Source organism: Rhodococcus pseudokoreensis (assembly GCF_017068395.1).
In the GTDB taxonomy this organism is placed as follows: Bacteria; Actinomycetota; Actinomycetes; order Mycobacteriales; family Mycobacteriaceae; genus Rhodococcus_F; species Rhodococcus_F pseudokoreensis.
The window spans coordinates 2,407,176-2,464,846 of the sequence record NZ_CP070619.1 but is presented as its reverse complement, the minus strand read 5'-3'; the positions used below and the strand labels follow the sequence as shown (position 1 = coordinate 2,464,846).

Genomic DNA, 57,671 nt, shown 5'->3' with positions numbered 1-57,671 from the left:
ACGGCATCACCGAAACCACGGTGCACGTCAGCCACCTGCCGCTGGACGAGGAACTCGCCGCGTCCGCGTCGGCGTCCGTGATCGGCCGGGCCCTGCCCGGTCTGCGCGTGCACGTGCTCGACGCCCGCCTGCACCCGGTGCCGCCGGGAGTGGTCGGGGAACTCTACGTGTCCGGCGCGCAGGTGTCCCGCGGCTATCTGGGCCGGTTCACGCTCACGTCGACCCGGTTCGTGGCCGACCCGTACACCCCCGGATCCCGGATGTACCGGTCCGGCGACCTCGGCCGGTGGAACCGAGACGGGCAGCTGGACTATCTGGGCCGCAACGACTTCCAGGTTCAGGTCAAGGGGTTCCGTATCGAACTGGGCGAGGTGGAGTCGGCGCTCCTCGCCTGCGACGGTGTGGCGCAGTCGGTGGTGCTGGCGCGGAACGAGCGCCTGGTGGGCTACGTGGTGCCCGAGGCGGGCCGGGTGGTGGACCCCGCCGGGATCGTCGACACGGTCGGGGGCAGCCTGGCGGCGCACATGGTGCCCGCCGCCGTGGTGGTGCTCGACGCCCTGCCCCTCACGGTGAACGGCAAACTCGACCGCCGGGCGCTCCCCGAACCGGACTACGGCCGGCAGGTGTCGCTCGGCCGCGCACCGGCGACGGAGACGGAGCGGATCCTCGCCGGCCTGTTCGCCGAGGTCCTCGGCCTCGACACGGTGGGTGTCGACGATTCGTTCTTCGCGGTCGGCGGCGACTCGATCATGTCGATCCAGCTGGTCACCCGGGCGAAGGCGTCCGGGGTGGTGATCACCCCGCGGGACGTGTTCGAACGCAAGACGGTGGCCGCGCTCGCGGAGGTCGCCACGTCGGGGGAGGAGACGATCACCCTCGAGGAGTTGCCCGGCGGCGGCGTCGGCGAGTTCCCGCTGACCCCGATCGTGCGCTGGATGCTGGGCCGGGACGGCGATTTCCGGCGGTACTCGCAGGCCGCGCTGTTCACGACGCCCGCCGAACTGGACGAGGACACGTTGACGGCGGCGATGCAGGCCGTCCTGGACCGGCACGACATGCTGCGTGCCCGCCTGTACCGCAGCGACCGCTGGATCATGGCGACCGCGCCGCCGGGGTGGGTGCGGGCGACCGAGGTGGTGCGCACGGTGCCGCTCGCCGCCGCGGACTCGTTCGCCGACGCCGCGTCCCGCGAATTGGACGCCGCCGCAGGCCGCCTCGACCCGGAGTCGGGTGTGATGGTGCAGGCGGTGTGGTTCGCGAGCACCGGAGAACCCGCGACGGGGCGGTTACTGATCGTCGCCCATCACGTGGTGGTCGACGGGGTGTCGTGGCGCATCCTCGTCCCCGATCTCGCCCTCGCCTGCGCCCGCGTACTGTCCGGAGAGGCGCACGTCCTGCCCGACACCGGAACGTCGATGCGCACATGGGCGCACGCACTCACCGACGTCGCGCAGGAACGTTCCCGCGCAGCCGAACTCGGCCTGTGGCGGCGGATGCTCGACACCCCCGACCCGCCGCTGGGGTCGCGGCCGCTGACGCCTGCCGACGTCCAGACCTCCGACGTCGAGGTCCAGGTACCCGTCGCCGTCACCGAGACCTTGCTGACTTCGCTCCCGCAGGCGTTCCACGGGAACGTGGCGGACGGGTTGCTGACGGCGCTGGCGCTGGCGCTCGTCCGGTGGCGCCGCGACCGCGGGATCGAGTCGTCCGCCGCGCTCGTGAACCTCGAAGGGCACGGCCGGGAGGAACACGTGGTCCCCGGCGCCGATCTGGCGCGCACGGTCGGCTGGTTCACCACGATCTTCCCGGTGAGCCTCGACCTGGACCGTGTGGACGTCGAGGACGCGTTCGCGGCGGGCCCCGCCGCCGGCGACGCGGTCAAGGCGGTGAAGGAGCGGCTGCACTCGATCCCCGACCACGGCATCGGGTTCGGGCTCCTCCGGTACCTCGACGACGACACGGCCCGGGAACTGTCGGCGCAGGCGAGTCCGCAGGTGAGCTTCAACTACCTCGGCAGGCTCGGCGCGGGCACCGCCCCGGGCGGCGACTGGATGCCCGTCTCCGACGCGGGACTCGCCGCCGCCGCGCACTCCGGGTTGCCCGCAGCGGCCGTCGTCGACGTGAACGCCAGAACCACCGACACCGCCGCCGGCCCGGTACTCACGGCGACGTGGTCGTTCCCCGTCGGGGTGATCGCGGCGGCGGACGTCGGCGAACTCGCGCGACTGTGGGTGGGGGCGCTGGAGGCCCTGTCCGAGCACACGAGGGCCGGTGGCGGCGGCTTCACCCCGTCCGACCTGAGCCTCGTCCGACTCGGCCAGAGCGCGATCGACGACCTCGAACGCCGGTACCCGGCGATGACCGACGTCTGGCCGTTGTCGCCGTTGCAGGCGGGCATGCTGTTCCACGCCGAACTGGCCGACGAGTCGGTGGACGCCTATCTCGTCCAGCTGATTCTGGACCTCGCCGGCGACGTCGACGCGGCCCGGTTGCGCCGGGCCGCGGGTGCGCTCCTCGACCGTCACCCGAACCTGCGCAGCGCGTTCTGCCACGACGCCGACGGCGGAGCCGTGCAGGTCGTCTCCGGCCGGGTCACCGTGCCCTGGCGGGAGATCGACCTGAGCGGGCTGAACGGGGACGCGGCGGAAACCGAGATCGAGCGACTGCTGGCCGCCGACCGGACCACCCCCTTCGACATGGCCACCGCCCCGCTGATCCGGTTCCTGCTGGTGTGGACGGCAGGCGGCCGCTGCCGACTGGTGTCGACGAACCACCACATCCTGCTCGACGGCTGGTCGATGCCGCTGATGATCCGGGAACTGCTCACGCTGTACGCCACGGACGCCGACCCCTCGCCGCTGCCCCGCGTGCGGGACTACCGCGACTACCTGGCGTGGATGAGCGGGCGCGACACGGGCCTGTCCGCGCGGGCCTGGGCGGACGCCCTGGACGGGGTCGAGGAACCGACGCTGCTGATCCCCGCGGACCGGGCGCGGCAACTGTCGGCCGTGTCGCGGGAGTGGGTGTTCGACCTCGACGAGGACCGGACCGACCGGCTGCGCGAATCCGCGCGCACCCGCGGGCTCACGCTCAACAGCATCCTGCAGACGGCGTGGGGCATCGTGCTGGGAATGCTCACCGGACGCGACGACGTCGTGTTCGGTGCCACCGTGTCCGGCAGACCGCCGGAACTCGCCGGCATCGAGACGATGGTCGGGCTGTTCATCAACACCGTGCCGGTGCGGGTCACGCTGCGCCCCGACGAGACGCTCGGCGCGTTGCTGGAGCGGGTGCAGGCCGAGCAGGCGGCGATGCTCGACCACCACTACACCGGTCTCGCCGAGATCCGGGACGCCGCCGGCCCCGGCGCCGGGTTCGACACGCTCACCGTGTTCGAGTCGTACCCGGTGGACCGGGCCGGGCTGTCGGAAGACACCGACATCGCCGGGCTCCGCGTCACCGGCGTCGACGCCCGCGACGCCGCCCACTACCCGCTGAGCCTCGTCGCGTCCGCGGCGGCGAGCCTGCACCTGAAGTTCGAGTACATCCCCGACCTGTTCGCCCCAGGAGCGGTCGAGGACATCGCCGACCGGGTGGTGCGGGTGCTCGATGCCTGCGCCGGACCCGACGTGCCGCTGGCCCGGTTGTCGCTGCTCACCGAGCGGGAACAGATGGAACTGGTGCCGGTCCGCGGTGGCCCGGCCGGGTCCGTCCGCACTCTCGCGCAGATCTTCACCGCGGCCGCCGCCGTCGACCCGGAAGCGGTCGCCCTGTCGGCCGGCGACGTCGAGGTGTCGTACCGGGAGCTGGACGAGCGGTCGACCCGGCTCGCGCGTGCCCTGATCGGTCGCGGTCTCGGACCGGAAATATCGGTGGCCGTGGGTATTCCGCGTTCGATCGAGTCGGTGCTGTGCGTGTGGGCGGTGGCCAAGGCCGGGGCCGTGTTCGTGCCCGTCGACCCGAACTATCCCGACGAACGCATCGCGCACATGCTCACCGACTCGGAGTGCGCTCTCGGGCTGACGACGTCCGAGCATCGCGCCCGGCTACCCGGCAGCATGCGCTGGCTCGTCCTCGACGACCCCGAATTCGACGCCGAGTGCGCGGCCGGTTCCGCGGTGCCTGTCGACGACGGCGACCGCACGGCACCGGTCACGCTCGACTCCGCCGCGTACGTCGTCTACACGTCGGGTTCCACCGGAATGCCGAAGGGCGTCACCGTGACGCACCGCGGCCTGGACAACTTCGCCCGTGACCAACTCGCCCGCCTCGGGGCGGACCGGAAGTCCCGGACGCTGCACTTCTCGACGCCGAGCTTCGACGGATCCGTGTTCGAATACCTGCAGGCGTTCGGCGCCGCGGCGACGATGGTGATCGCGCCGCCCACCGTGTTCGGCGGCGACGAACTCGCCCAGTTGATCCGCGACCGGCGGGTCACGCACGCGTTCGTCACCACCGCGGCGCTCGCATCCCTCGACCCCGCCGGGCTGGATCTGTTCGCCGACGTCGTGGTCGGCGGCGAGGCCTGCCCACCGGAACTCGTGTCCCGGTGGGCGCCGGGCCGCCGGTTGCACAACGGGTACGGACCGACCGAGACCACGGTCATGTCCAACATCAGCGATCCTCTGACCCCGGGGGAGCGCATCACCATCGGCGGACCGATCCGCGGGGTCACGGAACTGGTGCTGAATTCGCGGTTGCAGCCGGTTCCGGCCGGGGTTCCGGGGGAGTTGTACCTCGCAGGCGCGGGACTGGCGCGCGGCTACCACCGCCGCCCGGGGCTCACCGCGACGCGGTTCGTGGCCGACCCGTGCCGTCCCGGGGAGCGGATGTACCGCACCGGCGACGTCGTGCGCTGGACCGCCGGGCGCACCATCGAATACCTGGGCCGCAGCGACTTCCAGGTGAAGGTCCGTGGGTTCCGCATCGAACTCGGCGAGATCGACACGACGCTCGCGGCGGTCCCCGGCGTCCGGTTCGCGGTCACGGTCGCCTACCGCGGCCCGGCCGGCGACACCCTGCTCGCGTCCTACGTCGTGCCCGCGCCCGGGCACACCCTCGACACCGGCGACCTCACCCGCACTCTCGCGAGCAGGCTACCCGCCCACATGGTTCCGTCGTTGATCACCGTGCTGGACGAGATCCCGCTGAACGCCGTCGGCAAGTTCGACCGCAAGGCCCTGCCCACTCCCGAATTCGACATCGGCGCAGGAGAATACCGGGCACCGGCCGACCCGGTGCAGGAGACGGTGGCCGGCGTCTTCGCGGAGGTACTCGGACTGGACCGGGTCAGCGCGGACGCCGGATTCTTCGACCTCGGCGGCAACTCGCTGAGCGCCACCCGCGCGGTCGCCCGCCTGCGCGCCGCGCTCGGCACCGACATCGGCGTGCGGGCGTTGTTCGAAGCGCCCACGGCGGAGACGCTGGCCGCGCGCATCGAGCACGCGGGAGCGGGCCCGTCCGGCCGTCCCGCCCTGACCGCCGGGGACCGTCCCGACCGCATCCCGCTGTCCTACGCCCAGCAGCGCATGTGGTTCATCAACCAGTTCGACACGAGTTCGCCCGCCTACAACATCCCGATGGTGGTGCGGCTCACCGGCGACCTCGACGTGGACGCGCTGAGGCTGGCGGTCACGGACGTCGTGACCAGGCACGAGTCGCTGCGCACCCGATTCCCGCTCCGTGACGGCGAACCGGTGCAGGAGATCCTCCCGCCACCGGCGCCGATGCCCCCGCCGACCGCGGTCGCGGACGACGGCCGGCTCCGGGAAGAGCTCACCCGGCTGGTGTCGGCCGGCTTCGACGTCGCCGCCGCCGTCCCGCTGCGCATCGCCCTGTTCACGCTCGACCGGACCACACGGGTCCTCGCCGTCGTGGTGCACCACATCTCGGCCGACGGCTTCTCGATGGCGCCGCTGGTGCGGGATGTGATGGTGGCGTACGAATCCCGAGCCCACGGTCGCGCTCCCGCATGGACACCGCTACCGGTCCAGTACGCCGACTACACCCTGTGGCAGCGCAGACTGCTCGGTTCCGAGGACGACTCCGGGTCGCTGATCTCGCGGCAACTGTCTTACTGGGAGTCGGCGCTCGCCGGGCTGCCGGAACTCCTCGAACTGCCCACCGACCGCCGGCGTCCGGCGCAGCAGTCGTTCCACGGCGACCGGGTGGGCTTCACGATCGGCGCGGGGCTGCACCAGCGGATCCGGGCGGCGGCCCGCGAGCACCGGTCCACCGAGTTCATGATCGTGCACGCCGCACTCGCCGTCCTGCTCGGGCGGCTCGGCGGCACGAGCGACGTGGCGATCGGCACCCCGATCGCCGGCCGCGGCGAGGCGGCGCTCGACGACCTCGTCGGCATGTTCGTCGGCACACTGGCCCTGCGCACCACGATCGAGGCGGGGCAGCCGTTCCGCGACCTGCTCGCGCAGGTCCGCGACGCCGATCTCGGTGCCTTCGCACACGCCGACCTGCCCTTCGAACGGGTGGTGGACGCCGTCGGCCCGGTGCGCTCGACCGCCCACTCGCCGCTGTTCCAGGTGTCCCTCGAATTCCAGAACACCGACAATCCCGCGCTGCGGTTGCCCGGGTTGAGCGTCGAGGGACTCGATCCCGACCTCGCCGTGGTGAAGGTGGACCTCGAGGTGATCCTCGACGAGCGGTTCGACACAGACGGCGTCCCGGCGGGCATGACGGGTGCGATCGACTACGCGACCGACCTGTTCGACGCCGACACGGTGACGGGTTTCGCGGAACGGTTCGTGCGGATCCTCGACTCCGTCACCGCCGAACCCGGCGTCCCGGTCGGCGACATCGAGATCCTCGGCACCGACGAGGTCGCGGCGCTCACCCCGGCGCGCGGAGCACCCGACGCGCCCAACGTCCTGCTGACGGACCTGCTGACGGCCGCGGTCCGACTCGACCCGGACGCCGACGCGCTGTCGCACCGGGGCCGGGTGATCACGTACCGCGAACTCGACGAGACGTCGAACAGGCTGGCGCGCAGGCTGATCGAGGCCGGTGCGGGACCGGGAACCACTGTCGCGCTGAGCCTGTCGAGGTCGATCGAATCGGTGCTGTCGGTGTGGGCCGTCGCCCGGGCGGGCGCCGCGTTCCTGCCCGTCGACCCCGGGTATCCGCCCGACCGGATCGAGCACATGCTCACCGACTCGGGTGCGGTGTCGGGCGTGACCGTCCGGGAACACCGAGATCGGCTGCCCGCCGCCGTGACCTGGATCGTGCTCGACGACGTCCGGGACGCCGACCGAATCAGGACGCAGTCACCGGACCCCGTCACCGACGCGGACCGGACCGCACCGCTCCACGAATCGCATCCCGCGTATCTCATCTACACCTCCGGATCCACGGGCGTCCCCAAGGGCGTGGCCGTCACGCACCGCGGCCTGGCGAACCTCGCCGCAGAGGAGCGGGACCGCCTCGCCGTCACCCGAGGCTCGCGGGTGCTGCACTTCGCGTCGCCGAGTTTCGACGCGTCTGTCTTCGAACTCCTTCTGGCGTTCTGCGCGGGTGCGACGCTGGTGATCGCACCCCCCACGATCTACGGCGGCACCGAACTGGCCGCGCTGCTGAGCGAAGAGCGGGTGTCCCACGGATTCGTCACCCCGACCGCACTGGCGTCGATGGACCCGCTGGGCTTCGAGTCGCTGCGGACGCTGGTCGTGGCCGGTGAGGCCTGCCCACCCGAACTCGTCGCGCGGTGGGCGCCCGGCCGCCGGATGTTCAACGCCTACGGGCCGACCGAGACGACGATCATGTCGAACATCAGCGACGCGCTGGTGCCGGGCGACCCGATCACACTCGGCGCACCCACCCGCGGCGTGGCGGAGGTAGTGCTCGATTCCCGGCTGCGCCCGGTGCCGGTCGGTGTGGTCGGTGAGTTGTACGTCTCGGGGCGCGCCCTGGCCTCCGGCTATCATCGCCGGTCCGGTCTGACGGCGTCCCGTTTCGTGGCCGCCCCCTGGGGCGCCCCCGGCGACCGGATGTACCGCACGGGCGACGTGGTGCGGTGGCGCCGCGACGGCACGCTCGAATACGTCGGGCGCAGCGACTTCCAGGTGAAGATCCGCGGGTTCCGCATCGAGCCCGGCGAGATCGACGCCGTCCTCACCGCCCACCCCGACGTCGGGTTCGCCGTCACGATCGGCCGGGACGGACCGGCCGGGGAACCGCTTCTCGTCTCCTATGTCCGGCCGGTCGGCGGCGCGGACGTCGACACCGCGGAACTCTCCCGCCTCGTCGGTGAACGGCTGCCGTCCCACATGGTGCCCGCCGCGATCGTCGTGCTCGACCGGATCCCGCTGACGCCGGTGGGCAAGTTGGATCGCGCGGCGCTGCCCGCTCCCGAGTTCCTCTCGGGCACCCGCTTCCGGCCGCCCGCCACCGACCTCGAGGCGGCGATCGTGGACGTGTTCGCCGAAGTGCTCGGTCTCGACCGGGTCGGGGCCGACGACAACTTCTTCGAGAGGAGCGGCAACTCCCTGCTCGCCACGAAGGCGGTCGCCGCGCTGCAGGAGCGACTCGACCGGAAGATCCCGTTGCAGTGGATGTTCCTCGATCCCACACCGTCCGGCCTCGCCCGCAGAATCGCACTTCCGTCGGCGGAGGGCGCAGTGACGGAGGCGCTGGCGGTGGTGATTCCCCTGCGCACCGAGGGCACCGGCCGACCGCTGTTCTGCGTACACCCGGGAATCGGGCTGTCCTGGGGGTACGCGGGCCTCGTCCGGTATCTGCCCGCCGACCGCCGCGCGTACGGTCTGCAACTGCCCACGATCAGCGGGGACGGCGAGTACCGGTCGATCGAGCAACTCGCGCACCGGTACGTCGAGGAGATGAAGGCCATTCAGCCGGAGGGACCGTACGACCTGCTCGGCTGGTCACTGGGCGGGGTCATCGCCCACGCGATGGCCGTCGAACTCCAGCGGGCAGGCGAAAACGTCGCGACCCTCGCCGTCATGGACAGTTATCCCGACAACGGCGAGGACCCGCTGTTCGGGAAACTCGACATGCGGGATCTGCTCCGCGGGCTGGGTCTCGTCGTCGCCACCGACGGCGAACTCACGTACGAACGGGCCGCGCAACTGCTCAACGAATCGTGGGGTAGCGACTCCGGACTGCGCGGAGAACACCTCGAGCGGATCAACGCCGGATACGAGAATTCGCGGGAACTCGTCCACCGGTTCGAGCCGCAGGTCTACGACGGTGAGCTGCTGATCTTCCCCGCGACCGGCGAAGACGACGGCACCACCCGCGCCCGGTCGGCGAACGAGTGGCGGCCGCTGGTGACCGGCCGGATCATCGAGCATCCGGTGGACTGCGGGCACAACGACATGATCGAGCCGCAGTCCCTCGCCGTCATCGGCCCGGTGCTGTCGAGGTATCTGGACGCCGATCGGACCCCGAGCCGCGACGACCGAATCGGCTGAATGCGGCCACGCCGCTGTGCAACGATGGGGTCTGTGCGCCCTGTGGACGGCGAACGATCGATCTGGGGGGCGGGGAAAAGTCACCGCCTCCCGCATTCGCGAGTCAGGATCCGGACGCACTCACGACGTCGACGGTCGGGGATACCCTACGGGGAGGAACCACCGTGAAGTCCCCAGACACGCGAAAGCCGGCTGCAGACGATTCGGAGGCGGCCTCGTTCCCGCTGTCCGCGGCGCAGCGTGCCACCTGGTTCGCGCAGCAACTCGACCCCGCGGTGCCGATCTCCGTAGCGCACTACGTGGAGTTGCACGGCGACCTCGACGTCGACCTGCTGCGACGCGAGACCATCGTGGTGGCCCGCGAGTTCCAGTCGCCGTTCCTCAAGGTCGTCGAGGTCGACGGCAGGCCGATGCAGTACGTGGACCACACCACGGACACGTCCATCGAGTTCGTCGACTTTCGCTGCGACGACGACCCGGTCGCCGCTGCGCACGAATGGATGGACCGCGACTACCAGGCGCCACTCGACCTCGAAGCCGATCGGCTGTTCGAGACGTCGATCCTGTGCGTGGGCGAGGCGCATTACCTGTGGTACAGCCGCATTCACCACGTCGCGCTCGACGGCTACGGTGCCATGACGCTGATCAACCGCATCGCGCACCGGTATTCGGCCGCGGTCGCGGGTCGCGAACCGGATCCGAGCCGGGCCGCGACGCTGCGCGCACTGTACGACGTCGACGCCCTCTACCGGGCGTCCGATCGCTTCGTGGCCGATCGGGAGTACTGGGCCACGCGCGTCGAGGGAATCGGCGGGTCGACGCTGGCCGACGCGCCCGCGCCCGCACTCGCCAGGAGCAAGGTCGAGAGTGCGCTGCTGTCCGAGGCGGCCGCGTCCGGCATCCAGAGTTCCGACAGCCAGGCCACGGCCGCGGCGGCCGTCACGATCATCGCCGCCTTCGCCTGCTACCTGTCGCGGGCCACGGCGAAAACCGAAGTCCTCGTCAATGTTCCGATGTCCGGGCGGACCACGTCGCTGCTGCGCAATTCCGGCGGGATGACGGTCAGCGTCGCACCGTTGCCGATCACCGTCGACGAGAGCGGGGCAGTCGCGGAACTCGTGTCGCAGGTCAGGCGAGAGCTGATGGGCGCGTTGCGGCATCAGCGGTGCAGCGTCGAGGACATCCGCCGCGACGCCGGCGCCGGCGGTGTCGCGGAACTGCACGGACCCATGGTCAACGTCATGCTGTTCCACCAGGACGTGGTGCTCGGCCCCCTGGTCGGCGAATACCACATCGTCACGTCGGGCCCGGTGGAAGACCTCCTGGTCAACGTGTATCCGAGTGGGACGCCGGCGGAGATCTTCGTCGATTTCCGGGCCAACCCGAACCGGTACCAGGATGCGGCGCTGCGACGGCACCACCGGCACTTCGTCGAACTGCTGGAAGAATTCGTCTCGGCGGATCCGCAGGCACGGCTCGCGAACGTTCACGAGGCGACCGCCCGCGAAGGCGAGCGGCGACGCCGCGAGGCGCACCACCTCGCGTACTGGACCGATCGGCTGTCGGGGATGCCCGAGGTGCTGCACCTGCCGTCCGATCGGGCCCGGCCGCCCACGCAGTCCGGGAACGCCGACCGCGTCGACGTCCCGATCGGGGCCGAGACTCACCGCGGACTGCGGGCGCTGGCAGACGAACACGACACCACCACGTTCAGCGTTCTGCACGCGGCCGCGGCCGTGCTGCTGAGCAGGCTCTCCGGCGCCCCGGAGGTCGCGGTCGGAACGACGGCCACAGTGGACCGTGGGCAGAACCTCGTCGTGCTCCGGACCCGCGCCGAACCGGACGCGACCTTCACCCAGCATCTCCGTCACGTTCGCGACGTCGACCGGGAGGCGTTCGAGCACCGCGACGTCCCGTTCGAGCGGGTGGTCGGGGCGCTCGCGGTCCGTGATTCGCCCGCCTACTCGCCGATCGTCCAGATGCTGTTCGAGTGCGGCGACGCGGCCGGAACCCTCGGGATCGAACGATTCGACCTCCGCGTCACCGCGGCGGAGACCGTCGACGCCGACGGCATCCCGGCCGGCATCACCGTGACCCTCGGGTTCGCCACCGACCTGTTCGACCCCGGCACGGTTCGTCGACTCGGCGAACGATTCCGCCGAATCCTGGAGGCGGTCACCGGCGACCCCGATCGCGTTGTCGGCGACATCGACATCCTGTCCGACACCGAACGCGCCACCCTCGTGCCGGTACCCGGTGTCAAAGGGCAACCGGGGCGCACGCTACCCGAATTGTTCTCGGCGGCAGCGGAAGCCAACCCCACCGGTATCGCGCTCTCGTATCTCGGGATCGACGTGACGTACCGGGAATTGGACGAGCGCTCCAACCAACTGGCCCGCGTCCTGATCGAGCACGGCATCGGGCCGGAGAATGTCGTGGCACTGGGCATGACCCGCTCGATCGAGTCGGTGCTGTCGATGCTGGCGGTCGCCAAGGCCGGGGCCGCGTTCCTGCCCGCCGACCCGAACTACCCGGCGGAGCGGATCGAGCACATGCTCGGCGATTCGGGAGCCGCACTGGGCGTGACCGTGTCGGCCGTGCGTTCCCGGCTCCCCGGATCGGTGCCCTGGCTGGTGCTCGACGAAGACGAGTTCCGGTTGCACTGTGCGAGTCGACCTTTGTCCGCCGTCACCGACGCCGACCGGGTTCGGCCGCTCCGCCCGGAGAATCCGGCGTACGTGATCTACACGTCCGGTTCGACGGGCAGACCCAAAGGGGTCGTGGTCACCCACAGCGGTCTGGACAACTTCGCGGCCGAGCAACGCACCCGATCCGGTGCGACGCAGACTTCCCGGATTCTGCACTTCTCCACACCGAGTTTCGACGCGTCCGTCTCCGAGTACCTGCACGTGTTCGCCGCCGCCGCGACCATGGTGATCGCCCCGCCCACGATCTACGGCGGCGAGGAACTGTCCCGGTTCCTGCAGTCGGAAAAGGTCACTCACGGATTCGTCACCACCGCGGCGCTCGGCACCATCGAGCCGGACGGACTCTCCGACTTCCGGGACGTGGTGTTCGGCGGCGAGGCGTGTCCTCCGGAACTGGTGCAGCGGTGGGCGCCCGGCCGCCGGCTGTCGAATGCGTACGGGCCCACCGAGGCCACCGTCATGTCGAACATCAGCGCACCGCTGTCCCCGGACGGCGCCGTCACGCTGGGCGGCCCGCTCCGCGGATTCCGCGAGGTCGTCCTCGACGAACGGCTGAAACCGGTGCCCGCCGGCGTGGCCGGGGAGTTGTACATCGCCGGCGACGGCCTCGCTCGCGGGTACCACGCCAGGTCGGCACTCACAGCGGAACGGTTCGTGGCCGACCCGTTCGGCGGCCCCGGCGAGAGGATGTACCGCACCGGGGACGTGGTGCGGTGGCAAAGCGACCGCACACTGGAGTATCTGGGCCGCAGCGATTTCCAGGTCAAGGTGCGCGGATTCCGCATCGAACTCGGCGAGATCGACACGGTCCTCCACACCCATCCGGGGGTGCGGACCGCGGCGACGATACAGCGCACGGCGCCGTCCGGCGACCCGGTGCTCGTGTCGTACGTGCTGCCCGCCGCCGGGCAGCACGTCACCGTGACCGAGTTGACGGACCACACCGCACGGCAACTACCGACGTACATGGTGCCTGCGGCGATCGTGATACTGGACGAGTTGCCGCTGACACCGGCGGGGAAACTCGATCGAGCCGCATTGCCCGCGCCGGAATTCCTGTCCACGACCGCCGAATTCCGCGCCCCCGCCACCGCGGAGGAGAAGGCCGTCGCGCGGGTGTTCGCGGACGTCCTCGGCGTGGAGCGAATCGGTCTCGACGACAGCTTCTTCGACCTCGGCGGAAATTCGCTCGTCGCGACGAGGGTCGTCGCACGGGTGAATGCCGCACTCGGCGTCGAACTCGTGGTGCGGACCCTGTTCGAGGCGCCGACCGTGGAGGCGTTGGCGGAACGCATCGGGAGTGCGCACGCGAGGCCCTCGGGCCGCCCGGACCTCGTCGCGCAGCAGCGTCCCGACCGGATCCCGCTCTCGCTTGCCCAGCAGCGCCTGTGGTTCGTCAATCAGTACGACACCTCATCGCCCGCCTACAACATCCCGATGGCGTTGCGCCTCAACGGAACCCTCGACGTGGCGGCACTCCGAGCGTCGGTCGGGGACATCCTCGACCGACACGAATCGCTGCGCACCGTATATCCGGCGTCCGTGGACGGACCGCATCAGGTGATCCAGCCACTCGGCGGGATGATTCCGGACCTGGACCCGAAAACAGTCGAGGACGAGGCGGCGTTGCGCGCGCGAATGGCCGAGTTGGCCGGGCGGGGCTTCGACGTGAGCACCGAGGTGCCCGTCCGCGGCGCCCTGTTCCGGACCGGCCGGGACCACCACGTTCTCATGCTGGTGGTGCACCACATCTCGGCGGACGGAGCGTCGCTGGCACCACTCGCCCGCGACCTGATGGTCGCGTACTCGGTGCGGGTGCAACAACAGTCGCCGGACTGGCGGCCGCTGCCCGTGCAGTACGCCGACTACAGCCTGTGGCAGAGGGCCGCCCTCGGCCGCGAAGACAATCCCGCCAGCGTGATGTCGGCGCAAGTGGAGTACTGGAGGCAGACGCTGTCCGGCCTCCCCGACGCGATCGACCTTCCCCTCGACCGACCGAGGCCCACCGACAGGGCGCTCCGCGGCGGGACCGTCCGGTTCACCGTTTCTGCGGAAGACCATCGGGCGCTTCTCCTCCTCGCGCGGCAACACGATTCCACGATGTTCATGGTGATGCACGCGGCGCTCGCGGTGCTGACCGCCCGGCTGAGCGGCACCGGAGACGTCGCGATCGGGACGCCGATCGCCGGTCGCGGCGAGGAAGCACTCGACGACGTCGTGGGGATGCTCGTCAACACCCTGGTCCTGCGGACCGCCGTCGACCCCGCCGCGACGTTCGCCGACGTGCTGTCCCGGGTGCGGGAGTCGGATCTGGCGGCGTTCGGGCACGCCGACGTGCCCTTCGAGAGCGTGGTGGACGCCGTCGCGCCGACCCGTTCGACCGCGTACTCACCGCTGTTCCAGATCTTGCTGGAGTTCCAGAACACCGCCCCGGTCCATGTGGACCTGCCGGGTCTGACGGTGGAAACCGTCGACGTCGACCCCGGTGTCTCCAAGTTCGACCTGCAATTGACGCTCACCGAGCAGTACGACGCGACGGGGACCGGAGCGGGTATCGCCGCATCGTTCACATTCGCGTCCGACGTGTTCGACCGGGCGACGGTGGTGGGGTTCGGGGAGCGGTTCGTCCGGGTCCTGGAGACGTGTGGGCGGGATGCGGATTCTGCGGTGGGGGATGTGGAGGTTCTGGGCGCGGCTGAGCGGGATTTGGTGGTCGGGTCGTGGAATGCGACGTCGCGCGCGGTGCCGAGTTCGACGTTGGTGGAGTTGTTCGAGGCGCAGGTGGTGCGGTCTCCGGATGCTCCGGCAGTGGTGTTCGAGGGTGTGGTGTTGTCGTATGGGGAGTTTGCTGCGCGGGTGCATCGGTTGGCGCGGTGGTTGATCGGGGTGGGGGTGGGTCCGGAGTCGTCGGTGGGTGTGGCGGTGCGGCGTTCGGTGGACATGGTGGTGGGGATGTACGCGGTGGTGGTGGCGGGTGGGGCGTATGTGCCGATAGATCCGGATCAGCCGTCGGAGCGGATCGGGTATGTGCTGGATACGGCTGCTCCGGTGCTGGTGTTGACCACTGCCGCGGATGCGGGGGTGTTCGCGGGGTCGGTCGCGGTGGACAGGCTGGATGTGTCGGGATTGCCTGCGGGTCCGGTGGGGGACGGGGAGCGGTTGTCGCGGCTGCGGCCGGGTCATCCGGGGTATGTGATGTTCACGTCGGGGTCGACGGGTCGGCCGAAGGGGGTGTCGGTTCCGCATGCGGGGATTGTGAATCGGTTGTTGTGGATGCAGGATCGGTATCCGTTGGTATCCGATGATGTGGTGTTGCAGAAGACGCCGGTGACGTTCGATGTGTCGGTGTGGGAGTTGTTCTGGCCGTTGCTGTGTGGGGCGCGGTTGGTGATCGCCGCCCCGGACGGGCATCGCGACCCGGCATACCTTTCCGAGCTGATCGTCGAACACGGTGTGACCACAGTGCATTTCGTTCCCTCGATGCTGGCGGTGTTCGCCGCCGAGCCGGCCGCGGCGCGCTGCACGACCCTGCGGCGGGTGTTCGCCTCGGGCGAGGCGCTGCCCGCGCAGACGGCGACGAGGATGCGGACGATGGTTCCCGAGGCCCGCATCCACAACTTGTACGGCCCGACCGAGGCTGCGGTGGATGTGACGTTCCACGAAGTCACCGAGGCGGATCGGGTGGTGGTGCCGATCGGGGTGCCGGTGTGGAATACGCAGACGTTTGTGTTGGACGGGCGGTTGCGGCCGGTGCCGGTGGGGGTGGCGGGGGAGTTGTATCTCGGTGGTGTGCAGTTGGCGCGGGGGTATGCGGGGCGGGCGGATTTGACGGCGGACCGGTTCGTGGCGAACCCGTTCGGGTTGGGTACCCGCTTGTATCGGACGGGGGACCGGGTTCGGTGGTTGTCCTCGGGGGAGTTGGAGTATCTGGGGCGTACGGATTTTCAGGTGAAGCTGCGGGGTCAGCGGATCGAGTTGGGTGAGGTCGAGGCGGTGTTGCTGCGCCGGCCGGAGGTGGCGCAGGCGGTGGTGGTGCTGCGTGGGGACGGGGCGGCGGGGGAGTATCTGGCGGGGTATGTGGTGCCGGTGGCCGGGATGGTGGTGGACGAGCGGGCGGTGTGGGAGTCGGCGGCGGTTGCGTTGCCGGGGTTCATGGTGCCGTCGGTGGTGGTGGTGTTGCCGGAGTTGCCGGTGACGGTGAACGGCAAGCTCGATCGAAAGTCGTTGCCGACACCTGAATTCGGCGGCACGACCGAAGGTTTCGTGGCGCCCCGGACTCCCATCGAGGAGATCGTGGCCGCCGTCTGCGCCGACCTGCTCGGGCTGGGCAGGGTGGGCGCACACGACAACTTCTTCGACCTCGGTGGGAACTCGCTGATCGCCACCCGGTTGGTGGCCCGGATCAATGCGGTCGTCGGAGACCGGATCGGACTACGCGACGTGTTCGATGCCCCCACCGTCGCGGGTCTGGCATTGCTGGCCGAGTCGCAGGACGGGCTCGAGGCCCACCCCCCGCTGAAACCGAGGGAAGGCACCGCGGAAGTCCCCGTGTCGCCGGCCCAGCAGCGGATGTGGTTCATCAACCAGTTCGACACGTCCTCCTCCGCCTACAACGTCGCCTTCGCGCTGAGGCTCGACGGCCGGCTCGACGTGCACGCGCTTCAGTCGGCGGTCGCGGACGTCATCGAACGGCACGAGGCCGTGCGCACCGTCTTCCCCCTCGCCGACGACGGCCCCCGCCAGGTGATCCTGCCCGCGGCGAGTGCAGTGCCCGACCTCGCTCCGGTCAGTGTGCCCGGTGAAGCCGAACTCCGCGAACAATCGCTGACACTGCTGTCCGCAGGATTCGACGTGACCACGGAATTGCCGTTGCGCGCGCGACTGTTCCGGCTCGACGAGAACGTGCACGTGCTCGCGGTGGTGGTGCATCACATCGCCGCCGACGGCTTCTCGATGGCACCGCTGGCCCGGGACGTCATGGCCGCGTATGCGTCCCGGGCGAACGGGTCCGCCCCGGACTGGGCGCCCCTGGACGTGCAGTACGCCGACTACGCGCTGTGGCAGCGGGAGTGGCTGGGATCGGAATCCGATGAACAGTCGCCCATTTCGCGGCAGATCGCCTACTGGACCACCACGCTGTCGGACCTGCCCGAACTGCTGGAGCTGCCCACCGACCGACCGCGGCCCGCGGTCCGGTCCCTTCGCGGCGGTCACGTCGAGTTCGTGATCGACCCGGACATTCATGCCGGCGTCGTGAGGCTGGCGCGGGAACACACCACCACGGTGTTCATGACGTTGCATGCCGCGCTGGCGGTCGTGCTGGCACGCGTGAGCGGCGCGGACGACATCGCCGTCGGGACGCCGATCGCCGGTCGCGGCGAACGCGAACTCGACGACGTGGTCGGCATGTTCGTCAACACCCTCGTCCTGCGCACCCACGTCGACGGCGACGACACCTTCGCCGAGTTCCTCGGTCGTGTCCGGGAAACCGATCTGGGTGCCTTCACGCACGCGGAGGTTCCGTTCGAACGGGTGGTGGAGGTCCTGAGCCCGTCCCGGGTGACGGCGTACGCGCCGCTGTTCCAGGTGATGCTCGAGTTCCAGGACATCGAGCGCCCCACACTGGAACTGCCGGACCTGCAGGTCCGGAACATCGACTTCGAGATCGACACCGCCAACTTCGATCTGCAATGGACCCTGGCCGAGCAATTCGACGAACACGGCAACCCGGCAGGCATCGCCGCGGGTCTCGGCTACGCCACCGACCTCTTCGACGAGGACACGGCGATCGGGTTCGCGGAACGACTCGTGCGCATCCTCGCGGCGGTCACCGCCGACCCCGGCGCCCGGGTCGGCGACATCGACATCCTCGGATCTTTGGAGCGTGCCCTGCTCTCCCCGGTGCCGGGTGGTGCCGCCGTCGCGCCGCGGACGCTGCCGGACCTGATGGCCGACGCGGTCGCGCACGATCCGGAGGCCACTGCCCTGGTCTTCGCCGGCAGTGCCGTGCGCTACGCAGACCTCGACAGGCGATCGAACCGGTTGGCCCGCATGCTGATAGAGCGCGGTGTCGGGCCAGAGTCGGTGGTCGCACTGTGTGTGCCGCGGTCCGTGGAATCCATACTGGCCGTCTGGGCGATCGCGAAATCGGGGGCGGCGTTCCTCCCCGTGGACCCGAACCACCCACCGGCGCGGATCGAATACATGCTCACCGACTCCGGCGCCGTATGCGGGCTGACCGGATCCGCGCAACGTGGCGCACTGCCCGACGTCGTGCCCTGGCTGGTGCTGGACGCCCCCGGCATCGAGGACGATCTGTCGCGCCATCCGTCGTCGGCGATCACCGACGACGAGCGGATCGCGCCCATCCGGGCCGACAATCCGGCGTACCTCATCTACACGTCGGGGTCGACGGGCACACCCAAGGGCGTGATCACCACCCACCGTGGTCTCGCCGCCTTCGCGGCACAGGAGAGGGAGACGTTCGGCACGACACCCGAATCCCGGACCCTGCACTTCGCATCACCGAGTTTCGATGCGTCCATCCTCGAACTGCTGCTGGCGATCGGCGCGGCAGCGACGATGGTGATCGCACCACCGTCCGTCTACGGCGGCGCCGAACTGGCGCAGTTGCTCGAAACCGAGCGGGTCACGCACTGCTTCGTCACTCCCGCGGCACTCGCGTCGGTCGACCCCGCGGGACTCACCGCGCTCGAGTGCGTCGTGACCGGCGGGGAGGCGTGTCCGCCCGAACTGGTCGCCCGGTGGGCGCCGGGCAGGCGCATGTTCAACGCGTACGGGCCGACCGAGGCAACGGTCGTGTCGAGTATCAGCGACCAACTGGTGCCGGGCGAACCGGTCACCATCGGCACACCCACCCTCGGGTTCGCCGAGACCGTGCTGGACGCACGACTGCACCCGGTACCTGCCGGTGTCGCCGGGGAGTTGTACCTCGCAGGTCCGGCCCTTGCACGCGGCTACCGCAGGCGGTACCCGCTCACCGCCGAACGCTTCGTCGCCGATCCGTTCGGTCCGCCGGGAAGCCGGATGTACCGCACCGGGGACCGGGCGCGCTGGCTGGCCGACGGTCAGTTGGAGTACCTCGGGCGCACCGATTCCCAGGTGAAGATCCGGGGCTTCCGGATCGAACCCGGCGAGGTCGAGTCGGCGCTGCTCACCCACGAGTCCGTGGCCCACGCGGCGGCGAGCGTGTGGAACGCCGACGGCGCCGGCGATCGGCTGATCGGGTATCTGGTGCCCGAAGCCGGTGCGACAATCGATTCGCGGGCAGTGCTCGACTTCGTCGCCGGCCGGTTGGCGTCGTACATGGTTCCGGCCGCGCTGGTGGTACTCGACTCGCTTCCCCTGACCGTTCACGGAAAGCTCGACCGCACAGCCCTTCCGGCACCCGACTTCACCGGGCCCGGAAGCCGGCCGCCGCAGACCGAGACCGAGGAACTTCTCGCCGGACTGTTCGAGGACGTGCTCGGACTCGATTCGGTCGGCGCGGACGATTCGTTCTTCTCCCTCGGCGGCGACAGCATCCTGTCGATCCAGTTGGTGGCCCGCGCACGCGCCGCCGGTGTGATCCTCTCTCCCCGCGACGTATTCGACCATCGAACCGTCGCCGGACTCGCCGCGGCCGCGCGATTCGACCACGACGGCACCGTCGCTCTCGGCGAGTTGCCGGGTGCCGGCGTCGGCCCCCTGCCGCTGACACCGGTCGCGCGCTGGATGTTCGAGCGCAGCGGCGGACGGCTCGACAGGTTCTCGCAGGCGCTACTGCTGGCGGCCCCCGCCGGTCTCACTCACGAGGTGCTCGTCGGCGCCGTCGAGGCGGTACTTGACCGGCACGACATGCTCCGGGCACGGGTGTCCGCGGACGGCATGGACGTGCTGCCTGCGGGTTCGGTACCGGCGGACGTCCGCCGGGTGCCTGTCGACGCGGTGCGGGGCGAAGACTTCACCGCACTCGCCGGCACCGAACTCGAGGCCGCGGCCGACCACCTGGACCCGGCCGCCGCCCGCATGGTGCGCGTGGTCTGGTTCGACGTTCCGGACGACGTCGGGCGACTGCTCGTCGTGGTGCACCACCTCGTGGTCGACGGTGTGTCCTGGCGGATTCTCGTCGCGGACCTCGCGTCGGCGGCCGGCCGACTCCAGGCCGGACTCACACCTGCGCTGCCGGCAGTCGGGACGTCGATGCGACGGTGGTCGCACGGACTGGCCGAGGCCGTGCCCACCCGGACGGGCGCACTCGCATCGTGGGAGAAGATCCTCGACGGCCCCGATCCGCTGATCGGTTCGCGCCCCCTGGATCCCGCGATCGACGTGGACGCGACCGTCGGCACCGTCACGGTCGACGTGCCGCCGGCGGTGACCGACGCCCTGCTCACCACGCTGCCGGACGCATTCCACGGGACGGTGGGCGACGGCCTGCTCACCGCGGTCACCCTGGCGCTGATCGCCTGGCGACGGGAACGCGGCGCCGCCGTCTCGGACGCGCTGCTCACCCTCGAGGGGCACGGCCGCGAGGAGCAGATCGTCCCGGGCGCGGACCTGTCCCGCACCGTCGGATGGTTCACCACCGTGTATCCGGCGCGATTGGACCTCACCGGACTCGATGTCGACGACGCCCTGGCAGGCGGCGCCGCGGCGGGGCAGGCGGTCAAGGCCGTCAAGGAACAGTTGCTCGCGATCCCGGATCACGGCATCGGCTTCGGACTGCTGCGCTACCTGGACGACGAGACGTCGGAGGCCCTCCGCCGATTCCGCTCTCCGCAAGTCGGTTTCAACTACCTCGGCCGCGTGACCCTCACCGGCGGAGGCGACGACTGGCTGCCGGTGGAGAGCACACTCGGCGGCACCAGGAACGCCGACATGCCCGTCGCGTCCGTCATCGACATCAACGCCTTCGTCTCCGACACCCCTGAGGGCCCCCGGCTACGGGCGTCGTTCGCGTTCCCGACCGGCGTCCTCCCCGAGACCGAGGTCGCGGCGTTCGCGGAACTGTGGCGCCGTGCCCTGGAGGGTCTCGCCGCGCACACGGCACGACCGGACGCGGGCGGGCTGACACCGTCCGACCTTCCGCTGGTGCCGGCGAACCAGCAGCAGATCGACCGCTGGGAGGGGCGGTTCCCGGCGCTGCAGGACGTGTGGTCGCTGTCTCCGCTGCAGGCCGGGTTGCTGTTCCATGCCTCGCTGGCCGCGGAGTCGATGGACGTCTACACGGCCCAACTGCGGATCGATTTCGAGGGCGCGGTCGACACGGTGCGCCTGCGCGCGGCCGCCGCCGGACTGCTGGCCCGCCACGCGAATCTGCGCACCGCGTTCGTCTACGACGACGGGGTGCCCGCGCAGCTCGTTCTCGACGCGGTGGAGGTGCCGTGGCGGGAGGTCGATCTCACCGTCGCCGGAACCGAGTCGGAACTAGCGCGACTGCTCGACGAGGACCGCAGTACCCGATTCGATCTCGCCCGGCCACCCCTGCTCCGCCTGACGCTGTTCCACACCGCACCAGGCAGTTTCGTGCTGTCGATCACGAACCACCACATCGTCCTCGACGGCTGGTCGATGCCGCTGCTGGTACGGGAACTGCTGGTCCGCTATGCCTCGGGCGGCGACCCGGCCGCACTGCCGCAGCCGCCCTCGTATCGCACGTACCTGGAATGGGTGGCGAACCGGGACACGAAACGGTCGGCCCGGGCCTGGGAACGAGCACTCGACGGTGTCGAGGAACCGACGCTGGTGGCGCCGCACGCGTCCGCGGCGCTCTACGGTGTGCCCCACGAACTCGACGTCGATCTGCCCGCCGGGATTCTCGACGCACTCGCGACGACAGCCGAACGCGCTCGTGTCACGATGAACACGGTGATCCAGGCCGCGTGGGGGATGCTGTTGTCCCGGTTGGTCTCCCGCGACGACGTGATCTTCGGCGCCACCGTGTCCGGCCGACCGCCGCAACTGTCCGGTGTCGAGAACATGCTGGGCCTGTTCATCAACACGGTGCCGGTGCGCGTGCGACTGGACCCGGACGAGAGCGTCGCGGGACTGCTCACCCGCCTGCAGGGCGAGCAGACGGCCCTGCTCGACCACCATCACCTCGGCCTCGGCGACATCCAGTCGCGGGTGGGCCTGGGCAACCTGTTCGACACGCTGTCGGTGTTCGAGTCGTACCCGATCGACACGTCCGGGCTGGACGAGAGCACCGACATCGGTGGCGTGCGGGTAACCGGTCTCGATGCCCGAGACGCGACGCACTACCCGGTCACGCTGCTCACGATCGTCGAACCGCGCCTGCGGCTGAGTCTGCGGTACCAGCCGGGAATCCTCGACCGGGCCACTGTCACCACGTTTGCCGACCGCCTGCTCCGGATCCTCGCGACGATCGCCGATGATCCGGACACCGTGGTCGGTGATGTGGAGGTTCTGGGCGCGGCTGAGCGGGGGTTGGTGGTCGGGTCGTGGAATGCGACGTCGCACGTGGTGCCGAGTTCGACGTTGGTGGAGTTGTTCGAGGCGCAGGTGGTGCTGTCTCCGGATGCTCCGGCGGTGGTGTTCGAGGGTGTGGTGTTGTCGTATGGGGAGTTTGCCGGGCGGGTGCATCGGTTGGCGCGGTGGTTGATCGGGGTGGGGGTGGGTCCGGAGTCGTCGGTGGGTGTGGCGGTGCGGCGGTCGGTGGACATGGTGGTGGGGATGTATGCGGTGGTGGTGGCGGGTGGGGCGTATGTGCCGATAGATCCGGATCAGCCGTCGGAGCGGATCGGGTACGTCGTCGGCACGGCTGATCCGGTGCTGGTGTTGACCACTGCCGCGGATGCGGGGGTGTTCGCGGGGTCGGTCGCGGTGGATATTCTGGATGTGTCGGGATTGCCTGCGGGTCCGGTGGGGGACGGTGAACGGTTGTCGCGGCTGCGGCCGGAGCATCCGGGGTATGTGATGTTCACGTCGGGGTCGACGGGTCGCCCGAAGGGGGTGTCGGTTCCGCATGCGGGGATTGTGAATCGGTTGTTGTGGATGCAGGATCGGTATCCGCTGGACTCCGATGATGTGGTGTTGCAGAAGACTCCGGTGACGTTCGATGTGTCGGTGTGGGAGTTGTTCTGGCCGTTGCTGTGTGGGGCTCGGTTGGTGATCGCCGCCCCGGACGGGCACCGCGACCCGGCGTACCTCGAGCGGGTGATCCGCGAGGAGTCGGTCACGACGGTGCATTTCGTGCCGTCGATGCTCGAGGTGTTTCTGGCGGGCGCGAACGTGGAGGCGTGCGGCGCGTTACGCCGGGTGTTCACCAGCGGAGAGGCGCTGCCCGCGCCGACCGCGGCACGGCTGCGCGAGGGCAGCGGGGCGGAGTTGCACAACTTGTACGGCCCGACCGAGGCTGCGGTGGATGTGACGTTCCACGAAGTCACCGACGCGGATCGGGTGGTGGTGCCGATCGGGGCGCCGGTGTGGAATACGCAAACGTTCGTGTTGGACGGGCGGTTGCGGCCGGTGCCGGTGGGGGTGGCGGGTGAGCTATACCTCGGTGGGGTGCAGTTGGCGCGGGGGTATCAGGCGCGGGCGGATCTGACGGCGGATCGGTTCGTGGCAGATCCCTTCGGGGCGGGTACTCGCTTGTATCGGACGGGGGACCGGGTTCGGTGGTTGCCCTCGGGGGAGCTCGAGTATCTGGGTCGCACGGATTTTCAGGTGAAGTTGCGGGGTCAGCGGATCGAGTTGGGTGAGGTCGAGGCGGTGTTGTTGCGCCGGGTGGAGGTGGCGCAGGCGGTGGTGGTGCTGCGTGGAGACGGGGCGGCGGGGGAGTATCTGGCGGGGTATGTGGTGCCGGTGGCCGGGATGGTGGTGGACGAGCGGGCGGTGCGGGAGTCGGCGGCGGTCGCGTTGCCGGGGTTCATGGTGCCGTCGGTGGTGGTGGTGTTGCCGGAGTTGCCGGTGACGGTGAACGGCAAACTCGATCGGAAAGCTCTGCCGAAACCCGACTTCGGCACGACCACCCGCGGATACCGCGCACCGACGACACCCGCGGAAGAAGCGGTCGCGTCCGCCTTCGCCGCCGTCCTCGGCATCGACCGCGTCGGCGCCGACGACAGCTTCCTCGACCTCGGCGGAGACTCGCTCAGTGCCACCCGGGCGGTGGGACGCATCAACAGCGCGCTGGACACCGACTTGGGTGTCGCGGCGCTGTTCGACGCACCCGTGGTGTGCGATCTCGCCGTCCGGATCGACTCCGAGATGATGACGAGTTCCGCCTCCCCGGCACTCACCGCGAGGCCGCGGCCCGAGCGGATTCCGCTGTCCCTAGCGCAGCAGCGGATGTGGTTCGTCAACCAGTTCGACACGTCCTCACCTGCCTACAACATTCCGGTCGCGATGCACCTGGACGGGGCACTCGATCTGGATGCACTGCGGGCGGCACTCGGCGACGTCCTGGAGCGACACGAATCGCTGCGCACCGTGTTCCCCGGTTCCGCGGACGGTCCCCGGCAGATGATCGCCGATTCCGCGCTCGTCACCCCCGACCTCCAGGCGGTCCCGGTTGCCGAAGGGGCGCTCCGGGATTCGCTCGCCGCGTTCTTCGGCGTCGGATTCGATGTCACCGAGGACCTTCCGCTTCGCGTGCGGCTGTTGCAACTCACCCCCGAGCGGCACGTCCTCGCCCTCGTCGTGCACCACATCGCGGCCGACGGCTTCTCGATGGCGCCCCTGGCACGCGACGTGATGCTCGCCTACACGGCGCGCGTGCAGCAGCAGGCGCCCGGCTGGGCGCCGCTGCCCGTGCAGTACGCCGACTACAGCCTGTGGCAGCGTGAGGCCCTGGGCACCGGCACGCAGCCCGATTCGATGATCTCCGGTCTGCTCGACTACTGGACCCGGACGTTGTCCGGCATCCCGGACGTGCTGCCGCTGCCCCTCGACCGGCCACGGCCCGCGCAACGGTCCCTGGTCGGGGCCGTCGTTCCGTTCGGCATTCCACCGGACGTCCACAAGACCCTGGCCGACCTTGCACACCAGAGTAATTCGACGCTGTTCATGGTGGTGCACGCCGCCTTGGCCGTGCTGCTGACGAGAGTGATGGGATCGGAAGACGTGGTGGTGGGAACCCCGATCGCGGGCCGCGGCCACGCCGCACTGGACGACGTCGTGGGAATGTTCGTCAACACGCTGGTACTCCGCACCCCGGTGCCTGCGCGATCGTCGTTCGCCGAGTTGCTCACCGGCGTGCGGTCGGTGGACCTCGGTGCGTTCGAGCACGCAGACCTGCCGTTCGAGCGACTGGTGGACGAACTCGCACCCGAGCGGTCCACCGCGCACTCACCGCTGTTCCAGGTGCTGCTCGAATTCCAGAACGCCACCCGCACCCACCTGGAACTGCCCGGGCTGACCGCCCGGTCGCTCGACGTCGATCTGGATGTCGCGAAATTCGATCTGCAGTTGAGCCTGGTGGAGCGGGTCGACGAGCAGGGCGTGCCCGCCGGGATCGACGCCGGTGTCCGCTACGCGACTGACGTCTTCGATCGTGCGTCGGTGGAGAGGTTCGCGGAGCGCCTCGCGAGGGTGATCGAGGCCGTGACCACCGACCCGGCCGCGCCCGTCGGGGACGTCGACATCCTGGACGAGCCCGAACGCGAACTCGTGCTCACCTCCGCGTACCGGCCGGGGACCGACGTCGCACCGCTGTCGCTGGTCGATCTATTCGATCGGGCGGTGGCGTCCGAGGGCGACGCCGTCGCGGTGCGGTGCGAGGGCTCGTCGGTGACGTACCGGGAACTCGACGAGCGGGCCAACCGCCTCGCCCGACTGCTGGTGGCGCGGGGCTCGGGCGCGGAAACATTGGTGGCGGTGGGGATGACGCGGTCGGTCGACCTCGTCGTGGCGCTGGTGGCGGTGGTGAAGGCGGGCGCCGGGTACCTCCCGGTGGACGTGGCTTCTCCCGCCGAGCGACTGGCCTTCCTGCTCGGTGACGCTCGGCCGCATTGTGTGCTCACCACCGCCGCGGACGCCGAGACCTTCCGAAGCTCCGGGGTGCCGGTGATCGTGGTGGACGACCCCGCGACCGTGACTGCACTACAGCCGCTGTCGCCGCTGCCGGTGACCGACGACGACCGCCGCACGCCACTGCACCTGGACTCCGTGGCCTACGTGATCTACACCTCCGGTTCCACCGGGCAGCCGAAGGGCGTGCAGGTCTCGCACCGCAACGTCGTCACGCTGATGGCGAACACGCAGACGCTGTTCGGGTTCGGACCGGCTGACGTGTGGACCATGTTCCATTCCGCCGCATTCGACTTCTCGGTGTGGGAGATGTGGGGAGCGCTCGCGCACGGCGGCCGACTGGTGCTGGTGGATTACTTCACGGCGCGCTCACCCGAGAAATTCCTCGGTCTCCTGCGCGACGAACACGTCACGGTCGTGAACCAAACCCCCACCGCCTTCTACCAATTGGCGGAGGAGGATCGCCTCGCCGGTGGCCCCGATCTCTCGCTGCGGTACGTGATCTTCGGCGGGGAGGCCCTCGACTTCGGGCAACTGCGGCGCTGGTACGCCCGCCGGGGCGACAGCGCGCCGGTGCTGGCGAACATGTATGGCATCACGGAAACCACCGTGCACGTCACCCACCTGCCGATCGACCGGGACCTCGTGGAGGAGGCGTCCGGGTCGCTGATCGGCCGGGGTCTGCCGGGACTGCACGTGTACGTGCTCGACGGACGACTCCACCCGGCGCCGCCGGGAGTGACCGGGGAGATGTACGTCTCCGGGGCGCAGGTCTCGCGCGGCTACCTCGGCCGGGCCGCCCTCACGTCCGGCCGATTCGTCGCCGACCCGTTCGTGCCCGGGGCCCGGATGTACAGGTCCGGCGATCTGGGCAGGTGGAACGCGCACGGACAGCTGGAGTACCTCGGCCGCAACGACCTCCAGGTGCAGGTGAAGGGCTACCGGATCGAACTCGGGGAGGTGGAGTCGGCCCTGCTCGCCAACGCGGGGGTGGCACAGGCGGCGGTAACGGCGCGCGGCGACCGGTTGGTGGGGTACGTGGTGCCGGAGGCCGGCGTCGCAATCGACCCGGCCGTGATTGCCGACGCGGCCACGGAGCGATTGGCGTCGCACATGGTGCCGGCCGCGGTGATGGTGCTCGACGCAATGCCGCTGACGGTGAACGGCAAACTCGATCGGAAGGCGCTGCCCGAACCGGACTTCGGGCAGCGGGTGACCGCGGGCCGCGGACCGGTCACCGAGACCGAACGCATCCTCGCCGGCCTGTTCGCGGAGGTCCTGGGTCTCGACTCAGTGGGTGTCGACGACTCCTTCTTCGCCCTCGGCGGCGATTCGATCATGTCGATCCAGCTGGTCACCCGTGCCAAGGCCGCCGGGGTACTGATCTCGCCGCGGGACGTGTTCGAGCGCAAGACCGTTGCCGGGCTGGCCGCGACAGCCGGCACGGACGACGAGGCGGTGGTTCTCGACGAACTGCCCGGCGGCGGGGTCGGGGAGGTCGTGCTGACACCGATCGTGCGGTGGATGCTCGCCAGGGGCGGGGATTTCCGCCGCTACGCGCAGTCCGCGCTGTTCACCCTTCCGGCGACGATGACCGAAGACACCCTGACGCGCGCCTTGCAGGCCGTGCTGGACCGGCACGATGTCTTGCGGGCGCGGTTGTACCGCACGTCCAGCACCCAACCGGGCTGGTCGATGGAGGTGCAGGCCGAGGGGGCGGTGCGTGCGGCGACCGTGCTGCGCCGGGGCCGGGCGGACGAGATCGGCGCCGAATTCGACAGCGCTCTCGATCGGCTCGACCCGGAGTCGGGCGTGCTGATGCAGGTGGTCTGGTTCGACGAAGGCGAACGTCCGGGTCGTGTGCTGATCGTCGTGCATCACCTGGCGATGGACGGGGTGTCCTGGCGGATCCTGATCCCCGACCTCGCCGCGGCGTGCACGCAAGTGCAGTCCGGCAGCGCACCGGTGCTGGAGCGGCCGGGGACGTCGATGCGCCGGTGGGCGCACGGCCTCGCCGACGCCGCGCGTGAGCCCCGGCGCGCCGCCGAACTCGACCTGTGGCGCAGCGTGCTGGACGCACCCGACCCGCTGCTGGGGTCGCGCCCGTTGACCGCGTCGGACACCGCCGCCAAAGCCGCGGACTTTTCGGTATCTGTTCCGGCCGCGCTGACCGAGACGCTGCTGACGACCGTGCCACGGGCGTTCCACGGCAGCGTCGCCGATGCCCTGCTGACGGCACTGGCGATGGCGCTGACGCGATGGCGGCGACACCGCGGCATCGACCTTCCCGGCGCGCTGGTCGGGCTCGAAGGCCACGGTCGTGAAGAGCAGGTGGTGCCCGGCGCCGATCTCGCGCGCACCATCGGCTGGTTCACCACGATCTTCCCCGTGCGACTCGATCTCAGCGGGGTCGACCTCGACGACGCGTTCGCGGCAGGTCCGTCCGCGGGGGCCGCACTCAAGTCGGTGAAGGAACAACTCCTCGCCGTCCCCGACCACGGCATCGGGTTCGGGCTACTCCGGTACCTGAACGACGACACGGCACAGTCTCTTTCACCGCTGCCGATGCCCCAGGTCAGCTTCAACTACCTCGGCAGAATGGGCGGGACCGCCACGGAGACCGCGGAGGGGTGGGCGCCGATCGACGAACCCGGACTGCGCGAGAACCCGGCCGTCCCGGTCGCGGCCGTCGTCGACATCAATGCCATGACCGTCGACTCGGGCGACGGCCCCCTCCTGAGTTCCACGTGGACGTACCCACCGGAGGTCCTCGCCCGCGAGGAGGTCGAGGAACTCGCGGGGCTGTGGTTGCAGGCCCTCGCCGCGCTCGGCACCCATGCGGAGTCGGGCGGCACCGGGTTCACGCCGTCGGACCTCGAACTTGTCGCACTGCGCCAGGACGCGATCGAAGCGCTCGAAAGCCGTTGCCCTGACCTGACGGACGTATGGCCGTTGTCGCCGCTGCAGTCCGGCATGCTCTTCCACGCCGAACTCGCCGACGACTCCCTCGACGCCTACCTGGTGCAGATGAGCCTCGAACTCGACGGCGCCGTGGATCCGCGTCGATTGCGCCGCGCGGCCGATGCGCTGCTGGCCCGGCACGACAACTTGCGCGCCGGCTTCCTCCGGGACGCCGAGGGCAACGCCGTGCACGTGATCCGGCGACGGGTGCACGCACCCTGGCACCAGGTCGACCTGACGGCTCTCGGCGAGGACGGCGCGGCATCCGAGATCACACGGTTGCTGGCCGAGGACCGGCTGCGCCCGTTCGACATGACCCGCGCCCCGCTGATCCGGTTCATGCTGATCGCGACCGGGCCGAACCGATACCGGCTGGTGTCGACGAACCATCACATCCTGCTCGACGGCTGGTCGATGCCGTTGCTGGTCCGGGAGTTGCTGACGCTGTACGCCACCGACGGGGACGCGTCGCCGCTGCCCCGCGTCCGCGCATACCGCGACTACCTGGCGTGGATGACCCGCCGCGATCAGGACGCGTCCCGGGAGGTGTGGGCCCGGGCTCTCGCCGGGGTGGACGGTCCGACCTTGCTGGCGCACTCCGACCGGGGTGGCCGGTTGTCAACGATGTCCGACGAGTTCGTCTTCGACCTCGACGAGGAGCGCACCGCCCGGTTGCGGGACGTCGCGCGTTCGCGGGGGCTGACCGTGAACACTCTCGTCCAGGTCTCGTGGGGGATCGTGCTGGGCGCGTTGACCGCTCGCGACGACGTGCTGTTCGGTGCCACCGTGTCGGGGCGGCCGCCCGAGTTGGCGGGCATCGAGACGATGGTCGGCCTGTTCATCAACACCCTCCCCGTCCGGATCCGGCTGCGCCCCGGCGAGACCGTCGGTGCGCTGCTGGAACGGGTGCAGGCCGAGCAGGCGGCGCTGCTGGATCACCATTATCTGGGCCTGTCCGAGATTCAGGGCGCGGCGGGGCCGGAGGTCGGGTTCGACACGTTGACCGTGTTCGAGTCGTACCCCGTGGACCGCGCCGGGCTCTCCACCGACACCGACATCGCCGGCCTGCGCGTCACCGGGGTGGACGCGCGGGACGCCGCCCACTACCCGCTCAGCCTGGTGGCGTCGGTCGACGCGCGGCTGCACCTGAAATTCGAGTACCTCCCGGACGTCTTCGCCGCGGACACCGTCGCAGACGTCGCCGGCCGGGTGCTCCGGGTGCTCGACGCCTGCACCCGTCCGGACCGGCCGCTGGCCGCTCTGTCGCTGCTGACGGACCGGGAGCGCGCCGAACTGGTGCCGGTCCTCGGCAGTCCCGGCGGATCGGCCCGCACACTGCCGCAGATCCTCGAGGAGGGTGCCGCACTCGACGCGCACGCGGTCGCCCTGTCCTACGAGGACGTCGACGTCACCTACGGCGAGCTGGACGAGCAGTCGAATCGTCTGGCCCGCGCCCTCATTGCACGCGGGGCGGGCCCGGAGACGTTCGTGGCCATCGGGATTCCGCGGTCCCTCGACTCGGTGCTGTCGGTGTGGGCGGTGGCGAAGACCGGTGCGGCGTTCGTGCCGATCGACCCGAACTACCCCGACGAGCGCATCACCCACATGCTCGTCGATTCCGGAGTCACGCTCGGCCTGACCACGACCGGGCACCGAGACCGGCTCCCGGGGGACACGCACTGGCTGCTCCTCGACGAACCCGGCTTCGCGAGCGAGTGCGCCGAGCGTCCGGGGACACCGGTGACCGACGCCGACCGGAGCGGACCGGTCACGCTGGACACCGCCGCGTACGCCGTCTACACGTCGGGGTCCACTGGCCTGCCCAAGGGTGTGGTGGTCACCCACCGCGGTCTGGACAACTTCGCCCTCGACCAACTCGAACGTTTCGGTGCGACAACGCAATCCCGGACCCTGCACTTCTCCACCCCGAGCTTCGACGGGTCGCTGTTCGAGTATCTCCAGGCGTTCGGCGCTGGCGCGACGATGGTGATCGCGCCGCCCACCGTGTTCGGCGGCGACGAACTCGCGCGGCTGCTGGCCGACCGGAACGTCACTCACGCGTTCATCACCACCGCCGCGTTGGCGTCACTCGATCCAGCAGGGCTGACGCACCTCACGGACCTGGTGTTCGGCGGCGAGGCGTGCCCGCCCGAACTCGTCGCCCGCTGGGCGCCCGGCCGCAGGCTGTACAACGCGTACGGACCGACCGAGACCACGATCATGTCCAACATCGGCGCACCGATGGTCCCGGGGGAACCGATCACCATCGGCGGGCCGATCCGCGGCGTGACGGAACTGGTGCTCGACACCCGGCTGCAACCGGTCCCCGTCGGTGTTGCGGGCGAACTGTATCTCGCCGGGGCGGGTCTGGCCCGCGGCTACCACCGCCGGCAGGCACTGACCGCCGAGCGGTTCGTCGCCGACCCGTTCCGGCCCGGTGAGCGGATGTATCGCACTGGCGACATCGTGCGCTGGACGCCGGACCACAGCATCGAATACGTGGGACGCACCGATTTCCAGGTCAAGGTGCGCGGTTTCCGCATCGAACTCGGCGAGATCGACGCCACGCTGATGTCGGAGCCGAACGTCGGATTCGCGGCCACGCTCGCGCACCGCGGGCCGGCGGGTGACACCCTGCTGGTGTCCTACGTCGTGCCGTCTTCGGGCCGCTCCCTCGACTCCGCCGAAGTCACCCGGCACGTGGCGGACCGTCTGCCCCCGCACATGGTGCCCACCTCGATCGCGGTGCTGGAACGCATTCCGCTGACGGCCGTCGGCAAGCTGGACCGCTCGGCGCTGCCGGAGCCCGACCTGCTGTCCGGGGCTGGGCACTACCGGAGTCCGGCCGGTCCGATCGAGGAAACGGTGGCCGGGGTCTTCGCGGACGTACTCGGACTGGGGCGGGTCGGCGCCGACGCCGATTTCTTCGACCTCGGCGGCAACTCCCTGAGCGCCACCCGGGTCACGGCGCGGCTGCGCGCGCTGCTCGGCACCGACTGCGCTGCGGGGTGCGGGACCTGTTCGAGGCGCCCACCGTCGCGGCGCTGGCGGCCCGGATCGAACAGTCCGGGGCGGGGCCGTCCGGCCGCCCGGTGTTGTCGGCCGCCCGCACCCGGCCCGACGACATTCCGCTGTCGTTCGCGCAGCAGCGGATGTGGTTCGTCAACCAGCTCGACACCACCTCGGCCGCCTACAACATCCCGATCGTCGTGACCCTGAGTGGGGATCTCGATGTGGGAGCGCTGAACTCGGCCCTCACCGACGTCCTCGTCCGGCACGAGTCGCTGCGCACGATGTTCCCGGTCCGCGGGGACTGGCCGGTTCAGCAGATTCTGCCCGCCGCCGGTGCGGTGCCGGCGCTGATCCCCGTCTCCGTCGCGGAAGGCCACCTTCGCGACGAGGTGTCCCGGTTCGTCTCCGCGGGTTTCGATGTCACCGCGGAGCTTCCGCTGCGGGCCGGGCTGTATTCGCTGAGCGCCACCGAGCACGTCCTCGCCGTGGTGGTGCACCACATCTCGGCAGACGGGTTCTCGATGGGCCCGCTGGTGCGCGACGTGATGGCCGCGTACGGCTCCCGCGCATCCGGCGGCGCGCCCGACTGGGCACCGCTTCCGGTGCAGTACGCCGACTACGCGCTGTGGCAGCGGGAACTACTCGGTTCGGAAGACGACCCCGGGTCGCTGCTGTCGAGGCAGCTCGACTACTGGACGACCGCGCTGGCGGGTACTCCCGATCTCCTGGAACTACCCACCGACCGGGATCGGCCGTCCCAGCAGTCCTTCCGCGGCGCGCGCATCCACTTCTCCGTCGATGCCGACCTGCATCGACGCGTCCGGGAGTTGTCGCGACGCCTCGGCTCCACCGAGTTCATGACCGTGCACGCGGCACTGGCGGTGTTGCTCGGCCGGCTCGGTGGCACCGCGGACGTCGCCGTCGGCACCCCGATCGCCGGCCGCGGCGACCCCGCGCTCGACGGTCTGGTCGGCATGTTCGTGGGCACGCTCGCGCTCCGCACCCGGGTGGACGCGGCCGCGTCGTTCACCGCTCTGGCCGCGCACTGCCGGGACGTCGACCTCGGGGCGTTCGCCCACGCCGACGTTCCGTTCGAGCGGGTGGTGGACGCGGTCGGGCCCACCCGGTCGACGGCGTATGCGCCGCTCGTCCAGGTCTCGCTGGAATTCCAGAACAACGAGCGGCCCGTCCTGACGCTGCCGGGGCTGGACGTCCGCGGCATCGACTCCGGGCTCGCCGTGGTCAAGGTGGATCTCGAATTCCTGCTGGCGGAGGAGTTCGACGCGGACGGTGCGCCGGCGGGGATGAGCGGCGCCGTCGATTTCGCCACCGACCTCTTCGACCCCGGCACGGTCCGCGGGTTCGCCGACCGGTTCGTGCGGATCCTCGACGCCGTCACGGCGAACCCCGACCGGCCGGTCGGCGACCTCCCGATGCTCGACGAGGCGGAGTTGCGGGCGATGGCGCCGGCCCGCGGCGAGCCGGACGTGCGAGCGCAGTTGTGGCCCGACCTGCTGACCGCGGCCGCCGCATTCGACCCCGGCTCGGTGGCCCTGTCCTACGAGGACCGGCAGGTCAGCTACCGCGAACTCGACGAGTGGTCCAACCGGTGGGCGCGCGTGCTGCGCGGCCGTGGCGTGGGGCCGGAGACGTTCGTGGCCGTCGGAATGCCTCGCTCGATCGAATCGGTGGTCGCGATCTGGTCGATCACCAAGGCCGGCGCGGCGTACGTGCCCGTCGACCCCACGTATCCGCGCGAGCGCATCGACTACATGCTCACCGACTGCCGGGCCGCGCTCGGCCTCACCGTGAGAAGCCGCCGCGGCGACCTGCCGGACACCGTCCCGTGGCTGATGCTCGACGACGAGGAGGTCGCCGCGCAGGTGGCAGCGGTGTCGCCGGCGCCGGTCACCGACGAGGATCGGACGAGTCCGTTGCACCTCGCCCACCCGGCCTATCTCATCTACACGTCCGGGTCTACCGGAAGGCCGAAGGGCGTCACCGTCACCCACCGGGGGATGGCCGATTTCACCGCGGAGACGCACGAACGGTTCCAGGTCACCCATGAGTCCCGGGTGTCGCAACTGGCGTCCCCGAGTTTCGACGCCTCCGTGTTCGAGTTGATGATGGCGTTCAGCGCGTCGGCGCAGGTCGTGATCGTGCCGCCCGCCGTCCTCGGGGGCAGCGAGTTGGCGGACCTGTTCCGCCGCGAGCGGGTGACCCACGCGACCATCACCCCGACCGCGCTGGCGGCGCTCGACAACGACGGGCTCGATTCGCTTCGGGTCCTCGACCTGGTCGGCGAGGCGTGCCCGCCGGAGGTGGTCGCGCGGTGGGCACCCGGGCGGAGCCTGCACAGCGGGTACGGACCCACGGAGACCACCATCCAGGCGAGTGTCAGCGCCCCGATGCGCCCCGGCGAGGGAGTGAACATCGGTTCTCCCGCACTGGGATTCGCGTTCCTCGTGCTCGACGAGCGGCTGCAGCCGGTGCCCGCCGGGGTGCCCGGCGAGTTGTACATCGCCGGGCCGGGGATGGCGCGCGGGTACCACAACCGGCCTGCGCTCACGTCGGAACGATTCGTGGCCTGCAACTTCGGGGAGCCGGGGTGCCGGATGTACCGGACCGGCGACGTGGTGCGCTGGAGAAGCGACCGCACACTGGAGTATCTGGGCCGCAGCGACTTCCAGGTCAAGGTCCGTGGCTTCCGCATCGAACTCGGGGAGATCGACGCCGTGCTCGGCAGGCACCCGGCGGTGGCGTTCGCCGCCACCGTCGGTCACACCGGCCCGTCCGGCGACACCGTGCTCGCCTCGTATGTGCGGGTTCAGGACGGACAGGACATCGAGCCCGCCGGGCTGCGCACCTACGCGTCCGAGCGCCTGCCCGCCCACATGGTGCCGTCCGCGGTCGTCGTACTCGACCGGATCCCGATGACCCCGGTGGGCAAACTCGACCGGAAGGCGTTGCCTGCCCCCGAGTTCGGTTCGACCGGCGCCGCGTTCCGGGCGCCGGCCACGGAGACCGAGCGCGTCGTCGTGGACGTCTTCGCGTCGGTGCTCGGGCTGGACCGGGTGGGCACCGCCGACAGCTTCTTCGATCTCGGCGGGAACTCCCTCCTCGCCACGAGGATCGTCAGCGCGCTGCAGGCCGAACTGGATCGGCAGGTTCCGCTGCAATGGATGTTCCTCGACCCGACCCCTGCGGGGATCGCGGGCCGCCTCGACCTTCCGGTCCGGAGCGCCGGCCTGGAAGAGGCGCTCGCCGTGGTGATTCCGCTGCGGGCGCAGGGCAGCGGCAGGCCGCTGTTCTGCGTGCATCCGGGAATCGGGCTGTCCTGGGGGTACGCCGGTCTGGTGCAGTACCTCCCGCCGGACCGGCCCGCGTACGGGCTGCAACTGCCCACGATCAGCGGGGACGGCGACTACCGGACGATCGAGGACCTGGCGCACCGCTACCTCGAGGAGATGCGGGCCATCCAGCCCGCCGGCCCGTACGACCTGCTCGGCTGGTCGCTCGGCGGGGTCATCGCGCATGCCATGGCCGTCGAACTGCAGGCGGCGGGCGAGGATGTCGGCACGCTGGCCGTCATGGACAGCTACCCCGTGGGCGGCGAGGAGCCGCCGTCCGGCAGGCTGGACATCCGGGACCTCCTGCGTGGGCTGGGACTGCAGGCCGACCCGGACGCCGAGATGACGTACGAGCACGCGGCCCGGTTGATCGACGAGTCCTTCGGCACCGAGACCGGTGTGCGGGGACGCGACCTCGAACGGATCTCCGCCGGCTACGAGAACTCCCGGTGGCTCGCCCACCACTTCGTGCCCCGGGCCTACGACGGGGACCTGCTCGTCTTCCACGCCACCGGCGACGGGGACGGGACCGCCCGCGCGCACTCGGCCGCCGAATGGCGGCCGCTCGTCACCGGCCGGATCGACGAGCAGCCCGTGGACTGCGGACACAACGACATGATCGAGCCGCAGTCCCTCGCCGTCATCGGGCCGGTGCTCTCCCGCGCGCTCACCGACCACCCGTGACCCGGGTCAGGCGATGCGGAACGGGGTGAGGCCGCGAATCGGCCACTCGCCGTTGACGTCCGACGCGTCGCGCCCCTGCCGGACGAGGTAGTCGGCGAAGTCGCGCTGCCGCTCCGCGTGCCAGTCGGCCTGGTGGGTCATGATGTCGAGGGCCCGCAGATTCGGGAACTCCTGCGCCAGCCTCCGGGCGAGGTGTGCGGCGGCGAGCGCATCGGCCTCCGCCTCGTGCGCGTCCTCCAGTGCGATGCCGTAGTACTCGCACACCGCGCCGAGGGTGCGCCTGCCCTTCCGGTACCGGTCCATCTCGCGGTCGATGACGTACGGGTCGACGACGATGCCGGTGACGAGTTCGGGCAGCCCGAGCCGCAGACCCTCGGTGTGCATGACGGTCAGGTCGTAGGAGGCGTTGAACGCGACGACGGCGTGGTCCCGGGTCCACGCGTCGTACAGGGCGTCGCGGATCTCGCCGTACCCGGTGGCGTAGTCCTGCCCGTGAGCCCGGGCGTACTCCGTGGAGATTCCGTGCACGTCCGACGCGCCCTGCGGGATGGCAACCCCCGGGTCGAGCAACCAGGTGCGCGACTCGACGTGGTGAGCGTCGACGACGGCGATGCACGCGGAGACGATGCGGGCGTCGGAGGGGTCGGGCCCCGTCGTCTCCAGATCGAACGCGCAGATCGGTCTGTCCGACCAGCTGGTCATGGGGGCCTCTCGGTGGTGATTCGGTGCGCGCCCAGTATCTGCCGCGGCGGGCGCCGGATCCGGGACCGACACGGCGGGGATCCCAGGTTGTCGTGGCCGGTCGCCGGGGGTATCGTGTCCTGCGGTCTGCAGTTCGCCGAGGTCGTGAACTGTGTTGTCTCGAGAGAGCGTTCTTTCGAGGGAAGAGTGCGAGAGGGTAAGGAGGTGTGGCATCCGATGAGAAGCCAACCTCCCAGTACCAACTGAAACCGTTCCACCGGTAGGTGCGCGGTTTCACGGTCCGTGTTCCTCAGCGCCGTCCCGCGCTGCTCCTTTCCCCCGAAAGCCCCGTGCCATGCCTCAGTTGCGCCCGATTCGTTCCCTCCTGCCCAGCCGCTCCGCCGGTCTGTCCGATGCGGCCGCCGGTCACGCCGTCACACGCCGCGCCGTCGAACCGACGCCCGCGGAGGAAACGGTGGTCAACAGCGCCGTATACCGCGACGGCCGGAAGACGGCCACCCCGGCCACGTTGTCGGAGGCGCTCGCGAGCCTGCCGGATGCGGCGTCGATGGCGTGGATCGGGATGTACCGGCCCAACGACGCCCAGCTGTACGCGGCGGCAAAGCAATTCGATCTGCACGAGCTGGCCGTCGAGGACGCCATTGTCGCCCACCAGCGGCCCAAGCTGGAGCGTTACGGCAAGACGCTGTTCGTGGTGCTCCGGGCCGCGCGGTACTGCGACGAGACCGAGCGCGTCGAATTCGGTGAGCTGCACGTCTTCTGCGGTCCGACGTTCGTGCTCACGGTCCGGCACAGCGAATCCCCCGACCTGTCGGCGGTGCGCAGGCGGATGGAGAGCAACCCGGACCTGCTCCGGCTCGGACCCGAGGCCGTGCTCTACGCCATCCTCGACGCCGTGGTCGACGGGTACGCGCCGGTGGTGGCCGGGCTGCAGAACGACATCGACGAGATCGAGACCGAGGTGTTCAGCGGGGCGCCCGGCGTGTCGCGGCGTATCTACGAACTCACCCGCGAGGTCATCGAATTCCAGAGGGCCACACGGCCGCTGCTCGGAATGCTGCGGGGGTTGTCGCAGGGTTTCGAGAAGTACAACACCGACGAGGAACTGCAGCGTTACCTTCGCGACGTCACCGACCACGCGACGGTCGTCGTGGAGCGGGCGGACGGGTTCCGTCAGCTGCTCGGGAACATCCTCACCGTCAACGCCACCCTGGTGTCGCAGGAGCAGAACGAGGAGATGCGCAACCTGACCCAGGCCAGTTACGCGCAGAACGAGGAGATCAAGAAGGTGTCGGCGTGGGCGGCGATCCTCTTCGCGCCCACCCTGATCGGAACCGTGTACGGCATGAACTTCGACCACATGCCCGAACTGCACTGGGTCGGAGGGTATCCGTTCGCGCTGTCGCTGATGATGCTCACCTGCGCCGGGCTGTACACGATCTTCAAACGCCGGGGCTGGTTGTGAGCGAGGCCGGCTGCGGGCGGGACCCGCAGCCGGCCTGACCCGTCGTCAGAGTTCGTCGACGCAGACGACGAACTTGCGTTCGGAGTATTCGTAGCCGTTGGACGACGTGCTGCACGAATCCACGGACGTGGCGCCCTGCACGATCTCCGTCACTTTCACGCCGTCGACGGCTTTCGTGTCACCGCACTCGATGCGCGCGGGATCCTCGCCGCCGACGTCCATGCAGCCGCCGATCACCCAGTCCACGTCGAGGCAGATCGCGCCCTGCTCGATGCCGCCGAGGGTTTCGTAGTAGTACGAGTCGGCGTCGCTGACGCATTGGCTGTTCTTCGCGGCCTTCGCGATCACCTTGTAGTTCGAGTCGGGGCTGCCGCACACCGCCTTGTCGATCTCGGCGTCGGTGACGGTGCCGCCGAGCTTCACGCACTCACCGATCGCGACCTCGAAGTCGACGTCGCCGCCCGCGTCCTCGCCTTCCTGCCCGTCGATCACGGTGGTCGATTCGCTCGTGGAGGTGGCTGCGGAGGCACCGGACTCCGGCACCGCGGTGGGCGTCGTGTCCGAACCGCACCCTGCCACCAGAACTGCCGTCGCCGACAATGCGACGACCGCGGTACACACCCGCCGAACTAACCCTGTCATGTCTGACCCCTCCGTCGGGTGACGTCCCGCCACCCGTGCCTCTGAGATGACCGTTGCCACCTCGACCGTGTCCACCGCGATTGCCGTGTCGCGCATTATTTGATTACATCGCTGTCCGATTTGCCAATTGTGATGACAGTATGGACGGGTGGACCTCCCCGTGATGCCCCCGTTGCAGCCGATGCTCGCGAAGGCTGCGTCGTCCGTTCCGGCGCAACCGGAGTCCGGGATCGCCTGGTCGTACGAACCCAAATGGGACGGATTCCGCGTCCTCGTCTTCCGCGATGGCGACGAGGTGGTGCTCGGTTCCCGCGGCGGAAAAGACTTGGCCCGGTACTTTCCCGAACTCGTCCGCGCCGTGAAGGACGAACTGCCCGAGCGGTGCGTGGTCGACGGTGAACTCGTCGTCCCGCGCAACATCGACGGCCGCACCCGCCTCGACTGGGAGTCGTTGTCGGAGCGCATCCATCCCGCGGAGAGCCGGGTGACAATGCTGTCGGAGAAGACCCCGGCCCAGTTCGTCGCGTTCGATCTGCTGGCCCTGGGCGACCGCGACCTGAGCCAGGAGGACTTCTCCGTGCGCCGCGCGCAACTCGTCGACACCATCGGGGGCGGGCCCTCCTGCCACGTCACGGCGGCCACCGAATCGAGTGCGACGGCCACCGAGTGGTTCGAGGCGTTCGAGGGGGCAGGCCTCGACGGGGTGGTGGCCAAGAAGCTGGTGGGCCCGTACCTGCCGAACAAGCGGGAAATGGTGAAGGTGAAGCACGCCCGCACCGCCGACTGCGTCGTCATCGGCTACCGGCCGCACAAGAGCCAGCCGGGAATCGGGTCGATGCTGCTCGGACTGTACGACGGCGACCAGATGGCGATGGTCGGTGGCGCGTCGGCGTTCACGGCGGCGCGGCGGATCGAACTGCTCGCCGAACTCGACGAACTGCGCGTCGGCGACGACGTCGTCGCCGACGGGGCGCCGACGCGGTGGCAGTCGGGCAACGACCGCACCTGGGTGCCGCTGCGCCCCGAACGCGTCGTCGAGGTGGCGTACGACCAGATGGAGGGTGCCCGGTTCCGGCACGCCGCGCGGTTCCTGCGCTGGCGCCCGGACCGGACGCCCGACGAGTGCACGTACCAACAATTGGAGGTCCCGGTGCGATACGACCTTGCCGACGTCCTGGCCGGAGGTTCCTAGATGGCGAGTCCTGCCGAAGAACTCGACGTCGACGGCGTCGCCGTGCGGCTGTCGAGTCCCGACAAGATCTACTACCCGAAACTCGGTGCCGACGGCGGCACGAAACGGCACCTGGTGGAGTACTACCGGACGGTGGCGCGCAACGGTGCCCTGCTGGGCGCAGTGTTCGATCGGCCGACGCACCTGCAACGGTTCCCGGACGGGGTCGAGGGCGAGGAGATCTACCAGAAGCGGGTGCCGGCGAAGCGCCCCGACCACGTCGAGTCGTGCGAGGTCACGTTCCCGTCCGGCCGCAAGGCCGACGTGCTCCGGGTGCGCAGCGCCGCGAACATCGTGTGGGCGGCGAACCTCGGCAACATCACGTTCCACCCGTGGGCGGTGCGGTGCCCCGACGTCGATCACCCCGACGAACTGCGCATCGACCTGGACCCGCAGCCCGGCACCGGATTCGACGACGCCCGGGCGGTCGCGCTGGACGTGCTCCGGCCGCTGCTGGACGAACTCGGTCTGATCGGCTATCCCAAGACCTCGGGCGGTCGCGGCCTGCACGTGTATCTCCGCATCGAGCCGCGGTGGGACTTCATCGAGGTGCGGCGCGCGGGCATCGCCCTCGCCCGGGAGATCGAGCGGCGCAGCGGCGACCGGGCCACCACGTCCTGGTGGAAGGAGGAACGCGGCGAACGCATCTTCCTCGACTTCAACCAGAACGCCCGGGACAAGACCATCGCGTCCGCCTACTCGGCTCGGAAGACGCCGATCGCGACCGTGTCGACGCCGGTCACGTGGGAGGAACTCGTCGACGTCCACCCCGACGACTTCACCATCGCGACGGTGCCCGCACTGCTCGAGAAACGCGGCGATCCGATGGCGACCATGGGTGACGTGGCGCAATCCCTCGACGTGCTGCTGGAGATGGCGGAACGGGACACCGCGAACGGCCTCGGCGATCTCCCGTACCCACCCAATTACCCCAAAATGCCCGGGGAACCCAAGCGGGTACAACCGAGTCGGGACCGAGACCGCAAATAGCCAGCGCTCACGTAGGCTCGGAGGCTGTCGGGTCGGGAACAATGTGAGGTCACCATGGAACGTAAGACGGTCGGTACTTTCGGATTCGTCCTCGGTGTCGTCGCGACGGCACTCGGGACTCTGATGATCGCGCCTGCCACCGCGTCGGCCGTCTCCCTCTCCTGTGTGTCCCCACCGGGCCGGGGTGACACGACGGTCGTCGACCGCACCGCGTGCGGGGCCAACGCCGACACCAGCAGCAATTCGGCGGCCTTCGGCACCGACGGTGTCGGTTTCGCCGACGCGGCCCATGCGGGAGCTGCACTCGGCGCCGGACTGGGCGGCGGTGTCGGCGCGGCCGAGGCACGCCGTGGCGCCGTCGCCGCGGTCGCGGTAGGGCCCGAGAGCGTCGCCATCGGAACGGTCGACAGCGTCGGCCCGGCGCTGGTGCTGAGCGGTCCCGGCGGGCAGGCGCTCGTCGCGGATCCGGCCAAAGGCGTGGTGTGCGCGGCAGGACCCTCGCTGGCCATCAATTTCCTTGCAGGTCAAGCGTGTCTGAGTGACGGCATAGCAGTGTGGCGGCTTCCCTGAACGCCACCCCGGTCGGCGTCGTATGGTGACGGTAGTCACAATGTGCTGACGCACCTGCCGTAGGACTTACGGCAGCGAGATCGGAGGTGGTCGATGACGACCAGCGTTCGAGTTTCCCGGCCCGCGTCCGTGCCACGGACGGAACTGCACGTCGATCCGCGGTTCCTGCCGCTCGCCGACCGCTTCTTCGCGATGTACCGGCAGCCTCAGCACGGCGGCGGGGCGCTCACCGCGTACTTCCGGGGCGAGAAGGTCCTCGACATCTGGGCCGGCTGGGCCGACCGCGACCGCCGGTGGGACCGCGACACCGTCGCACTGTCGTTCTCGACCGGAAAAGGCGTGGCCAGCACGGTCGTCCACCGGCTCGCCGAACGCCGGCTGATCGACTACGACGCCCCCGTGGCGCGTTACTGGCCCGAATTCGGTGCGGCGGGCAAGGACGGCATCACCGTCCGCGAACTCCTCACCCACCGGGCCGGACTGCACAAGGTCCGGGGGCTGATGCGGAGCCCGCTCGACCTCCTCGAATACGACGCCGTCGTGGAGGCCCTCGCGGCGGCCCCGGCGGATCCGCGCAGGCTGCGCGGGCCCGGGTATCACGCCGTCACGTACGGGTGGCTGGTGGCCGAACTGATCGCCCGCGTTGCCGGAAAGCCGTTCGTGCAGGTCGTGCAGGACGAGATCGCGGGACCGCTCGGTGTCGACGACTTCTGGTATCAGGTTCCCGGACAGCACCGTCCACGGATCGCGAAGCTGTTCCCGCACATCAACCCGGCCGGACTCAACTGGGAGCTCACCTCGAACATGCTGTCGCTCGTCGGCCCCACTCGCGGGCTCGCCGAGGCGGCGATGCCGCAGGGATTCGACGCGCTGGTCCGGAACCCCGCGGTGCACGACGCGGTGATGCCCGGCTGGAACGGCGTGTTCAGCGCGCGGGCGCTCGCGCGGATGTACGGCGCCATCGCCAACGGGGGCAAGCTGGACGGACGCCGGTTCCTGCGCAAGTCCACCATCGCGCGGATGGCGGAGGTGCAGACCCGCGACCGCGACTACGTCCTCGGTATCCGCCCGCAGTGGTCGCTCGGCTACCACCGGCCGATGCTCGCCTCCCTGGAACAACCACGGAACGCGATCGGGCACTACGGGGTCGGCGGGTCCGGCGCCTACGCGGACCTCGACAGCGGACTGTCCCTGGGGTTCGTCACCAACCGCCTCGGCAGTTCCCTCACGGCTCTCGGTGATCTTCGTCTGGCCCGGCTCGGTGTCGAGGCACAGGCGATCGTCCGGAACGGCAAGTAACCCACGAAAGGAATCCTGATGAGTGATCACGTGTACCGAGTTGTCGAGGTCGTCGGTTCGTCGAGCGACAGCACCGATCAGGCCATCAAGAACGCCATTGCGCGGACCAACGAGACCGTGCGGAACGTCGAGTGGTTCGAGGTCGTCAACACCAGGGGCCACGTCGAGAACGGCGCCATCGCGCACTACCAGGTCACGGTGAAGGTCGGATTCCGGGTGGAGCCGGGCGACGCGGTCTGACCTCGCGCACGGTTCTCGCACAAAAGTGGAACACGTTATAGTCTGGGGTCATATCTCGACGTTGGACTGCGCGTACTCAGGTAGGGGAGAACCGTGGCATATGTGATCACGCAGCCGTGCTGCAACGACGCGTCGTGCGTGGACGTCTGTCCGGTCAACTGCATCCATCCCACACCGGACGAGAAACCGTTCGCGAGCACGGAAATGCTGTACATCGACCCGGACACCTGCATCGACTGCGGGGCCTGCGTCGAGGAGTGCCCGGTGGAGGCCATCTACGCGGAGAACGACCTCGACGAGGTCGACGAGCCGTACCTCGACATCAACGCGCAGTACTACACCAAGCACCCGATCGGCCCCGACTGGCCCGAGCCGCTCAAGCTGCCGCAGATCGACGCAGCCCTCGGCACGCTCCACGTCGCGGTCGTCGGGTCGGGCCCGGCCGCCTGCTACGCCGCGATGGAACTGACGGCGAAGCCCCGCGTCGAGGTCGACATCTTCGACCGTCTGCCCACCCCGTACGGGCTGGTGCGCGCCGGCGTCGCCCCGGATCATCCAGGTACCAAGGGCGTCACGGACCAGTTCCGTTCGGTCGTCGGCAAGCGGACGGTGCACTGCCACTTCAACGTGAACGTGGGCACGGACGTGACCCACGAGGATCTGCTCGCGCACCACCACGCCGTCATCTACGCGGTCGGCGCGGCAGGCGACCGCGAACTGGGCATTCCCGGCGAGGATCTCGCCGGTAGCCACGCCGCCACCGAGTTCGTGGCCTGGTACAACGGTCATCCCGACTACGCCGACCGCACGTTCGATCTGTCGGGGGAGCGGGCCGTCATCGTCGGCAACGGAAACGTGGCACTCGACGTGGCCCGCATCCTCGTGACCGACCCGGAGGTCCTGGCCACGACGGATCTCGCCGACCACGCCCTCGAGGCGCTGCGGGCGAGCAACATCCGCGAGGTCGTCATCCTCGGCCGCCGGGGCCCCGCCCAGGCCGCGTACACCAACCCCGAACTCCTGGCGCTCGGGCGCATGCCGAACGTCGACGTCGTCGTCGACCCGGAGGAAGCGGTGCTCGACCCCGCGAGCCGCGCGTTCATCGACGGCGACGACGCGGAGCCGTGGCAGCGCCACAAGGTGCGCCAGGTCGAGGAGTTCGCCCGGCGCACCGCCGATCCGGCCAAGAAGCGGATCGTGCTGCGCTTCCTGACCTCGCCCGTGGAAATTCTCGGCACCGACGCCGTCGAATCGGTGCGCATCGCGAAGAACGAGATGGTCGCGGACGCGTCCGGCAGGCTCAGCGCCAAACCGTCCGACGACACCTCGACGCTGGACACCGGCCTGGTGCTGCGCTCGATCGGCTACCGCGGTCAGCCGGTGGCCGGTATCCCGTTCGACGACCGGCGCGGCGTCATCCCCAACGAGAACGGCCGCGTGATCGATCCGGAGACCGGTGCGCCGGTACCCGGCGTGTACGTCGCGGGGTGGATCAAGCGCGGGCCTACGGGCGTGATCGGCACCAACAAGTACTGCTCCGCGGAGACGGTCAGGATGCTCATCGACGACTTCTCCGCCGGCCGCCTCGACGCGCCCGCCGACCGTGAGGGTCTCGACCGCCTGATCGCCGAGCGCGCGCCGGACGCCGTCGACTTCCAGGGCTGGCAGCGGATCGACAAGACCGAGCGCGCCGCGGGCAGGGCGGCGGGCCGCACCCGCACGAAGCTGATCACCATCGAGAGCATGCTCGCTGCCGCCCGCGCCGAGACCTGATCGTGAGCTCTTCTTGACCACTCGGTGACACCGACTGCCCGCAGGCCGCGGAGCGGCAACGATTGCGGGCAAATTGCTCGTGGCCGGATGATGTGTGTTAATGGCAGTGCGCGATTGGTAGGTCCGTCGGGGACGCGCGTTGTACACGTCGTCGAACGAGAGTGGTCATATGGGCAAGTCAGGAATCTGGTCGTCACGCGTCGCTGTCGCACTGACCGGGGCCGTCGTCTCCGGAACTGCGCTGGTCGGGGCCGCACAGGCCGCACCGCTGTTTCCCGGTGGACCGGAGATTCCGAGTCTTCCCACCCTGCCCGGTCTGCCCGGCACGCCGCAGCTCCCGCTGCCCGAACCGGCACCGGCGCCCGCGAACTTCTCGGCCCCGTCCCTCAACCCGGGTGCGGGCGAGGTCGTGGGTGTCGCGCAACCGGTGATCATCCGCTTCAACGAGGCCATCGGCGACCGCGCCGCCGCCGAGAAGGCCATCAAGGTCACCACCAGCCAGCCGGTCGAGGGCGGCTTCTACTGGATCAACGACAGCCAGGTGCGCTGGAAGCCCACCGAGTTCTGGCCCGCGAACACCGAGGTCACCGTGGACGCCGGCGACGCGCACTCCACGTTCACCATCGGTGACGCATTCGTCGCGACCGCCGACGACAACACCAAGCAGATCACCGTCACCCGCAACGGCGAGGTGGTCAAGACCATGCCGACGTCGATGGGCAAGGTCGATCACGAGACGCCGAACGGCACGTACATCATCGGCGACAAGTTCCGTGACATGTACATGGATTCCTCCACGTACGGGGTCCCAGTCGACTCCGCCGAGGGCTACCGCACGTACGTCGAGTACGCCACCCGTATGTCGTACAGCGGCATCTTCGTCCACGCCGCACCGTGGTCGGTGAACGCCCAGGGCAACACGAACGTCAGCCACGGCTGCCTCAACGTCAGCACCGAGGACGCCAAGTGGTTCTACGAGAACTCGAAGAAGGGTGACGCCGTCGTCGTCCAGAACACCGCGGGCGGCACGCTGAACGGCTCCGACGGTCTCGGCGACTGGAACCGCTGAATCTGATCCGAACACGCACTTCCCGTGGCCCGCACAGTTCAATGTGCGGGCCACGGCAATTTACCGGCTATTCGTAAACGGTCGTCAGACTGCCGAAGTGAGATCGAGTCCGGAACGAACCCTGCCGTCGCCGGGACAGCAGGGATTCCTCGGGCGTCCGTGGCGGGACTACGCGCTGTTCGCGGCGCTGGTGGGCCCCAATCTGGTTCTGCTCGTTCTGTTCACCTACCGCCCGGTGGTCGACAACATTCGGCTGTCGTTCTTCGACTGGAACATCGCCGACCCCGCCGCCACGTTTGTCGGCAACACCGTCGTGTTCACCGCCGCGACCGTCGTCGGATCGATGGTCGCCGGTCTCGCGCTCGCCGTGCTGCTGGACCGTAAGCTGCACGGACGCAACCTTGTTCGATCCTCGATCTTCGCGCCGTTCGTCATCTCCGGCGCCGCGATCGGGGTGACGTTCCAGTTCGTGTTCGACCCCCGGTTCGGGCTGATCCAGGACCTCCTGCACCGCGTCGGGGTCGACTCCGTCCCCGACTTCTACCAGGATCCGCACTGGGCGCTGTTCATGGTCACGGTCACCTATATGTGGAAGAACCTCGGCTACACGTTCGTGATCTACCTTGCGGCGCTGCAGGGTACGCGACGCGAACTGGCGGAGGCCGCGGAGATCGACGGGGCGAGCGGGTGGACGACGTTCCGCCGGGTCGTTCTCCCGCAGTTACGTCCGACCACGTACTTCCTGTCGATCACGGTGATGCTGGGCTCGCTTCAGGTGTTCGACATCGTCAATGTGATGACCAGGGGCGGCCCGCTCGGCGCCGGCACCACCATCATGTTCCTGGCCCTGCTCGGAATCACCGTCTACCAGGTGCGGATCATGGATCACGGGGACGGCCGGTGACCGCGGGAGCCGTGCGCGAGCGGCTCGCCGGTGTCGGGGAACAACTCCAGCACATCGTCGACCGCCAGATCACCCCCCAAACTGCCCCAGTAGGAGGAGAAAGAACATTCATGGCCAACGTGCAGTTCGCGGGTGTCACCCACCGCTATTCCGGAGCCGACCGGCCTGCGGTCGATCGGCTGGACCTCGACATCGAGGACGGCGAGTTCCTCGTGCTCGTGGGTCCGTCCGGGTGCGGTAAGTCGACGAGCCTGCGGATGCTGGCCGGCCTCGAAGCCGTCGAGGCGGGCCGGATCGAGATCGGCGGCGCCGACGTCACCGCGCTGCCGCCCCGGGCGCGGGACGTGGCCATGGTGTTCCAGAGTTGCGCGCTGTACCCGAACATGACCGTCGCCGACAACATGGGGTTCGCGCTCCGCAACGCCGGCGTCGGGAAGTCCGAACGCACCGCGCGGGTGCTGGAAGCGGCGCGGATGCTCGAACTCGAACCGCTGCTCGGTCGCAAACCGGCGAAACTGTCCGGCGGGCAACGCCAACGGGTCGCGATGGGCCGCGCCGTCGTGCGGCACCCCAAGGTGTTCTGCATGGACGAACCGCTGAGCAACCTCGACGCCACACTGCGGGTGAGCACCCGCTCGCAGATCGCGGGGCTGCAGCGGAGGCTCGGCACGACCACCGTGTACGTCACCCACGATCAGGTGGAGGCCATGACGATGGGAGACCGGGTGGCCGTCATGCGGGACGGTCGTCTCCAGCAGGTCGCCCGGCCACGCGATCTGTACGACAACCCGGTCAACACGTTCGTCGCCGGGTTCATCGGCTCCCCGGGCATGAATCTCATGGACACCCCGATTCGCGACGGCGTCGCCGAACTCGGAGACCTGCGTATTCCCGTGCCGCACTCTGCGATCGGGGACGGCTCCGTCATCGTCGGAGTGCGCCCGGAGTCGTGGACGCTGGTCGGGTCGTGGCGTAAGGACTCGTACACCGTCGAGACCGACCTGCTCGAGGAACTCGGTGCCGAGTCGTTCGTGTACGCGTCCGGCACGTCCGGGAAGGTGGTGGTGCGGGTGGATCGCACCCGCACCGTCGCCGCGGGGGAGAGGGTGCACCTGCGGCCGAAGCCCGGCGAGGTGTACTTCTTCTCCGCGGCGACGGGCGACCGTCTGCGGTAGCCGGCTACCAGATCTTGACGCGCTTCTCCGGATCCAGATACAGGGCGTCGCCGGGCTGGACGTCGAACGCGTCGTGGAAAGTGTCCAGGTTGCGGATCACGCCGTTGCAGCGGAACTCCGGCGGCGAGTGCGGGTCGACGGCGAGCCGGCGGAGTGCCTCCGCGTCCCGGGCCTTGGTGCGCCACACCTGCGCCCAGCCGAAGAACACCCGCTGGATCCCGGTCAGGCCGTCGAGGACCTCCGGATCGGACCCGTCCGTCGCGATCCGGTACGCGGCGATGGCGATGGACAGGCCACCGAGGTCGCCGATGTTCTCGCCGATGGTGAACTCGCCGTTCACCGTGTGCCCGGGCAGCGCCTTCGGCTCGAACGCGTTGTACTGCTCGATCAGCGCCTTCGTGCGCTTGCCGAACTCGGTCCGGTCGTCGTCGGTCCACCAGTCGATCATGTTGCCGTCGCCGTCGTACTTGGCGCCCTGATCGTCGAAGCCGTGGCCGATCTCGTGACCGATGACGGCACCGATACCACCGTAGTTGGCGGCGTCGTCGGCCGCGGCGTCGAAGAACGGCGGCTGCAGAATGGCTGCGGGAAAGACGATTTCGTTCATGCCCGGGTTGTAGTAGGCGTTGACCGTCTGCGGTGTCATGAACCATTCGTCGCGGTCGACCGGGCCACCGAGCTTCGCGAGATCGCGGTCGTACTCCGCCGCGTAGCCGCTGCGGTAGTTGCCGACCAGATCGTCGCGGGAGATGGTGACGGCCGAGTAGTCCCGCCACTTGTCGGGGTACCCGATCTTCGGCGTGAACTTCTCCAGCTTGCGCAGCGCGGCCTGCCGGGTCTCCGGGCTCATCCAGTCCAGGTCGGAGATGTTGCGCCGGTACGCCTCCTGTAGATTCGCGACGAGTTCCTGCATGCGGGCCTTCGCGTCCGCCGGGAAGTGCCGCTCGACGTACAGCTTGCCGACGGCCTCGCCCAGCAGATCCTGGACCAGGGACACGCCGCGCTTCCAGCGGTCACGAATCTCCTCGGCACCGGTCAGGGTCTTGCCGTAGAACGCGAAATTCTCCTCGACCAGCGCCTCCGTGAGATACGGGGCGCGGGAGCGGATGACGTTCCACGTCGCCCACGCCTTCCAGTCGTCGAGATCCTGGGACGTCCACAGCCCGGTCAGGGTGGTGAGGTAGTCGGGCTGGCGGACCACGATCTCGGCGAACTGCTCCGACGTGCCCCCGAGCGCGCCGATCCACGAAGACCAGTCCAACCCGGCGGGCAGCTGGTCGAGGGTGAGCAGGTTGTAGCTGAGCTCGGCATCGCGGCGCTTCACGACGTCCCAATGGCCTGCCGCGATCTTCGTTTCCAGGTCGAACACGCGCTGCGCGTCGTAGTCGACACCGGCGAGGGCGAACATCTTCGCGATGTGCGCCACGTACGCGGTGCGGATCTCCGCATGGTCGTCCTGGCGGTAATACGACTCGTCGGGCAGGCCGATGCCGGCCTGACTGAAGTGCACGAGGTAACGCGCGGAGTTCTTGGCGTCCGTGTCGACGTAGTGACCGACCGCGCCGCCGACCCCCGTGCGCTGCAGGCGCCCGATGACGGCGGCGAGGACGGAGCGGTCGGCGGCCGAGGCCACGTCGGCGAGCTCCCCGGCGATCGGAGCGAGCCCCGCCGCCTCCACGACGTCTGCGTCCATGAAGCTGCCGTACAGATCGCCGATGCGCTGCGCGTCGGTACCCGGGGTCGCGCCGGAGCCCGCCGCCTCCTCGATGATGTTCTGGACGTCGACCTCGGCCTTGTCGTAGAGCGTGCGGAACGCGCCGTCGATCGCCCGGTCCGCGGGAATCTCGTATTCGTCGATCCACTTGCCGTTCACGTGAACGAACAGGTCGTCCTGGGCGCGGGTGTCGCTGTCGAGGTGGGTGAGGTCGATGCCGGAGCGCTGAGCCGTGGTCATGCGTTCCATCCTTACACCGTTCCGCGCCGACAGGTCCACCACTGCGCTCAGGGCGAAACAAAGGACCGGGGATCGGTCAGACGTCGACGCCGAGGTTGATCGCCGCGAGGTAGCCGTCCGACTGCTTGGCGACGGTCAGCAGGCCCGCGTCGTCGTAGATGCTGTCGGTGGCGTTGGTCACGTTGCTCTCGCGCCCGGTGTGATCGGAGTACGGCGCCGTCGCATACACCTCGTCGAGCAGGGCCTCGTCGAAGAACAGCTGGGTGGTGAGCACCGTCTTCTTGTCGATGTGCACCTTGAGGTGGATGTGGGTGGTCCGGCTGATGTACCAGCCGGGGAAGACGGTGGTGAACTGGGCGATGCCGTTCGCGTCCGTCGTCTGGGCGCCGCGCAGGTAGGTGCCGTCGTCCGTGGTGGTGGCCTCGCTGTCGCCGACACTGTAGGACCCGTCGGACGTCTCACCCGAACCGCCGGACATGTCGCCGCCGGGTCCGCCGGGACCACCGGCCGGGGGCTGGCCGCCGGGACCGCCGGGTCCGCCTTCCGGCGGCTGGCCGCCGCCACCGGGCGCGCCGTTGCCGCTGAGGTCCGCGGCCTTCGAACCCGACTCGAAGCCGGAGTACACGCCGCCCGCGTCGCAGTGCCAGATCTCCACGACGGCATTACTCACCACCGCGGCGGAACCGTCCGCGGAACAGTTCGTCAGGTCCTGCACCCGCAGTGCGAGCTGCAGGTTCGTCCCCGGCCGGTCTTCGCGGATGTCGCTGCGGATGGAGTCGACGTCGAACCAGTACGGCCCCTGCGTCTCCTCGACGGCCATCACGCACTGCGGCGCCTGGTCGAGCAGGGCCGTCACCGCGTCGGCGCTCGTCGGCGTCGCGCTCGACGCTGCCGCGGTCGACGTGGCCGACGCCGCCGTGCCGCTGCTCCCGTTCCCGGTGCAGGCGGCGATGAGCCCACCCAGACTCACCGTTCCCCCGACCGCAAATGCGCGGCGGCGGCTGATGCGCAGTCGGCTCTTCTCGACGTCCTTGTTCACTGTGGATACCTCTCCATGATCGGGCTGTGCCCCCGATCGTGGCGCACGAACCTGCGCGCGGCGTTCCGTCCGGCTGTGAACTTGCTGGGAACTCAGCCGCCGAGGCGGGCGTGCATCTCCCAGACGAGCACCTCGGCGCCGGAGTGGGAGGAGATCTGCTGGCCACCGGAGGCGCTCAACCGGACGGCGTCGCCCTCGTACAGGGTGCCGACACCCTCCATCTCCGCGGTGCCCCGGGCGACGAACACGTGGAGGAACGGCGCTTCGGGAAGGGTCACCGGTGCGCCGGGGAAGATTCGCGCGACATGCAGCGCCGCGTGCTTGTTGTTGATCCGGATCGCCGAATTGTCCTTGTATTCCGGCATTCCGGACGCAACGGGCACCAGCCCGCCCTTGAGGATCTCGTCCTCGATCTCGAGTTGTTCGTAACTCGGGGCGAGTCCGGGTTCGTCGGGTACCACCCACATCTGGACGAAATGCACCGGCTCGTGGTGCTGCTCACCGGCGAGGCGCCAGCTGTCGTTCTTCTCGGAATGCATGGTCCCCTTGCCTGCGCTCATGCGTTGCGCCAGGCCGGGATAGATGATGCCGGAGTGGCCGATCGAGTCCTGGTGGACGAGCGAGCCGCGCAGCACCCAGGTGACGATCTCCATGTCCTTGTGCGGATGGGTGTCGAATCCCTGACCGGGGAGCACCGTGTCGTCGTTGTTGACGAGGAGCAGTCCGTGGTGCGTGTTGTCGGGGTCGTAGTGCTGGCCGAAGGAGAACGAGTGCTTCGAATCCAACCAGGAAATCTTGGTTTTCAGCCGATCGCCGGCGCGATGAACGTAGACGTGCGGTGTGGTGACTGCTGGCATATCGGTCCTCCTTCGGGTGGTACCGGTCCAGAGTACGAGGTGCCGGCTGCGGGTTCTCGCAAGACGGTGTCGATTGTGCATCGAATTCATCGCCTACTCGTCGCGGTGGAGGTGCCCGCGTCGATCCCGAAATGAGGTTGCGCAGTGCGGCATTGGAGCATCTATGGCCCGTAAGGCGCTGCTCGGCAACGGGTTTCGGCGACGATCCGAAATGTGTGAAAGACGGCCGTCCAGTTCGTACCGTGACGAATGCCCGCTCCCGCCGGGCCCGCGGCGTACAGTTCGAATTGTGCGTCCAGGAGTCGCAGGATTGCGGCACGTCGCACCCGGCGGAAGGAGCGTGATGAAGGCGAATCCGGATCGACACGATCAGCTCCCCGAACACCAGCGGATCGCAGACCTCGTCGACGACATGGAAGACCGGCTGGCGGCCGAACGCGAGGCGAAGGGAATCGCCGGCAACGCGTCCGAGCGCAAGCAGGAGGAGCAGGTCGAGCCCGACGACCAGGCGCCCGAGTAGGTCGTGCGGCTCCGCCGCCCGTGAGTACTTGTTAACCGCCCGACGTTAATAAGTACTCACGGGTGGGTTACTCGAAGAAGCGGTACACGGCCTCGACGACTACCGCGGGTCGCTCGCTGCCCTCGAGTTCGATCTGCCCCGCGATCGTCACCTGGACGCCGCCCTTGGGCAGTTCCTCGACGGACTGCAGCGTCGCGCTGAGCCGGACACGCCCCTCGGCGGGCACGGGGTTGGTGAACCGGACCTTGTTCAGCCCGTAGTTGACGGCCATGGTCACGCTGTCGACGGTCAGGATCTCGTCCCACATGGGGATGATCAGCGACAACGTGAGGTACCCGTGGGCGATGGGTCCGCCGAACGGGCTCTCGGCCCGGGCGCGTTCGGGGTCGACGTGGATCCACTGGTGGTCGTCGGTGGCGTCGGCGAACGTGTCGATCCGCTGCTGCGGGATGTCGATCCACGAGCTGGTGCCGAGCGACGTGCCCTCGAGCGCGGCGAGGTCGGCGAGGGTGGCGACCCGGGTGGTGGTGGCGGTGGTCATGAGTGCTCTCCTGGTTCGGTGGGGCAGGGTCAGTGCTTGATGCCGAGGACGCGCAGCGCGTTCTGTTTGAAGATCAGCGGGGCGACCTCCGGTTTGATGTCGAGGTTCTCGAAGTCGGTGATCCAGCGGTCGACCTGGATGACGGGGAAGTCGGATCCGAAGAGCACCTTGCCGCGGAGCATGCTGTTGGCGGCCTTGACCAGCTGCGGCGGGAAGTATTTCGGCGACCATCCGGACAGGTCGATGTAGACGTTGGCCTTGTGGGTGGCGATGGAGATCTGTGCGTCGACCCACGGGACGGCGGGGTGGGCCATGATCACGGTGAGGTCGGGGAAGTCGGCGGCGACGTCGTCGAGGAGCATCGGGTCGGAGTAGCGCAGCTTGATGCCGTGGCCACCGGGCAGGCCGGCGCCGATGCCGGTCTGGCCGGTGTGGAAGAGGGCGGGGACCCCGGCCTCGGTGATGGCGTCGTAGAGCGGGTAGAACCGGCGGTCGTTGGGCTCGAATCCCTGCATGCTGGGGTGGAATTTGAAGCCCTTGACGCCGTAGTCGTCGACGAGGCGGTGGACGCGGCGGACGGCGGCCTTGCCCTGCCAGGGGTCGACGGAGCCGAACGGGATGAGGACGTCGTTGTGGCGGGCGGCGCCTTCGGCGATCTCTTCGACGGAGTTCGCGGCGTGTCCGCTGGCGGAGGCGGCGTCGACGGTGAAAACGACTGCGGCCATGTTGCGGGCCCGGTAGTGGTCGGCGACCGCGTCGATGGACGGGGTGCGCTCCTCGCCGGATTTGAAGTACTTTTCGGATGCGGCCATCAGTTCGTCGTCGAGGGAACGGTGTCCGCAGCCGTCGATCTCGATGTGGGTGTGGATGTCGATGGCGTCGATCGTGTCGAAGTCGATGCCGTACTCGTAGCGGCTCACTTGGCCATCAGCTCCTCAGGAAATTCCTCGCCGACGGATTGGACGGAATCGCCGAACGTCCGGGTCCACCGGGCCGCGATGTCGTCGGCCGACCAGCCGCCGTCCTGGTACTCGACGGCGGTCAGTTCGGGATGCGACCACAGGGCGAGGCGGTCGCCGCCGACGGCGAACGCCTGCCCGGTGATGTCGGCTGCGGCGTCCGAGGCGAGGAACGAGATGATGCCCGCGGCGTCGTCGGGGGTGCCCATGCCGACCTCGCGGCGGATGATGCCGGGCAGCGGTTCGCCGTTCTTCATGCCCTCGATGTAGGGGGCGAGGAAGGGAATCGTTTCGGTCATCGCGGTGGCGGCGACGGGGCAGACGGCGTTGGCGGTGATGCCGGCGCGTTGCAGTTCGAGCGCCCAGGTGCGGACCATGCCGACGATGCCGGACTTGGCGCCGGAGTAGTTGGTCTGCCCGAAGTTGCCGCGCTGGCCGGCGGGGGAGCCGATGCAGATGATGCGGCCACCGTCGCCCTGTTCCCGGAAGCGCAGGACCGCTTCGCGGACGCAGGTGAATGTGCCGCGCAGGTGCACGTTGATCACGGCGTCGAAGTCGTCGTCGGTCATCTTCCACAGCACCTTGTCGCGGAGGATGCCGGCGTTGGTGACCATGACGTCGAGGCGGCCGAACGCCTCGACTGCTCCGGCGACCAGTTTCCGGGCGGTCTCGGTGCTGCCGACGGGGGCGACGACGGCGACGGCGCGGCCGCCGGCGGCGGTGATCTCGGCGACGGCGGCGTCGGCGGTGGCCTGGTTGACGTCGTTGATCACGACCGCGGCGCCGTGGCGGGCGAGGTCCTTGGCGTAGGCGAGCCCGAGGCCCTGTCCGCTGCCGGTGACGACGGCGACTTTGTCGGTGAGGTCCATGTCGTGATTCTCCTAAGGTCGTGTTCGCTGAATCACACATAATCATTGATGATTGAGAAAGTCAATCATTAAGATCTGCTACTCTAGCGACACTCATCGGAAGGGGGTCGTCGCATGACAGAGGCGCAGGCGTTATCAGACGACATCGGGTTCCTGCTCTCCCGCGTCGGCGGAATGGTGCTGGGCTCGGTGAACAAGGCCCTCGTTCCCACCGGACTGCGGGTGCGGTCCTACTCGGTCCTGGTCCTCGCCTGTGAACAGGCCGAGGGCGTCAACCAGCGCGGAGTGGCCGCCACCATGGGCCTCGACCCCAGCCAGATCGTGGGACTCGTCGACGAACTCGAGGAACGCGGACTCGTCGTGCGCACCCTCGACCCCTCCGATCGCCGCAACAAGCTGATCGCCGCGACCGACGAGGGCAGGCGGCTCCGCGACGACGCCAAGGCCCGCGTCGACGCCGCCCACGGACGCTATTTCGAGGGCATCCCCGAATCGGTCGTGAATCAGATGCGGGACACGTTGCAGAGCATCGCCTTTCCCGCACGTCCCGAGTAGGGCACGATGACCGACCTGCTCGCCCCGGCCCCGCCCGGCCTGTCGTTCCTCGCCACGTTCGTCGTGCAGGTCGCCGATCCGGTGGAGATCGGATCCACACCCGAAGGCACTCGCCGCATCATCCCCATCGTCGGGGGACGCGTCGAGGGCCCCGAACTCCGCGGCACCGTGCTGCCGGTCGGGGCGGACTTCCAGGTGCTCAGCTCGTCCACGCTCACCGAACTCGAGGCGAAGTACGCGATCGAGACCGACGACGGCGACCGGATCTACGTCACCAACTTCGGGCTTCGCTCAGGCACCCCGGAAGACATCGCCCGGCTGGTCGCGGGCGAGCCCGTGCCGCCCCAGCGCATCTACTTCCGCTGCACGCCGCGGCTCACCGCCGCCGAGGGCCGGTGGTCGTGGCTGCGCTCGCGGATCCTCGTCGGCACCGGTGAACGCCTGCCCGGCGAGGTCCGGGTCACGGTGTTCGTGGTGGACTGACCGGCCGTGGAAATCCGCTGGATGAAGTCGTTCGTGGCGGTCGCCGAGGAACTCAACTACGGCCGGGCCGCGGAGGTGCTGCACATCGCGCAACCGGCGGTGAGCCAGCAGGTGCAGCACCTCGAGAAGCGCCTCGGTGTGAAACTGTTCGACCGCACCACGCGATCGGTCCGGCTCACCGCGGCGGGGGAGCGCTTCCTGCAGCCGTGCAAGGACGCCCTCGCCGGGATCGACCGCGCCGTCGACGCCGCGGTGATCGCGGATCCGGAGGTCGAGGGGCGCGTCCGGGTCGGCTTCAGTGGAGCGTACGGGCAGACCGAATTGTCCTCTCTGGCAAGGTCGGTGCGCCGCCGGTACCCCCTGATCGACCTCGTCCTCGAGGGGGCGACGGTGAGTGGCCAGATCCTCGACGAGATCTGGGAGGGGCAACTGGACCTCGGGATCGTCTCCGACGCGGTCTCGCACCCCCACGTGCTCACGCGGCAGATCTCGGTGGAATACCTCAGCGCGCTGCTCCCGAGCGATCACCCACTCGCCGAACGGAAGTCGATCGACCTCGCGGAACTGCGCGAGGAAACGTTCGTCGCGAACCCCGCCGCCACCGGATCCACGCTCCGCCGCGATCTGCTCGCCGCGTGCCGGGATGCCGGGTTCACACCGAACATCGTGCAGGAGACCACCGACGGCATCGTCCTGACCGCCCTCGTCGCGGCAGGGGTCGGCGTGGCGCTCGTGCCCGGCGACGTGCAGACGTATCCCAATCGGGTGGTGCTGATCCCCCTCGACGCCGGACGATTCGAAGTCCGGGCGGCGCTGGCCTGGTCGGACCGTCCCGTGTCGCCCGTCGTGCAGACGGTTCTCGACCTCGCCGCCGAGGTGCTGCCGACGCCGGGCACCGTCCCCGACGAGTAATAAAGATCGGTTATCAATCACTGCCGATACTGCTCTTGGACGGTGATCGGTTTCTTTGGCAGAGTCTCCCTCGGCGGCAACGGATGTGACCTGGACAACTCCCGGTCCCCGGTGTCGCACCCACCTCGAGGCCTCTCCGAACTCCCGGAAGCCCTTCACCTTCAGGTAGGAACCACATGACTTCCACATTCGACGGCCGCGCCCTACGCGCCGACACGAGCGCCCGGTCGCCCCACGCGCGCCGGGCCGCCCTGGCCTCCTTCGTGGGCAGCACACTCGAGTACTACGACTTCTTCATCTATGCCTCCTTCTCCGCGCTCGCGTTCAACACCCTGTTCTTCCCGGATCTCGGTTCGTTCTGGGGCACCATCGTGTCGATGGCGACGATCGGGATCGGGTACGTCGTCCGGCCGCTCGCGGCCCTCGTCTTCGGGCACTTCGGGGACACGCTCGGACGCAAGCGGATGCTGGTGGTGACGCTCGTGATGATGGGCGTGGCCACGTCCCTCATCGGCTGCCTGCCCACCTACGGGGCGATCGGCGTCGCGGCGCCGATCCTGCTGGTCCTGCTCCGGGCCGTCCAGGGCGCGTCGGCGGCCGGCGAATCGGCGGGAGCGGCGTCCCTGGCCCTCGAACATGCACCCGCAGGCCGTCGTGCGCTCGCGGCGAGCTGGGTGAACACGGGTGCGGCCGCCGGCATGCTGCTGGCGTCGCTGGTGGTCCTGGTGTTCTCCGGGCTGCCGGAGGACGCATTCCTCGACTGGGGATGGCG

At 69.4% G+C, this 57,671-nt stretch carries 26 protein-coding genes (2 of these 26 cut by a window edge); 18 read left to right on the top strand and 8 right to left on the bottom strand.

Annotated features, from left to right (window positions below; translation table 11 throughout):
- The 3 genes from JWS13_RS16510 to JWS13_RS46445 all read left to right on the top strand — a co-directional run.
- Positions 1-9,443: the end of a non-ribosomal peptide synthase/polyketide synthase gene (locus JWS13_RS16510; protein ID WP_206006608.1), read on the top strand. Its footprint begins 17,296 nt before the window's first position; 9,443 of the gene's 26,739 nt are visible here — the last part of the coding sequence; the start codon falls outside the window, past its left edge; its stop codon occupies positions 9,441-9,443.
- Positions 9,444-9,607: 164 nt separating this feature from the next.
- Complete coding sequence (locus JWS13_RS16505) at positions 9,608-32,317, top strand: non-ribosomal peptide synthase/polyketide synthase (RefSeq protein WP_476748553.1); 22,710 nt, start codon at positions 9,608-9,610, stop codon at positions 32,315-32,317.
- Positions 32,257-36,150: a non-ribosomal peptide synthetase gene (locus JWS13_RS46445; RefSeq protein WP_420855049.1), complete on the top strand. Its 3,894-nt coding sequence runs from the start codon at positions 32,257-32,259 to the stop codon at positions 36,148-36,150. The genes JWS13_RS16505 and JWS13_RS46445 overlap by 61 nt, the downstream gene beginning before the upstream one ends.
- A gap of 6 nt (positions 36,151-36,156) precedes the next feature.
- Here the strand turns inward: JWS13_RS46445 and JWS13_RS16500 are convergent, their stop codons facing one another.
- Positions 36,157-36,852, bottom strand: a complete 696-nt coding sequence (locus JWS13_RS16500) for a 3'-5' exonuclease (RefSeq protein ID WP_206006607.1) — start codon at positions 36,850-36,852, stop codon at positions 36,157-36,159.
- 334 nt (positions 36,853-37,186) lie between these two features.
- Between JWS13_RS16500 and JWS13_RS16495 the strand changes: the two genes are divergently transcribed.
- Positions 37,187-38,317 carry a magnesium and cobalt transport protein CorA gene (locus tag JWS13_RS16495; RefSeq protein WP_087556824.1) on the top strand — a complete coding sequence of 377 codons (1,131 nt, stop codon included), beginning with the start codon at positions 37,187-37,189 and terminating at the stop codon, positions 38,315-38,317.
- Positions 38,318-38,362: 45 nt separating this feature from the next.
- Here JWS13_RS16495 and lppU read toward each other — a convergent pair whose 3' ends face one another.
- Entirely contained in the window at positions 38,363-38,959 is a 597-nt protein-coding gene (lppU, locus tag JWS13_RS16490) for an LppU family putative lipoprotein (protein ID WP_420855006.1), read from the bottom strand.
- Between the two features lie 148 nt (positions 38,960-39,107).
- Here lppU and JWS13_RS16485 point away from each other — a divergent pair, with 148 nt between their 5' ends.
- The 9 genes from JWS13_RS16485 to JWS13_RS16445 all read left to right on the top strand — a co-directional run bounded on the left by JWS13_RS16485 (position 39,108) and on the right by JWS13_RS16445 (position 48,210).
- Positions 39,108-40,151: an ATP-dependent DNA ligase gene (locus JWS13_RS16485; protein ID WP_206006605.1), complete on the top strand. Its 1,044-nt coding sequence runs from the start codon at positions 39,108-39,110 to the stop codon at positions 40,149-40,151.
- Entirely contained in the window at positions 40,152-41,180 is a 1,029-nt protein-coding gene (locus tag JWS13_RS16480; protein ID WP_206006604.1) for a DNA polymerase domain-containing protein, read from the top strand.
- Positions 41,181-41,234: 54 nt separating this feature from the next.
- Positions 41,235-41,750, top strand: a complete 516-nt coding sequence (locus tag JWS13_RS16475) for a DUF6764 family protein (RefSeq protein ID WP_206006603.1) — start codon at positions 41,235-41,237, stop codon at positions 41,748-41,750.
- A gap of 93 nt (positions 41,751-41,843) precedes the next feature.
- A complete protein-coding gene (locus tag JWS13_RS16470) occupies positions 41,844-43,049 on the top strand; it encodes a serine hydrolase domain-containing protein (RefSeq protein ID WP_124395259.1) in 1,206 nt (401 codons plus the stop codon).
- 18 nt (positions 43,050-43,067) lie between these two features.
- Complete coding sequence (locus tag JWS13_RS16465) at positions 43,068-43,289, top strand: dodecin (protein WP_087556818.1); 222 nt, start codon at positions 43,068-43,070, stop codon at positions 43,287-43,289.
- 93 nt (positions 43,290-43,382) lie between these two features.
- Positions 43,383-45,062, top strand: coding sequence for an FAD-dependent oxidoreductase (locus JWS13_RS16460; RefSeq protein WP_206006602.1), 1,680 nt, complete (start codon positions 43,383-43,385; stop codon positions 45,060-45,062).
- Positions 45,063-45,231: 169 nt separating this feature from the next.
- Entirely contained in the window at positions 45,232-46,131 is a 900-nt protein-coding gene (locus JWS13_RS16455) for a L,D-transpeptidase (RefSeq protein ID WP_206006601.1), read from the top strand.
- A gap of 58 nt (positions 46,132-46,189) precedes the next feature.
- Positions 46,190-47,035 carry a carbohydrate ABC transporter permease gene (locus tag JWS13_RS16450; RefSeq protein ID WP_420855048.1) on the top strand — a complete coding sequence of 282 codons (846 nt, stop codon included), beginning with the start codon at positions 46,190-46,192 and terminating at the stop codon, positions 47,033-47,035.
- Positions 47,036-47,145: 110 nt separating this feature from the next.
- Positions 47,146-48,210 (top strand): ABC transporter ATP-binding protein, encoded by a 1,065-nt coding sequence (locus JWS13_RS16445; protein WP_206006600.1) that lies wholly within the window; start codon positions 47,146-47,148, stop codon positions 48,208-48,210.
- 4 nt (positions 48,211-48,214) lie between these two features.
- Here the strand turns inward: JWS13_RS16445 and JWS13_RS16440 are convergent, their stop codons facing one another.
- The 3 genes from JWS13_RS16440 to JWS13_RS16430 all read right to left on the bottom strand — a co-directional run bounded on the left by JWS13_RS16440 (position 48,215) and on the right by JWS13_RS16430 (position 52,060).
- Complete coding sequence (locus JWS13_RS16440; protein ID WP_206006599.1) at positions 48,215-50,164, bottom strand: M13 family metallopeptidase; 1,950 nt, start codon at positions 50,162-50,164, stop codon at positions 48,215-48,217.
- Between the two features lie 76 nt (positions 50,165-50,240).
- The gene (locus tag JWS13_RS16435; protein ID WP_206006598.1) at positions 50,241-51,203 is read right to left on the bottom strand and encodes an intradiol ring-cleavage dioxygenase; all 963 of its coding nucleotides are present in this window, start codon (positions 51,201-51,203) and stop codon (positions 50,241-50,243) included.
- Positions 51,204-51,295: 92 nt separating this feature from the next.
- Positions 51,296-52,060, bottom strand: a complete 765-nt coding sequence (locus JWS13_RS16430; RefSeq protein WP_206006597.1) for a pirin family protein — start codon at positions 52,058-52,060, stop codon at positions 51,296-51,298.
- Between the two features lie 343 nt (positions 52,061-52,403).
- Here JWS13_RS16430 and JWS13_RS16425 point away from each other — a divergent pair, with 343 nt between their 5' ends.
- Complete coding sequence (locus tag JWS13_RS16425) at positions 52,404-52,580, top strand: hypothetical protein (RefSeq protein ID WP_206006596.1); 177 nt, start codon at positions 52,404-52,406, stop codon at positions 52,578-52,580.
- Between the two features lie 67 nt (positions 52,581-52,647).
- Here the strand turns inward: JWS13_RS16425 and couM are convergent, their stop codons facing one another.
- From couM to couN, 3 genes are read right to left on the bottom strand one after another with little or no spacing between them, the layout of a single operon-like run.
- On the bottom strand, positions 52,648-53,121 hold the full coding sequence (couM, locus tag JWS13_RS16420) for a MaoC family dehydratase (RefSeq protein ID WP_206006595.1): 474 nt from the start codon (positions 53,119-53,121) through the stop codon (positions 52,648-52,650).
- A 29-nt stretch (positions 53,122-53,150) separates the two neighbouring features.
- Complete coding sequence (couO, locus tag JWS13_RS16415; RefSeq protein ID WP_206006594.1) at positions 53,151-54,041, bottom strand: 4-hydroxyphenyl-beta-ketoacyl-CoA hydrolase; 891 nt, start codon at positions 54,039-54,041, stop codon at positions 53,151-53,153.
- A complete protein-coding gene (couN, locus tag JWS13_RS16410; protein ID WP_206006593.1) occupies positions 54,038-54,949 on the bottom strand; it encodes a 4-hydroxyphenyl-beta-hydroxyacyl-CoA dehydrogenase in 912 nt (303 codons plus the stop codon). Before couN ends, couO begins: the two co-directional genes overlap by 4 nt.
- 114 nt (positions 54,950-55,063) lie before the next feature.
- On the opposite strand from couN, the gene couR reads away from it, so the two are divergent.
- From couR to JWS13_RS16390, 4 genes are all read left to right on the top strand, one after another.
- A complete protein-coding gene (gene couR, locus JWS13_RS16405; RefSeq protein ID WP_124395249.1) occupies positions 55,064-55,504 on the top strand; it encodes a MarR family transcriptional repressor CouR in 441 nt (146 codons plus the stop codon).
- A gap of 6 nt (positions 55,505-55,510) precedes the next feature.
- On the top strand, positions 55,511-55,987 hold the full coding sequence (locus JWS13_RS16400) for a DUF3237 domain-containing protein (protein WP_206006592.1): 477 nt from the start codon (positions 55,511-55,513) through the stop codon (positions 55,985-55,987).
- Positions 55,988-55,993: 6 nt separating this feature from the next.
- Complete coding sequence (locus tag JWS13_RS16395; protein ID WP_206006591.1) at positions 55,994-56,899, top strand: LysR family transcriptional regulator; 906 nt, start codon at positions 55,994-55,996, stop codon at positions 56,897-56,899.
- 176 nt (positions 56,900-57,075) lie between these two features.
- On the top strand, positions 57,076-57,671 hold the 5' portion of the coding sequence (locus tag JWS13_RS16390) for an MFS transporter (RefSeq protein WP_206006590.1). Its footprint extends 730 nt past the window's final position; 596 of the gene's 1,326 nt are visible here — the first part of the coding sequence; it begins with the start codon at positions 57,076-57,078; its stop codon lies beyond the right edge, outside the window.

Excerpts from the sequence above, each read along its gene's own strand:
- JWS13_RS46445 (WP_420855049.1), top strand. The coding sequence starts at position 32,257 with ATGTGGTTCGTCAACCAGCTCGACACCACCTCGGCCGCCTACAACATC.
- JWS13_RS16500 (WP_206006607.1), bottom strand. The coding sequence starts at position 36,852 with ATGACCAGCTGGTCGGACAGACCGATCTGCGCGTTCGATCTGGAGACG.
- JWS13_RS16495 (WP_087556824.1), top strand. The coding sequence starts at position 37,187 with ATGCCTCAGTTGCGCCCGATTCGTTCCCTCCTGCCCAGCCGCTCCGCC.
- lppU (WP_420855006.1), bottom strand. The coding sequence starts at position 38,959 with ATGACAGGGTTAGTTCGGCGGGTGTGTACCGCGGTCGTCGCATTGTCG.
- JWS13_RS16480 (WP_206006604.1), top strand. The coding sequence starts at position 40,152 with ATGGCGAGTCCTGCCGAAGAACTCGACGTCGACGGCGTCGCCGTGCGG.
- JWS13_RS16475 (WP_206006603.1), top strand. The coding sequence starts at position 41,235 with ATGGAACGTAAGACGGTCGGTACTTTCGGATTCGTCCTCGGTGTCGTC.
- JWS13_RS16470 (WP_124395259.1), top strand. The coding sequence starts at position 41,844 with ATGACGACCAGCGTTCGAGTTTCCCGGCCCGCGTCCGTGCCACGGACG.
- JWS13_RS16465 (WP_087556818.1), top strand. The coding sequence starts at position 43,068 with ATGAGTGATCACGTGTACCGAGTTGTCGAGGTCGTCGGTTCGTCGAGC.
- JWS13_RS16455 (WP_206006601.1), top strand. The coding sequence starts at position 45,232 with ATGGGCAAGTCAGGAATCTGGTCGTCACGCGTCGCTGTCGCACTGACC.
- JWS13_RS16445 (WP_206006600.1), top strand. The coding sequence starts at position 47,146 with ATGGCCAACGTGCAGTTCGCGGGTGTCACCCACCGCTATTCCGGAGCC.
- JWS13_RS16440 (WP_206006599.1), bottom strand. The coding sequence starts at position 50,164 with ATGACCACGGCTCAGCGCTCCGGCATCGACCTCACCCACCTCGACAGC.
- JWS13_RS16430 (WP_206006597.1), bottom strand. The coding sequence starts at position 52,060 with ATGCCAGCAGTCACCACACCGCACGTCTACGTTCATCGCGCCGGCGAT.
- JWS13_RS16425 (WP_206006596.1), top strand. The coding sequence starts at position 52,404 with ATGAAGGCGAATCCGGATCGACACGATCAGCTCCCCGAACACCAGCGG.
- couM (WP_206006595.1), bottom strand. The coding sequence starts at position 53,121 with ATGACCACCGCCACCACCACCCGGGTCGCCACCCTCGCCGACCTCGCC.
- couN (WP_206006593.1), bottom strand. The coding sequence starts at position 54,949 with ATGGACCTCACCGACAAAGTCGCCGTCGTCACCGGCAGCGGACAGGGC.
- couR (WP_124395249.1), top strand. The coding sequence starts at position 55,064 with ATGACAGAGGCGCAGGCGTTATCAGACGACATCGGGTTCCTGCTCTCC.
- JWS13_RS16400 (WP_206006592.1), top strand. The coding sequence starts at position 55,511 with ATGACCGACCTGCTCGCCCCGGCCCCGCCCGGCCTGTCGTTCCTCGCC.